Source organism: Kistimonas ophiarachnellae (genome assembly GCF_057552235.1).
Genome location: NZ_BAAJPA010000008.1, coordinates 173,015 through 230,181, shown reverse-complemented (window position 1 = coordinate 230,181; position 57,167 = coordinate 173,015). Strand labels below are relative to the sequence as shown.

The window sequence follows — 57,167 nt, the reverse complement described above, 5'->3', positions numbered from 1 at the left end:
GCAGATCTCTTCACCAGGGAAGAAATAGCTGACTTCACGCTCCGCTGACACAGGAGAATCCGACCCGTGGACGGCATTCTCATCAATCGTACTGGCGAAATCGGCACGAATAGTGCCGGGCGCCGCTTCTTTCGGGTTGGTCGCACCCATCAGTTCACGATGGGCCAGTACCGCATTTTCGCCTTCCAGGACAGACACCACGACTGGACCTGAGGTCATGAACGCCACCAGGTCACCAAAGAAAGGCCGCTCTTTGTGCTCGGCATAAAAGCCTTCCGCCTGAGTGCGGCTCAGGTGCAGCATCTTGGCACCGATGATCTTGAGCCCTGCTTTCTCAAAGCGGCTGTAGATTTCGCCGATCACATTCTTGGCTACGGCGTCCGGCTTAATGATGGACAGTGTACGTTCAATAGCCATGGTAGGTTCTCCCGATTGACTTCCCGATGACAAAAAGCCAGACATCTGCCCGGCTTCTGGGTGTTATTCTTTTTCAGTGGACAGTGCGGAAAACCCGCTACTATCCGCCACTTGGTCGCGCGATTCTAACCGAAGCCTTCGGTTTTTGCGAGCAAGCACACCCTAACACCGTCTACAGGAAGCCTTCAGAGAATCACTCCCAGGGGAAAAAGACCCAGGTATCCTGATTCACATCAGAGAGATAGGTATCCGCCAGATCCTTGCCGGCCGGCTTGGCATAGATAGCCGCTACATGGGCCCTGGGTAACAATTCGCGGATCATGCGGACGGTTTTGCCGGTATCCACCAGGTCATCGATAACCAGCCAGCCTTCACCTTCATTCTCCAGCTCAACGCCCTTGAGCAGGTTCAGTTCACCCTGGGCTTTGCCGTCATAGCTGGCAATGCAGACCGTCTCGACATGGACAATATCCAGTTCACGGGACAATACCGCCGCCGGCGCCAGGCCACCACGGGTAATCGCCAGCAACCCTTTCCAGGGTTGAGCCTTCAGTTTTTCTGCGAGGGCTTTCGTATCAGCGTGAAAGTCCGCCCAGCTGATGTGCATTTCCTGATGATAACCGTGTTCACTCATTGCGGTAGACCCTTGTAACCACCAAAACCACAACAGCCGGACTGGCTTTTCTGCAAGCCCGAATGCCCGTGGCGAAAAAAAACGGCGATTCTAGGGATTCAGGAGGAAGGAGTCCATGAGGAATGTCCGTCAGACACGCTATCCATAGTGCGATCAATCAGCGATCCGATCTATCTTGACGACAAAAAAGATTGTTGGTCAATGCAAACTCCAAACCGCATGCTGGGCAATGCACATTTTTTTCGCATTCTGGCATGACCACTTTGGCTTTACTTCTTTTTGTTTACATCCTTGCCTATGACCTGTGCCAGTAGACAGCTTCATAGCATCATTAGCATCAATGAAGCATCATGGATCGGTGATCAAGCCAGCTCTCCATGAGGCCCTTGACTGTCGGTGCCTGGCAAAGCCCCTTCAACGTCTTGCAGATGATACTTACGGGGAAGACTATAATAAAACGCCAGTTCATACATGAGCTTTTCAAACAACAATTCTACGTTTGAGAAACACTGGTTCAGCTCTGCCACCATCTTCCTCACATCCTCACGATGACCGGTAACAGCATCTATACATGACGCCATCCACTCACCATCAAAACCTTGCCCTTTTCCATACTTCTTATAATCCGGGCTAATCGAGTCAACAGAATCATTTAATGTCTCTATATACTGCCGCACATCATGAACTTGTAGTTTATACGCATCAAAAGACGATTCCACATCACGAATTAGCGCCGACAGTCGAGACCAAGATCTTGATCTGGCCCCTTCAACTATCCTCTCTGCAAAATTGCAGCACTCTGCTGACACACAAAAAAAACTCTCTGACAACTCACAGGCTTTCAACTTGTTAATATCAACTTGCATGTTATTGATAGTCGCGAACTGAGAATCAATCAACTGCAACTGCAACTGGAACTTATACTCAATCTCGATAGCCCTGCGAATATTATAAATGACAGATTGAGCAGGCAAAGGATATTCACTATTGCACGGCAATAGATTTTTGATATTTGCTTTTGCTCCCGGGAAAACCGTTATCAGACTATTTCTCAGACGATCCCTGACCTCCCCGGCACTCATGCCCACCCGCCTGTTAGAATGAAAGCACGATAAAGTATTAGGTCGTTTCGCAACAACACGAAAGCCTTGAATTACAACACCTTTCGCATGACGACGCGTTGAAGCCTCCGCTGAATTACACTCGTCTATCAGGCAAATATGATCACCTGGTTTCGCATTACATGATACTTCAGAAAAAGCATGCACCCACCCAAACGCATCAGTAGACAAATTACTACGCATAGATGACACCCCAAAAACATACATAATTACAGTAGAGTGATTAGAATGCGTAAGATTCAATCCAACGATCACAAAATCAGGTAAATGTTTGCTGAACTAACAAAAAATTGAGAAACAACGACAACCTAAAACAATACCTGCAAGCTTAATTAAGCTTGCAGGCAGCCTTTCAATCACAAGCGTCCTTACATCAGGAAATCACTGTATTCCGTATCCATCAATCCCAGACGATCATTGTCCAGCCAGCTGTCAACGCTGCCGACCTCTTCAACATCTTCCGCATCCGTCACGGTTGCCACATGAAATACCGCATCCCCTTCATAGGCTGCCGGCATATGGCTCTTACCGATAATGACACCCTCAAGCTGGGAAGCCACCGCCACGTCCGTATTGTCAGCCGGGTTATAGACATAGCCCAGCGTTTGCCCCTTGCGGACAAAGTCACCCAAACCCCTGACAGAACGGAACAGCCCACTGCGAGGCGCCCGCATCCAGCGTGAACGGTAGGCCCGGATGGTCTCACGATCCGCACTGCGTTTTGTTGCCTGCCTGGGCAGCATCTCCAGGTGGCGCATAACATTCAACACACCCTGCAGACCGATACGGATCGCCGCCTCATCCAGGCGCAGCGCTTCGCCTGCCTCATAAAGCAGTACCGGCACATTGTGCTCTGACACAGCCGCACGCAGTGAGCCATCCTGGATTGCGGTATTGATCATGACCGGCGCACGGAATGCCGTCGCCAGTTCGTTCGTGTATTCATCTTCCAGGCGAGCGCGAATCTGTGGCAGGTTGGTGCGGTGCGCACTGCCGGTATGCAGGTCGATACCCACATCAGAGACAGCCACCACATAACGCAGGAAGGCATCCGCCAGACGCGCGCCGAGTGAACCCGTTTCGGAACCGGGGAAACAGCGGTTGAGGTCACGGCGGTCAGGCAGGTAACGGGAGCGGTTCATAAACCCGTAAGGGTTAACCAGTGGCACCACCAGCAGGGTGCCGCGTAATTTCTTCAGTTGATAGTAGTTCAGCAGGCGACGAATGATTTCAACACCATTGACCTCGTCCCCGTGCACCGCCGCGCTGACAAACAAGACGGGACCTTCACGGCGTCCATGAAACACATGGACGTTCATCATGGCTTCAGTCTGGCCTGGCATGGCCATGGTGGGCAAAGCAATCTGCTGGTGTTCACCGGCAGCTACCTCAACCTCCCCCAGAGTAAAAGGCTTGCGCTTCACGACAGATGTTTCCTGACAAGTAACAACCTCCGAGACTGACCAGTTTCGAAAAAATTGTCATCAGTTTTTTTCTATCGTGAAGAACAGAAAATCAACTGGCAGGCGCTATTGAAAGAACACCTGCAAAGACTGCTTAACTGTCCCAGTAAGCCTCTTCCAGACTATCCTCACGCTCGGGCAACCCCCGGGTTAATCGGGGCGAATTCTGGATCAACACCTGGTAGCTCACCCTGTTCGCATATTTGCAGACCTGCGCAAAAGAAGAATACGTCAGGAAGGGTTTTACATGCTTGCTTGATGTAGGCAATACCGTGCGATGATAATGGTTAGCGGTCATATCATGTACAACAGCCGCCAACGCACCATCACCTGCGCCATTGGTGTTATGAATCTTGTCAGGCCCGCCCATATAAGGATCAATCTGGGCATAAACCTTCACCGGCTCTGAGCAATCCCGCCGACGAATCGGACGACTGAACTCGTAAGCATTAAAATCCGCAACGGCACCTGAACGAATCGGGTTTGTAGTCTTGCGCAGCAGGGACTGATCTCCATATCCGCTCAGGTAAAGCCCCTCAGGGCCCGCCGTCAACAAAACCATATCGGCAATATCCAGCACGCATTCCGATGCCAGCAACGGATCGGCATGCCCCGTGAGCGCCTCAGCCTCTTCCTCATTCATCGCAACAACGGTCACATAATCCTTGATGAAGCGGGTAAACGTCTCGCGCTTGGCTTCAACCAGCGGGCGAGTACCCAGCGTCAGCACGACAGGCACATCGTACTTGACGGCCAGCTGCGCAGCCTTGATGGTTGCCCCGTAAATGGGCAGTGATTCATCCGCCAGGGTATAAGCACAGAGCAATAATGCAGACGCATCAGATACCACGTCTTCAGAAATATACTCTTCACTCAGTGCATTCATCTGCCCGGGACTGATACCGAAGGTACGCTCACCATCCGATGTAATCAGGGCAAAACAGCGCCCGATAGCGCCCGGTACAGGCTGAAGATGAGTGAGATCCACCTTGCTACTGGTATTACAAAGATAACGGTAGGCAGACGTGCCGATGACAATATTCTCACTCATCACACCCAGCAGGATGGAGCTGTCATCGGCAATAATGGAGTAATTGTGCAGCGTATTGCCAATCGTGCCACCGGCAAATTCATCCTCAATGGCATCATTCAGCTGGAGGCGCTGATATAACAGGTTGGCCTTCTCGCTATCAATCAGCTGTGATGCGCCCTTCTGCAGCTCAAACTCCGCCAGCAGCTCATCATCAACACGGGCGGTGATATCCACCAGGTTCTGGTCGATACCCGTCACATAGGTATTCACATGGGAGAAAGCGACACTTTCCCGGTCAAAGCGGTTGCCTGCATTGACGGGAAAATAGTGTTTGATCTTACGCTGTCCAGGAAATTTCATGGTCACCTGCCGGGCGTGCTGCAGAGGTATAAAAAAGCGCCGGAGTTTATACCTCTCGCGACAGGTAAACCATTAGTAAATATTCAGAAAATATCCAAACAACCTAAAGATGTTCACCCTTGTTTTTTCTTGTTCTCTTTATAACTGATCGTTCTTTTTATTTGCTCAGTTTTCTTCAAAACACGCTTTTTGTCTTTGACCTGATAATATTCGACGACACGCTCGACCCAATTATTCTGCTCGTCGAACCGGTAGTCTTTATAAACAACAATCTCCGCCTTTGGATACAACCCGAAGCTTTCACGTTCCTCCAATACCAGCGCCCCATTCTCCCCATAGGTATAACGGTGCGCCCGAAGCAAGCCACCCTCGGCATATTCCGCCTTGTTTTTCATTCGCCCCTGCAAGTCATAGCTGAAATCTACAGCCTGACTGGCATCCTTCAACTGGATACTGGCAATCAGCTCAACGCCCTGGGGAAATGTCATATATCTCAGCGCACGACCTGCGTCATCCAACTCAGCCACACGCAGAAAATTCTCACCACAACGACGAAGCAGCTGCTTGTCTTCGAAATAAGCCACATCAAAACAGGGGCTCAGCTTTTGGGCCTGACTACCCGGCAACATCCGGTAGTCACCTGCCGCCAGATAAGTGGCTTTATTATCTTCCACGGCTGGCGGATCCAGCTTGATGATATTGCCCAGGGTGTCGTATCGGAATGTCTGACGCAGTGTCACTTCGCCATTCTCGCGGACGATACGCTTAACAGGATTCCCCCACTTCATTTCCAGCGTTTCATGCCGATCCGTGACAGGCCCTTTCACCCGTTCTGAAATACGCAGACCATCACTGGAATAGTTTTCAATCACAACATCGAGCAAGCCAACATCCGGATCCTCACCGGCTTGCTCCTGAACCCCTTCCGTGACGACCTGAGTAACAGCCCCCTGCAAACCGGCATCCTCACGGGTTTTAATCACTTCGACAGGATAACGGTTCAGTGAACGACCAATGCCTTCGGACCAGGTTGAACACCCAGGCAACACACCCACGACAACAGCTAGCAGGATTGCGGACTGATACACGCGCATGACCAACAGTCTCCGGTTGTATAATTATTATTACCGACAGGAGCAGTATACCCCGACTAAACGCCATCGTCCCTGCCCCTGATGCCCGCCCTGCAGATACAAAAATGCCGGGAATCATCCCGGCATTCTGTGACAAAGCAAGTTGCGACGATCAGTCCATCTCATCCATCCAGGCCATCTGGATCGCTTCAAGGACTTTTTCTCCACAACGGTCAGGAGAATCCTCAAAACCTTCCAGCCCCAACACCCAGTTACGGAGATCGACAAAATTCACATAACGGGGATCTGTATCCGGATATTTTTCGCTTAATTCTATGGCGATATCCACCACATCCGTCCACATCATGGCCTGCTGCTCCCTTGATTGTTCAGTGTCGTTCTGAAACCTGGTTGATGGTATAGCGTGGTATTTCTACCACCAGGTCTTCATCCTGCACAATAGCCTGACAGCTCAAACGGGATTCATGCTCCAGCCCCCAGGCCTTGTCCAGCATGTCATCCTCCAGCTCATCAGACGGCTCCAGCGAATCAAACCCTTCCCGTACGATCACGTGACAGGTTGTGCAGGCACAGGATTTTTCGCAGGCATGTTCAATTTCAATGCCATGTTCCAGTGCCGCATCCAGGATTGTGATGGTACCCGGCTCAACTTCAACGACCTTGCCCTCTGGACAGATCTCTTCATTCGGCAGGAAAACGATCTGGGTTTTCTTGCTCATTGACTACTACCCCTTGAATTCATCCACAGAATGCCCGGAAAGCGCCGCCTTGATCCCGGCATTCATACGACGGGCGGCAAATTCATCCGATGCCCTGGCCATTTTTTCAATGGCCTGTTTAATCGCCTGACTGTCAACGCCCTGCCGAACATCAGCCAGGGATTGCATGACAGCCTCTATTTCTGCACGCTCTTCCGGGTTCAACAGACGATCACCGTCTGCAACCAACGCTGCCGTGACTGCTTCCAGTATCCGGTCGGCTTCCACCTGCTGCTCAAGCAACACACGGGCATCCTTATCCTGCGCAGCATGATCGAAAGACTCCCGAATCATTCGGGTAATCTCATCATCCGACAGACCATAAGATGGCTTGACCTGCACAGCAGCTTCCACTCCGGAAGACTGCTCTTGGGCGCTGACGCTCAGCAACCCATCCGCATCCACCTGAAAGGTCACAAGAATACGCGCCTGACCGGCCGGCATGGCAGGAAAGCCCTGCAGAACAAAGCGCGCGAGCGAACGGTTATCCGCGACAAGCTCACGCTCACCCTGCAATACATGGATGGACATGGCCGTCTGACCATCCTTGTAGGTTGTAAACTCCTGCGCCCGCGCTGCCGGAATGGTGGTATTGCGGTGCACCACCTTTTCCGTCAGTCCGCCCATGGTCTCCAGACCAAGAGAGAGCGGAATCACATCCAACAGCAACATATCGTCTGCCGATTTATTTCCAACCAGCACATCCGCCTGAAGCGCTGCACCAATGGCAACTACCTGATCTGGATCAATAGACGTCAACGGCTCACGGGCTGCCAGTTCCGCCACCCGCTCGCGAACGCGGGGAACCCGGGTTGAACCACCCACCATAACCACTTCGTTAATATCAGAGACTTTCAGCTTCGCATCCCGCAGGGCGCGCTTGACGGTACGCAGCGTGCGATCGACCAGCGGGTCAACCAGCTCATTGAACTTGTCACGCGTCAGCTCACCCGACCAGCCTTCAAAACTGACGGAAACAATTGACTGATCCGTCAGAGACTCTTTTGCATCACAGGCAACTTGCAGAACCTGACGAATGCGCTCCGGCGTCAACGCAGACGCATCAACCCCAGACTGAGCCAGCAGCCATACTGCCAGGGCATGATCAAAATCATCGCCCCCCAGCGCAGTATCACCACCGGTTGCCAACACCTCAAAAACACCTTTATTCAGGCGTAGAATAGAGATATCAAAGGTACCGCCACCCAGGTCATAAACGGCAATGACACCCTCACCACCCTGATCCAACCCATAAGCGACAGCTGCCGCTGTTGGCTCATTAAGCAGCCTCAGGACATTGAGCCCCGCTAATCGGGCAGCATCTTTCGTGGCCTGCCGCTGGGCATCATCAAAGTAGGCCGGCACCGTGATCACGGCGCCACTCAATGTACCACCCAGGGACTCTTCCCCGCGAAGACGGAGAGTTTTAAGAATTTCTGCAGAGACCTGAACAGGACTTACATCACCTGCCACCGTCCTCAGATAAGGCATGCCTTCGCCGCTATCGACAAAGTCGAACGGCATGACATCGCCAAGTGTTTTTACATCCGCGACGCCACGCCCCATCAAACGCTTGACAGACACAATGGTATTTCGCGCATCGGAGGATGCCTGCGCCTTGGCCTGACGCCCGACAGTCACCTGTTCACCGTAATGCACAACAGAGGGAAGGATGGCATGACCATCGTGATCAGGAAGGGTTTCCGCCACACCGCTTCGAACCGAAGCGATCAGCGAGTTGGTGGTGCCCAGGTCAATCCCCACCGCCAGCTTCTGCTGGTGAGGCGCCGGGCTCTGGCCGGGCTCGGAAATCTGCAGTAATGCCATTTGCCGCCTTTAATACTTCGTCTTATAGCGATCAATCGCTACAGGAATGAAAAATATGCAGGGATAATATCCGTATGGTGCAGAGAGTCCAGCCGAAAGCCATGAACTTTTCTACCCGGGCCTGAATCTGACGACCCGACAGAATCTGTCAGTAGTCCAGCAGCTCCTCTTCAAGCTGTTCGGCTTCTGCAATGAATTTCACCAGGAAATGCATTTTGTGAGTGGTGCTGGCAGCCTGCTTCAGACTCTCATCCGTCCGGCTTTCCCAGAGGCCGACAAATTCCGCTTCCAGCCCTGCCAGCATCTGCCGTGCTTCGTCGAGCAACTGGGCGACAGCTGCTTCAGGATCCGCACTGTCACGCACCGACATCAGCTCATCACGGAGCTCCATCTGCTGCATCAGGAATGTCGAATCTGCCACGGTATGACGATCCGAGTTGACGGCAACCCCTTCCAGTTCAAGAAGATAGATGGCCCGGGACAGGGCAGACTTCAAAGTATCATAGGCCTGGTTAACGAACGCCGCATATTGAACGGCCAGACGCTGCCCCTGCTCACCCTGTGCTGCAAAGCGGTCAGGGTGTACGGCCTTCTGAAGCTCACGATAACGGGCATCCAGCACCTGGCGGTCAATCGCATACGCCACCGGCATCTGGAGCAATTCGAAATAATTCTGCTGAAGATCAAGCCCCGCCTGGTGATCAGACATTAAAGCTCTCTCCACAGCCACACTCACTGGCTACGTTAGGGTTATTGAAACGGAAGCCTTCATTCAAACCTTCGCGAACAAAATCAAGCTCCGTGCCATCCAGGTAACCCAGACTCTTCGGATCAATGAACAACTGTTCACCATGACTTTCAAACATCAGATCCTCTTCCCGGGCCTCATCGACAAACTCCAGCACATAGGCCATGCCGGAACAGCCGCTGGTCTTCACACCGAGACGGATACCAACACCGCGACCGCGGCCACTCAATTGCCGACGTACATGCTTGGCCGCCGCTTCTGTCATGGTTACAGCCATGAATCACCCTGTCATACAACCCAGTTCATCAAACCCGGCTCAAAAGGAACCCTCACCCTATTCCGGGCCGGCTTCCTTCCGATCCGTTCACCGCAAGCCCATTCAGGCTTATCGCTACTGTTTGCTGCGGTAATCTTCAATCGCCGCCTTGATCGCATCTTCCGCCAGCACGGAGCAATGGATCTTCACCGGCGGCAGCGCCAACTCTTCGGCAATGGTGGTATTCTTAATGGTTTCCGCCTCTTCGAGGGTTTTACCCTTCATCCACTCTGTTGCCAGAGAGCTCGAAGCAATGGCGGAACCGCAGCCGTAGGTCTTGAATTTGGCGTCTTCAATCACGCCCTCATCATTCACCCGGATCTGCAGTCGCATGACATCACCACACGCCGGTGCACCGACCATGCCGGTACCCACATGGGAGTCAGAGGCATCCATCTTGCCGACGTTACGGGGGTTTTCGTAGTGATCGATTACTTTTTCGCTGTAAGCCATCGTCTTTTCTCCCGCCGACCGGTCAGGCCGGCACTGTCAAGGTGGTCAGTGAGCTACCCATTCGACCGTGTTCAGGTCGACGCCATCCTGGTACATGTCCCACAGGGGAGACAGCTCACGTAGCTTGAGTACCGCCTGACGGACCTTGTCTGCGGCATAATCCACATCTTCTTCCGTGGTAAAGCGACCGAAACTGAAACGCAGCGAGCTGTGTGCCAGCTCATCACTCAGACCCAGCGCCCGAAGCACATAGGAGGGCTCAAGGCTGGCAGAGGTACAGGCAGAACCGGAAGATACGGCAATATCTTTCAGCGACATGATCAGGGATTCACCCTCGACGAAAGCAAAGCTGACATTGAGGTTACCCGGCACACGCTGCTCCAGGCTGCCATTCACATGCACCTCTTCCATATCGGACAAGTGATTGATGAAGCGGTTCCGCAGATCCAGCAGGCGCTGATTCTCCATCACCATCTCTTCACCGGCGATGCGGAAGGCCTCACCCATGCCAACCAGCTGATGGGTAGGCAGGGTGCCGGAACGCATGCCCCGCTCATGGCCACCACCATGAATCTGGGCTTCGATACGGACACGGGGCTTACGGCGGACATACAGTGCGCCAACCCCTTTGGGACCATAGATTTTGTGAGCACAGAAGGACATGAGATCGACTTTCATGTCTTCCAGATCAATCGGAAGCTTGCCGGCACTCTGGGCAGCATCAACGTGGAGCAACACCTTGCGCTCACGGGTGATTTCACCGATGGCCTTGATATCGGTGATAGTGCCGATCTCGTTATTGACGTGCATCAGGGTCACCAGAATGGTGTCTTCCCGGATTGCATCCGCCACAGCCTGGGGCTGGATCAGACCCTCACTATCAGGTGACAGGTAAGTGACCTCAAACCCTTCACGCTCAAGCTGGCGACAGGCATCCAGAACCGCCTTGTGCTCGATTTTCGAGGTGATGATGTGACGGCCTTTTTTCTGATAGAAGCGGGCAACACCCTTGATGGCCAGGTTATCGGATTCCGTCGCACCGGACGTCCAGACAATCTCACGAGGATCGGCATTGACCAGTTCAGCAACCTGCTTCCTGGCATTTTCCACTGCCTCTTCCGCCTTCCAGCCGAACAGGTGTGATCGGGAGGCCGGGTTACCGAAGTTACCCTCGGTGGTCAGACACTGCATCATCTTCTCGGCCACGCGCGGATCGACCGGTGTGGTTGCGGAATAATCAAGGTAAATAGGCAGTTTCATACAGAATTATCTCCCGCGCGCTTATCTGCTTCTTGTGCGCTTGGCTGTTCGCTCGCCAGAGCGACGTTTTCTCAATGTCAGATCGGCCTCAGAACGATTCAGCGTTGATACGCTGCTCTTGTTCTTCAGGGGTCAACAACCGATCGGCTCCCTGCTCGCCATCCTGCCTGCAGGCTATTTTCTGCACTTCCTTGCGCCGAACCAGGTCCGCAAGGCTGATTCCGCTTAAAAATTCATGGATCTGCTTGCTGAGGTCGCACCACAGATGATGGGTCAGGCAGACATCGCCCTGCTGGCAATCCCCGTCGCCCTGACACCGGGTTGCATCCACGGACTCATTGACCGCATCAATGACTTCAGCGACGAAGATTTCCTCGCTGCTCCGACTCAGGCAATAACCACCACCGGGGCCACGCACACTGCCCACCAGCGCATTACGGCGCAGGCGCGCAAACAGTTGCTCAAGATAGGAAAGAGAGATTCCCTGGCGCTCAGAAATATCCGCCAGAGCGACTGGCTTCTCACCAGCATGCAGCGCCAGGTCCAGCATCGCTGTGACCGCATAGCGGCCTTTGGTCGTCAGACGCATAGTAAATCACTCCCCCGGCGGTAAAACAGTAAATCCGAGGGTAAGTATCAAATACCCGAGCAAATTAGTCAAGTATTAAACCTAACCGAACCGCCAGCATGCCTGACGATTTCAGATTGGAACTGTCGATTTTCCTTGTCATTGGCAAAAAAGCACTTTGGTGAAGACCAACACTGTGCAACAGACAGGTTTTAAGCGCTGCGGATTATAACAGAGAAAAAGTAAATTACAGCAGGATATAGAGACAGTTTCCCTGCGAGATAGCGCATAACGCCCTATTGCGCAGGGAAACAATCAATGAAGAAGATCAGGCATCCTCAGCAACACGTTCTTTCTGCTGCTTGACGGAAACAGACTCAAAGTCTTCATCCTTGAGCTTGGGCAAGCCCGCTTCACCACAGTCCATCCCCTTATCGCGCAGGGCCTGACACATGGTTTCGATCCGGAATTCCACCGCATGGAGATGATCCAGCATGGACGTGATCGCCTGGGCCGTCGGGTCGGGCATGTCACTGGTCACGGCATAGGCATCGAAGCCCATCTTTTCTGCCATGGCCTGACGCCGGACTTCATCCACCTGGCGCTTGCGGATAATGCGCCCGGGAATGCCCACTACGGTTGCCCCTTCCGGCACAGCCTTGGTGACCACCGCATTAGAGCCCACCTTGGCATTATCGCCCACCGTGAATGGCCCCAACACCTTGGCGCCGGCGCCGACAATCACGCCATTACCCAGTGTTGGGTGGCGCTTGCCTTTATTCAGGGTTGTTCCACCCAGGGTAACACCCTGATAAAGGGTTACGTCATCCCCGATTTCAGCCGTCTCTCCAATGACAACACCCATACCGTGGTCAATGAAAAAACGTCGGCCGATAGTAGCCCCCGGATGGATTTCAATACCGGTGAGCCAGCGACTGAACGTGGAAATACATCGGGCCAGCCATTTGAACCCCGCCAGCCAGACCTTATGGGCCAGCCGGTGCAACAACAGGGCATGCAGCCCCGGGTAGTTGGTCAGGACTTCAAACGTATTGCGTGCCGCCGGATCCCGGGCAAAGACACTGCTGACATCCTCACGTATTCGCTCAAACATAGACTTCAGACCGATTGTGTTTCCTTTCTTCCGCCGGCGGGCTGCTTACCGATCGCAACCTGCATCTCCGACAGAATCCCCCTGAGTATATTCAGTTCAACCCGATCAGGACGGACACGCCCGTACAGACGACGCAGCTTCGCCATGATCTTGTCGGGGTTACTGTGCTTGAAAAACTCGATATCCGCCAGCACTTCCTGCAGATGACCGTAAAAATGCTCCATTGCCTCAGAGCTGGCCAGATCATGGGTGCGATATTCCGGCACCAGGGACGCCTGCTGCTGTTTCAAATCCGCCTTACGCAACTCATAACATAAGACCTGAACAGCGGACGCCAGGTTCAATGAACTGAACTCGGGATTGGAAGGAATATGGGTTTGCCGGTGGCAAAGCTTCAACTCATCATTGGTCAGCCCGCGATCCTCACGTCCGAAAACGAGCGCTACTGAGCAATCACCCGCCTCAGCCACTGCCGTTTCCGCACACTCTCCCGGCTCCATCAACGGTAGAGAGATTCCTCGAACCCGGGCGCTGGCGCCAATGATCAAACCACAGTCAGCCACAGCCTCCTCCAGCGTGGCACAAACCACGGCATTATCGAGGATATCTGTCGCCCCTGACGACAGGGTCACTGCCTCCGGTGCCGGGAAGGCCTTGGGCTCTACCAGCACCAACTGTGAAAGCCCCATGGTTTTCATCGCCCGCGCAGCAGACCCGATATTGCCGGGATGCGACGTATTCACCAGAACGATGCGCACATTATCCAGAGACATAAACCAACCACCTGAAACCGTTTTGGCAACCCACGCCTTAGCGCAGCCACCGGCAAAAAGAATAGAAAAAAATCTGACCGGCCAGACCGAATAAAGCCACGACCGCATCCAGCGGCGCAGTCTACCAGATCCGGCCACCCATTGGCGTCATTTCCCACCCTGCGGGAAGAAATCTGACCATTGCGATTATCCGGTAGTGACCCGCGCAAAACTCAGGAGTAGAATGCCCTGTTTTGCTGACCTTCACGCCCGAAAACGGCGGTGTCCGTTTTCACATACTCATCATAACGTGAAGGCATTCGGTTCTTTAATACTGCACAGGCACAGCGACCCTCATGCAACCGATGGTTAACATCGCCCTGCGTGCTGCACGCAAGGCTGGCGACATTATCGCCCAGGCATATCAGCAGCTGGACGTCATCAAGGTACAGGCCAAGAGCGCCAACGACTACGTGACCGACGTCGACAAAGCGGCAGAACGCGCCATTATCTCGATGCTCAAGAAGTCCTACCCCGACCACGGCTTCATGGGTGAGGAGAGCGGCCATCAGCCCGGCACCGGCGAAGGCGAGAACTACCTCTGGATCATCGATCCTCTCGACGGCACCACCAACTTTATCCACGGCATGCCGCAGTTTGCGGTCTCTATCGCCTGCCAGTACAAGGGCAGAATCGAACACGCCGTTATCCTTGACCCGATCCGTCAGGAAGAATTCACTGCCAGCCGTGGCCGTGGCGCCACCCTGAATGGCAAGCGTATCCGTGTCAGCGACCGCACCAGCCTGAAAGGCGCCCTGATCGGCACCGGTTTCCCGTTCCGCGAAAACCAGATGTCCAACATGGACAGCTACCTGGGCATGTTCCGCAACCTGGTGGGTGACACTGCCGGCATCCGCCGCGCAGGCGCCGCCTCCCTGGACCTGGCCTACGTGGCAGCCGGTCGTTTCGACGGTTTCTGGGAATTCGGCCTGCACGAGTGGGACATGGCGGCAGGCTGCCTGTTGATCACCGAAGCCGGTGGTTTCGTGGGCGACTTCCGCGGTGGCGACAAGCACCTGGAGAAAGGCCAGATCGTCTGTGGCAACCCCAAGTGCTTCCGCGAAATCCTGACACGCATCCAGCCGTTTGTCAGTGAAAGCCTGAAGTAATGATTACCCGGGGAGTCGTCCGACTCCCCAACCTGCCCATATCAATCAACCCCATACCTCTCAACTCCCTCAGCATGGTGAATGGCGCACTGGAAGGATTCGTTCGGGCTACCCCCCCCTTGAACTGGGAGAATCATTGCGCGTGAACACAGTCAGCCCGGCTTTTGTGACAGAAACCGCACAGGCTATGGGTATGGGCACTGAAGGCACGCTCTCCGCCGAGCAAACAGCCAACGCCTACCAGGCCAGTATCGAAGGCAACATGACCGGACAAATCCTTGATGTCCGCAACTACGCTTAACCGCCCCCCACAAAAAAGCCCCCGCTGTTATACGAGGGCTTTTTGTGCAACAGTGATACCACCTTTATTTAAGGCATATCATCCAGCTCATCATCTTTCTTCACTGGAATAATCAGGTCTTCACGGCTGATCTTCATGTAAAGCAGAATGTTGCAGGCAATGTATATGGACGACGACGTACCAATAACAATACCGATCAGCAACGCTACGGAGAAGTTGTGGATCATGTCGCCACCCAGGAAGAACAGGGACAGCAGCACCATGATCGTGGTACCCGAGGTTGCCAATGTCCGACCTAAAGTCTGCGTCAGGGAGACGTTGATAATTTCAATCGCCGTACCTTTACGCATCTTACGGAAGTTTTCCCGCACCCGGTCATACACAATGATGGTATCGTTCAGCGAGTAACCGATAACCGCCAGCACTGCCGCCATAACCGTCAGGTCAAACTGCAGCTGGAAGAACGAGAACACACCCAGGACAACAATCGCATCGTGGGCCAGCGAGGTTACCGCACCTACGGAAAACTTGAACTGGAACCGGAAAGCGATATACGCCATAACCAGACCCAGCGCCATCAGCATGCCAAGCCCGCCCTGCTCACGCAGACGATCACCCACCTGGGGACCGACGAACTCAACCCGCTTGACCTTTACCGTGCCGTCGTACTGCGCCGCGAGGGTCTCAGACACACGGTTACCCAGCGTCGCCATATCACCGGGAATACGGATCAGGACATCTGACTCTGAACCAAACTCCTGGGCAATAGCGTCACCGTGACCCATCGCTTCCAGTTGATCACGGATTTCACTGATATCCGCCGGCTTGTCATAGGACAGCTCCACCAGGGTACCGCCGGTAAAATCCAGCCCCCAGTTGATGCCGTTAACCGCCAGACTCACCAGGGAGCCCAGCACCAGGATGGCGGACAGCACAGTGGCCAGTGTCCGCACCTTCATGAAATTGATGACCTTCATGTCCGGCTTTCCAGCAGTATCGGACGTGCTTTTTTCACCTGCCATGGATAAGCCCTCAAATAGCCAGTTTCTTGAGATCGCGACGACCGCCGTACACCAGGTTCGTCAGCGCACGGGTCACGACAATGGCCGTGAACAGGGACGTGATGATACCCAGCGACAGGGTGACAGCGAAGCCCTTGATCGGCCCGGTACCCACGGCATAGAGGATGACACCCACCAGCAACGTCGTGATGTTACCGTCAAAAATCGACACAAACGCGCGGTCATAGCCCTCGTGAATCGCTTTCTGCACGGAAAGCCCGTTACGCAGCTCTTCACGAATCCGGGAGAAAATCAGCACGTTGGCGTCAACCGCCATACCCAGGCTCAGGACGATACCGGCAATACCCGGCATGGTCAGCGTCGCCCCCAGCAGGGACATGGCCGCCACCATCAACACCAGGTTCAGGGACAGGGCAACGTTGGCAAACAGACCAAAGACCCGGTACACCACCACCATGAATACCAGCAGCAGCACAAAGCCAACGATGGTGGAATTAATACCCATCTGGATATTTTCCTTACCCAGGCTCGGGCCGACGGTACGTTCTTCAACGAAGTGCATGGGCGCCGCAAGAGAACCCGCTCTCAGCAGCAGAGCCAGCTCCGAGGCTTCGGCCGCGGAATCCAGACCGGTAATCCGGAAGCTGTTACCCAAGGCACTCTGAATCGTCGCCAGGCTGATGATGCTCTTCTCTTCACGGAAAGACTGCACCTTCACCCGCTCTTCCTGCCCGTCGACCATCTTGGTCTCGTAACGGGTTACGGGCTTCTGTTCGATAAACAGTACCGCCATGCTGCGACCGACATTGTTACGGGTCGCGCGGTTGATCAGCTGGCCACCACGGTTGTCGAGATCAATGTTGACCTGCGGGCCGCCACTTTGCGGATCAAAGGTAGAACGGGCATTGGAGACCTGGTCACCGGTCAGGATGACATCACGCTCCAGGCGAGCGGTACGACGCTCATCATTACGGAAAGAGAAATTCTCACTGACGGCAGCAGATGCGTCATAAGGTGCTGCCAGACGGAATTCCAGGTTGGCGGTCTTACCAAGGATACGCTTGGCCTCAGCGGTATCCTGCACACCGGGCAGCTCGACAACAATGTTGTTACGACCCTGGCGCTGCACCAGCGGCTCGGAAACACCCAGTTCGTTCACCCGGTTACGGACTGTCACCAGGTTCTGGCGTACCGCGTAATCGGCAATTTCCTTGATACGCTGCTCAGTCAGCTGATAACGCACAGTGAACAGGTCACCGCGGGTACTGGCTTCCACCATCAGGTCGGGAAAATCCTTGCCGATTGCCTTAACCGCCTTGTCACGGACGGTTTCAGAGCGGAAACCCAGCTCACGCACACCGGTTTCACCACCGCCGGGCAGACTGCGGTAGCGCAGTTTTTCCTTGCGCAGCAGTGTCCGGATTTCAGTGTTGTACACTTCCATCCGTGTCTGCACGGCCTTGTCGGTATCGACTTCCAGCAGGAAGTGCACACCACCGGACAGGTCCAGACCCAGCTTCATCGGGTGGGCGCCAATGGAGGTCAGCCACTCCGGTGTTGTGGGTGCGAGGTTCAGCGCCACCACGTAGTCGTCGCCCAAACTGTCCTTGATCAACGCCCGGGCCAACAGCTGCTGCTCCGAGTTCTCAAGACGGATCAGCACGGAGCCCTTATTCACTTCCTCACCCTTGATGGCGATATCAGCCTTTTCAAGGATGGCAGTGGCTTTATCCAGCGCGGGCTGACCGATGGTCTGGGAGGAGCTGGTACCGGAAATCTGCACCGCCGGATCATCCGGGTACAGGTTCGGTAATGCGTAAATGATACCAACCGCCACCACAACCAGGATGACGAGGTATTTCCATAAAGGGTAACGATTGAGCATGGCTCTCTTGTTTCCTGCTACTGACAAGGCCTGAATGCCTGAACTGTACACGGGCAACCACCTGCCGGTACGGCCCAGGACCGACCGGGAGAAACCCTCCGCACAGACAAAAAAGAGCTGGCCGCACTTAGCGGCCAGCCCTGTCCATTCCTGTTATTTGATCGCCTTGATGGTTCCCTTCGGCAGGGCGGCCACGACGGAAGACTTCTGGAAGTTCAGTTCCATGTTGTTCGCCACCTGCAGGGTGACGTAGTCGTCGGTCACACCGGAGACACGGCCCAGGATACCGCCGGAGGTTACCACCTCATCCCCCTTGGACAACCCGCCGATCAGGTTCTTGTGCTCCTTGGCACGCTTGCTCTGGGGGCGCCAGATCAACAGCCAGAAGATCAGGAAGAATACACCCAGCATCACGAACTGGAACATGCCGCCCATCGGCTGGGGAGCCGCTGCGGCTCCATCTGCAAACGCCTGACTGATAAAAGGAATCATTTCCCCGGTTACTCCTGCTTACAACGCGTTGAGATTAACATTCATGGTTCCGATGCCGCCGTCGGCCAGCATCCGGATAACAGACGGCGTCCGGTATCAGAGTTCCGGTACCGGCATGCCCCGTTTAGCGTAGAACCCGCTCACAAAGTGCTCCAATTTACCTTGTTCAATGGCTGCCCGCAATCCAGCCATCACCCGCTGGTAGTAGCGCAGGTTATGAATGGTATTGAGCATGGAGCCCAGCATTTCATTGCACTTGTCCAGGTGATGGAGATAGGCGCGACTGAAATTGCGACAGGTATAGCAGTCACAACCGGCTTCAAGTGGTTCTTCGGAATGCTTGTGGACGGCGTTACGGATCTTCAGTACACCCTCGTCGGTGAACAGGTGACCGTTGCGCGCATTGCGGGTCGGCATGACGCAGTCAAACATATCCACACCACGACGAACCGCTTCGACGATATCTTCCGGCTTACCCACGCCCATCAGGTAACGGGGATATTCTTCCGGAATCCGGTGCGGGGTATGGCTGAGAATGCGGTGCATGTCTTCCTTGCTTTCACCGACACTCAGGCCTCCGATCGCATAGCCATCAAAACCCACTTCCAGCAAACCGTCGAGAGAACGCTGGCGCAGGTCTTCGAACATACCGCCCTGGATAATACCGAACAGTGCGGACGGACTGTCTGCATGGGCTTCACGGCTACGGGCCGCCCAGCGCAGGGAAAGCTCCATGGAATCCGCCGCCTGGCTCTTATCCGCATCACCCGGTGTGCACTCGTCAAAGATCATGACGATGTCGGAACCCAGCTCCCGCTGCACCTGCATGGAGATTTCCGGGCTCATGAACACCTTGGCGCCATCCACCGGTGAACGGAAGGACACCCCTTCCTCGGTAATCTTGCGCAGCTCACCCAGGCTGAATACCTGGAAGCCACCGGAATCGGTCAGGATCGGTTTTTCCCAACCGTTGAAGTCGTGCAGATCACCGTGCTGACGAATAATCTCGGTACCCGGACGCAGCATCAGGTGGAAGGTATTGCCCAGGATGATCTCGGCGCCAATCTCATGGATATCCCGGGGCAGCATGCCCTTGACGGTACCATAGGTGCCCACTGGCATGAAGCAGGGGGTCTCCACCGTGCCACGGGGAAAGGTCAGCCGGCCACGACGGGCAAGACCGTCCTGTCCCAGCTTCTCGAACGACATGAAACATTCTTTACGCATTGACTGTCTGCAGACTCCGTAAACGCAATAAACTCTGTGCTGCCTGTGTCATGAATAACGACAGGGCCTCAGCCCTTGCGGGTCAGCAGCATCGAATCGCCATAACTGAAGAAGCGGTAGCGCTCGGCCACGGCCTCCCGGTAGGCGTGCATGATCTCGTCATAGCCGGCAAAGGCCGACACCAGCATCAGCAGGGTCGATTCCGGCAGATGAAAATTAGTCACCAGCATATCCACGGTCTGGAACTGGTAACCGGGGTAAATGAAAATATCCGTTTCGCCGGCGTAGGGTTTCAGCTCACCGTCACGGCTTGCAGTTTCCAGGCTGCGCACGGAAGTCGTGCCAATGGCAACCACGCGGCCGCCCCGCTCACGAGTACGACGCACCGCTTCGCAGACCTCTTCGGAAACTTCCAGGTATTCCGAATGCATGTGGTGGTCTTCAATAGAATCCACGCGTACTGGCTGATACGTACCGGCACCCACATGCAGGGTGACAAAGGCTTTCTCAATACCCTTCTCTGCCAGGCGCTCAAACAGGGCATCATCAAAATGCAGGCCGGCCGTCGGTGCGGCAACCGCACCGTCCTTACAGCCGTAAACCGTCTGGTAACGACTACGATCACTCAGCTCATCTTCACGGGTGATGTAAGGCGGCAACGGCATATGGCCGAGACGATCCAGCACTTTCAGAACCGGCTCATCAGTGAGGAATTTCAACAGGAACAGGGAATCCTGGCGTTCCACCATTTCCGCTTCCACATCCTGCTCCAGGATCACACGGGAACCCGGCTTGGGGGATTTACTCGCCCGAATCTGCGCCAGCACATGATGCTCATCCAGCACCCGCTCGACCATGACTTCGATCTTCCCACCGGTGGCTTTCTGGCCAAACAGGCGCGCCGGAATCACCCGGGTATCATTCAGCACCAGCAGGTCACCCTCGTTGAGGTGCTCCACGATATCACTGAAGTGCTTGTGTTCCAGGGAGTCGTTACCATTGACCACCAGCAGGCGACTGCCGGTACGTTCAGGCATGGGGTAACGGGCGATCAGATCATCTGGCAGATCAAAGTGAAAGTCGCTGACGTGCATCCAGCGTAAAACCTCACTGAATAAAAAAGGCGGCAAGCATAACGAAAGTCCGACCGAAAGTCAGGCCGTATTATCCTCCGCCTACGCGCCATCCAGCGAAACCGTCTTAAATAAAGAGGTAAGACGGGAGGATTGTCGCTCACAGTCAAATTTCGGCGGGCAAATAAGTCTCTCAGAAAAAGAAGTGCGCTAAGAAAGGATTCATGGCGTGAAATATACCCTCTTTTTTGTACTCGCCATCCTGGTGGCAGTGATTACCCAAACCTCCATAGCGGAACTCTCTGCTGTGGAAAATGAGAGCCTGGACCAACCTGCACCACAGAACAGCATCGACCCTGAAGCCAGAGCCCAACCACTGAAAGACAAGGTTCTTGATACATTATTTACAGCTCAGTTTTACCGCTTTGACATCCGAAAGCGTCAAACAGGTCACAACACAAAAAAAAGCGAAGGCCTGACAATGGCCAAAGTGGATCAGCAATATATCTACCTGGAGCAACCCACCACCAGCCAGTTTCTCCCTGAATTCCAGCGCCTGTTCAAAAAGAGTTTCCAGATTAAAGGGCTGGGAGATGCTCGCATGATTGAAGCCGCACTGAACATCCTTTACCCCATCACCAACCAATATGTCTATAAAAGCCTCAAGGACACAACGATCAGAAAAAAAGGCAATCAATGGTTCTTTATCAGGGACACGTATTTCACACAACCAAATCGCTTTTTATGATCTCCTAATAGAAATTGATTATTCGCTGTTATATGCTTTATTGTTAATCATATATATAATAAAGAGATGTTATATTTCATATCTATTTACTGCCAATATAGAGACGTTTATTGAGGGCTCTTCTTTGAATAATTTCTATGTCTATAAACACCCTACTTACAAAGATATTGTTGTAAGCGATCAGTTCTCAGTAATAGCTATGCTTTTTCCATGGCTCTGGTTTCTTATCAAGAAAATGTATTCAACATCCTTTTTGTTTTTTTTAATGATACTTATGTTTGCTTTTTTGAAAGTTGTCATGTCCACAGCCATTAATAATAAATATAACCAATCCATATTTTTACCACAGGATGTTCTCAACGCTGACAGTGAATATGCATATATTTTTTGGGAAAATGTTTCAGTTAGATATTCTGAAATGCCAGACAATGAGAAAATAAAGTTGACAACACACTTATATGCTAAGGAAAAAACCAAAAAATATGAAACATATTCAATAATGCTTTGGGTGTTCTCTATATGCATTCATGTTTTGATAGGTTCTTGTGCTCGGTTGTTATATATGAATAGTTTAGTGAAAAGAGGATTTGAACGGGTTTGTCATATTGAGGCACACACAAGAGATGAAGCAATGGCTAAGATAGCAAGAAACGATGTAGCTTATGAGGGCGAATATCAATCACACAAAAAAATGTGACAATTTAAATAATTAATTACAAGGATTCATTTTCAAGACAGATGATGCAGGCAACATTCTTGCCGTATTTTATTCGCCAAACATCCCCCGACGAAGAGTAATCCTAACAAGCAACGGAAGGGCATTTTCAGCCCTTCCCATCATGCTCACAATCCTGCGTTTTTTAGCCGGTTGGCATGCTGCCGGTATACCGTAACCGGATCCGTGTCCAGCAGGCTGTGAACCCCCAAAATCTGGTTCACTTCATCCAGATGATTCATCTTGTAGTTATCCCGAATCACCATACCCATGTGGGAACTGCAACGGCCTACCAGCCCGTCATTTGGCTCATCGATCGCCTGGGCCACCAGCGTCAGGGCGTAATCCGTGACATCCAGCGGATTGGTAAAGGGTTTCGTTCCACTCCAAGAGTAATAACGGATACCGTTGACTTCATATTCCCCTTCACCGCAATCAGCAGGAATTGCTTCCGGATACTGTTGATTAAAAGCGGCGCTGCCTGCCAGGCTGAGAGCCTGTAGAGAAGCCATGGCATCCTGCCCCTTATCGGTCGGGTTGCTGGAGAGGCCATTGATCAACGCTCCCAAACCATTCAGTACACCGGCCACCACAGTTTCTGCTACAGCATTTTCACTGACACCCAGCACAACATCCGCCACCGGGCTGCCCTTATGGGGTGAGCCGACACTGGTAACAGACTTCACCAGGTCCGGCCGAAGACTGGCAGCCACCCGGCTGGTTGGCCCACCATGGGAGTGCCCGATCAGGTTAAACCCCTCGACCCCGGTAATCGCCTTGAGGTTTTCCAGCTGGGTGATCAGCTCCAGCCCACGGGCTTCGGAACTGTCCAGCGCGGTGACCTGCGCGACATAGACTTCGGCGCCACTGCGGGACAGCTCACCGGTGATCCGGTACCAGTAATCAACACCCAAAACTGAATCAAAGCCCAACATGCCGTGGACCAGAACGATGGGGTACCGGGTTTCGGTATAGGTATCTTTCTTTTTCCAGAACCAGAACGCCTGTGATGGCTGGCTGACAGCCAGCAATACCGCCAGCGTCAGTCCGGCGATACCTGCTTTCATTACCTGTGTTGTCATTGCGCTGTTCAATCCCGATTTCGTTGATTCTTGTTGTTATTGATGTCACTCCCGACTGCCCAGAGTTCCAAGGATTCATCCGGAAAACGCCGGATGTTTACTACTACTGCAAACGTTCCATGACCTGCACAAGCCGCAGTTCATGGTCAGAAAAGTGCTGACGCTGCAATGTGGCCAGCGCAGCTTCATCAACACCGGCTGCTTCCAGCGCGGTTCGCTCTTGCTGGTAGGTCTGGAGACGCTGCTCCCACGCCTGCCGTTGTTGATCCAGGGCCGCCAGCCGCTCAGCGGCAGCATCTCCCCAGACAGAAGTCCGTTGGGCGTATAACGCCGCAGTATCTGTCTGTTCGGATGCGACTGACTGCAGCGCCGCCAACAACGCCAATGGTCGATGAGCAGCGATTGAAGCACTGGCCACGTCCGTGTAAGCCTCAGCCAGTGCGGATAGCGCTGCATAACGCTCTTCATCAGAGATATTCTGATCATCTCGGAGACGGATGCGTTCCAGTGCGTACTGGTCATACCGTTCCTGCGTTCCCCAGAAAGCGTCCGCGACATCGGAAGGAAAGTGGCGCCGGCGCAGATCAAACAGTTTCTGCCAACGCTGCTGGTAGGCGGCGATATCCACCTGATGCTCCGGGGGCGGCAACGCCTCAAGCGCTTCAACCATTAAGGCTTCACGGTAATCAATGTACTGATGCAGCAACGCTTTCAGTTGAGTAGCCACTTCCGGGGCATAGCCTGCTGTCAGCTCAGACTCAATCCTGTCGACCAGCTGAACCAGTGAGATTTCCCCCAGTGTGGCAAGGTAGTAATCAAATCGATCCCGAATACCGCGGGTAATGACCAGGTTGCCGTCCGCATCCAGCTGGATCACACCATCCGGCACGGTTCCCCGCAATGAGCGGGGCAGGCCATTATCGAATGCACCAGAAGAGTCCGACAATTGTGTATTTGGAGCAATGATCGGATGACTCTGAGTAATAGCCGAACCGGCAGATTCGCCGGATACATCGCCGGGGAGCAAAGCTGACTCTTCAGCCAACCAAAAGGAAACCAGAAAAAAACCAGCCAGAAACAGGCATAACCCGCCAGCGAGATAGGGAGACATGAGAGAAGATAACCGGATAAAACGCTTCATGCTGCCACATTATCGTTATTATTCTTGTACAGCTGTGCATGATTATAGGGCATTCCATACCTGTTGCCTGTAACAGACGACAATGTTCTACATAACCGCCCCCTCCCCGGGAGAGGCCAAGGGCGCAAGAGTCTTCTATAGTGATTCTATTACCACCTTGATTTGTGACGAGGGAACGTCCATGCATCGCCTCTGCCTCCTGGCACTGATGACCCTGCTACTGAGCTTTCATACCCCCCTGCAGGCCCAAGCCCGCCTGAGTTCTGTCATGAAAGCGCAGCTGGAGGAGGATATCCGGATGATCAAAACCTGGGTCAGCTTGGACAAAGTCATTGATGCGGTCAGAAAGCAGAATGAACTGAATATGAGACTCAGCGCCATCAGGAAAATGGATAAAAGCTGGAAGCAGGTCATGAAGCAAAAAGGGTCGCCCAACAACCTGATGATTCGGGCCTTTCACCATCCTGCTGCACAGTTTTTGCGCAAAGTATCGAATAAACACAAACCCCGGTACTCTGAAATGTTCCTTTGTGACAACAAGGGCGCCAATGTTGCCGTCACCCAGTTCACGTCGGATTACTGGCAGGGCGATGAAGACAAGTGGATCAAGGCCTATAACAATGGCAAAGGCAAGATCGTTATCGGTGAGCCTGAGTTTGACAAAAGTACCCGAAGCATGTCGGTACAGGTTTCCGTGCCCGTCATGGATAAGGGCAAAGCCATTGGGGTATTGGTCGTCGGCATCGCTCTCAAGGCCCTGGAACGCGGGGAATAGTCAATCCCCCTTCCCGCTGAAGCCCTCAGCCAGCAGCAATCCTATTCACCTCATCCCACCAGCTTCACTCAACCCAGACGGGGCATCAACCCCACCGCAACAGCCAACTGAGCCAGTATAATCACTCCGCCAACCGCCATTACCAGCCACAGCAGCGACTGTTGCCAGGTAGCCAACTGACTGCCATACAGCCTGTTTACCATCAATCCTGGTAACAACAGTGCCAGCACCACCAGAGCCACCGCGGCAAATCCGAGTGCAGCAATAAAAGCACCCGGCACCAGTAACACAGCAATCAACGGGGGCAGAAACGTGATAGCCGCAGTTCGACAGCGCCCCCTGGCGGAATCCGTATGTCCCATGGCTTCCGCCATGTAGTCGAACAAACCCAGCGCTACACCGAGGAAGGAGGTGGTCAGCGCCAAGGCGGTAAACAGGCTAATGGCTGAGGTCACACCAGCAGAATGGCTGGCTTCGGTAAGCGAAATCACCAAGGCACTGACGGGCTCCTGCTCCCGGCTCATCTGCACCAGCGCATCGTGGGATACCACCCCGTTGGACGCCGCCGTCCAGAGCAGATAGACCAGCATCGGTAAACTCGCCCCCCAGAGGATGGCGGGCCGGAAACGTTTAGGGTCCCCCTCCAGATAACGGACAATACTGGGCACCGTGGCCTGGAAACCAAACGAGGTAAAAAACAGCGGCAGGGCTGCCACAAGGTAGTTGTGCGAGGTCATGGGACTGTCCAGCCGGGCCAGGTCAACGGCCGGCAGCAAAGCCACCAGAAGCACCGCCAGCATAGCCAGCTGCAGCAGGAACAGGGAACGATTCACCCAGTCCACATAACGGGTGCCAGCCTGGATAACGGCGGCAAACACCAGGGTGACTGCAATGACATCCCCGCCAAAGGGCAGTACCAGGCCAAACCAGTGCTCCAGGGAGCCGGCCAGGTAACCGGCAGCACCGGCAATATAGGCCGCACAGAGCGCATAGGGCAGGCAGATCGTGGCCAGCGTCGCCGCCACCCGGCCGGGCCTACCCAGCTGTTCGCTGGCGGCGCCGAACAGCGTCGTCACATTGGTGCGGGCACAACAGACCTGGGCGACCAGCAGACCGGAACCCGCCGCCAGCAACCAGTTCACCACCATCAAAATGACGGCGGCCCGAAAACCCACCATCGCCGTCACCAGTGGCATGGCAATCATCCCTGCACCGATGGACGTGCCGGCAATGATGAAGGTGCTGCCCAGGGTTCTGCTCTGCATAACACTCCTTTCGTTCACAACAGTGGCGGACCCGATAATTACGGGCACCCGGGCGATCAGGGAAAGCCATCACAACGGCGCATTGACCGTTTATCAGGAATGACGGTGACGAAATCACACTGAAAACATCGTACAAACACACGCCCCCTGCAAATTTGACCCCCCCGCCGGAGAAATGTTCCGGTACAAACGCGCACAAGGGCACGAAAGTCTGTTGCATGCTGAAAAGGTTTTGATATACTGCCGCTCGCTTTCGGAAGGGTTTCCAACGCAGTTTCTGCGTGTGAAACGCAGATTTTTTCCTGCTGCACCCTCATAACCTTCCGATGATCTACTATGGCCGAGTGGTGGAATTGGTAGACACGACGGATTCAAAATCCGTTGCCTTTAAAAGCGTGCCGGTTCGAGTCCGGCCTCGGCTACCACCCTTTAAGCAGTCGCTTAACTTCATCCTGAAATTTCATACCTTTCCCTGCTTTTCAGGCACAACCTGCAATGCGTTAAATGCCTTAAGGCAACCGCTGGATTCTACCTTCCGGACGTAGCTTGATTCTGTTAGTGCGCGGTTTAACGGCTTGATAAAAGCAGCGAGGGAATCAGCCTGAACCACAATATCGGGCTGGTATCAAAGATATCCACATCAGGCCTTGCGCTTCCACTCCATCAATTTCTCACTCAGCGCATGGGAAATGGTGTCGTACTTGCCCCCGACATTGAGGGCTTCTATCGCCTTATCCTTGTTACCTGCCAGGGCCATGGCCAGAACGGCTGCGGAGGTTATGTGGAATTCCGCATGCAGGGACTTTACGTCTTCAAAGAAAGGTGACGATTTATCTTCCAGGGCATAAAGCCACTGGCCGAATTCACACTGGTTATCCTGACGCACCACCTCCGGTGTCCAATCGCTCTGGCCGGAGGTGATGGCCCGCCGGATGCGCATTTTCCACACGCCATGGGCGATGATGCCGTTTTCTATCTGATCCTTGATATCCATGGTGTCATCCTTGCCCTAACCCGTGATTTTTTAAGCTTAGCCAAGAGTGTGCAGCTGGGAAAACGCGTTGAGACCGCCACAACAGCGTATCTGCCGACAACAACACGATTCAAATCATTTTCATTAGCTGGAACATCCGTATAATCTGCGTTCCTGTCTAAATAGACGACATTAGTTGCTCAAAGTGAGTGAATAGCTTTTCCGGTAAAGAGTGTTTAAGCCGGCGGGCGGTAGCGTGTCTGACAAATGATACAGCCCCGGATGCCCTCTTGTTTTACACGGATCTGGCGCTATTGGACAGCACTGGGGTTCGCATATGCATAGTTATGGGAGCACTTCATAACCTCCTGAATAAAAAGATATTTTCTGGACTTTATTGAGAGAACATTATGTCAACCGAACATGATAAAAAATCAGCAAATGCGAACTAGCTGATAAATGGGTAATCAGCCCGAAACAGACCTAACACTTTGATAAACATATCTTTTTATAAAAGACAATTAATAAATAGATAGTACGTTATGCGAACTCGGTACGTATAAACCTCTGTTAGCAGTACAAGGAGACATAGTGTATTCAATCGCAACATCGACTGGGGCACCAGTTGATTTATTTTCGACAGTTTTTAATCCCAGTCAGTATGCAAAACACCAGTTTCAACGAGTTTTGAATGCTTCTGGATATAACGGCCCCTTATGCTTCTATGCTTCTCTTCATGTACAGAATGCATTAGCGGCTTCAAAGCCAATTTATAACACACAATATCCATATGGGTTGCTGCGATATGATCGATTTATAATCTACAATCCAAATTTCATGCGCCACATGGAATTTACCAGTGGAAATGAATTTGTAACTCTATCAATTTTTGCTCATGAGCTTGGACATCATTTTTATGCTCATACCGACAACTTAAACCCAATAATCAAGCATCCTTGGGATAAAGAGGTAGAGGCTGATTATTACTCTGGTTATGTTCTTGCCAAGCTGGGTGCTCAAGCATCTGATTTAGAGCAATCACAAAGGCTTATGTTTTCTATGTGGCCTTCAGCCACACACCCGGACTCTTATCGACGCATCAGTTCTATCGTTAAAGGTTGGAAAGATGGTGGTGGCATCGGTATCGCTGAAGATGATTTGGCTGCCATATACAATAAAATCAACAATGAATTTAACCGCTGGAACTGAGCAATTGTACGGCTAACAAGCCCATCCAAGCGACCGCCTTCGGCGGCGCTTGATGGGGGCGTTAAGTTCGCTCAAACATCATACCAATATCAACATTCACTAAAGGATGCAAAATGGAAGCGTTATTAGAGGAAAGCAATATTAAAGTCAAAAGGATCATCAGCAGTGTTCTATACCATATTGATGTAGAAAACAAAGACCATAATAAAATAATATTTTCAGACGACGAAAATGATCTTGAGGGCTATCTATCTGATCTTCTTGTCGAAGTAAGTGCAGACACTCAGAAAAGAGCATACCAATTCAATAGGGAGACAACAGAATTTTATCAATCACTAAATTCATTTTACAAAAATCAAAATTTGTTCAATAACTCTACAGCTGAAAACTTAGCTAAGAGGTTACTTGAAAAAGAAATTGATACAGACAACCGTGTCGGTCATTTATCAAAAAAAGGAACTGGTCACGTCAAGAAAGGAAGCTTTCTTCAGTTTTTATACAGAGAAGATGAATGTATATCTTACTTGGGTGTAAAAATTGAACATCAAACATTTTTAGACGAGACAGATTTCAAAACGAGAATTGGTCTTGCAATTGCTGACAAAGTATATAAGGCATGTAAAACTACTTTTGATGCAGATGGCATTCCTATTGAAGTGTTTGTATTTGATAAAAACAAAAAGCCTTCTGTGTATTGGTGGAAAGATTTTCTCGAACTAAAAGAAATAAGAGGTGATTCTCTAAACACTAAAACTGCGTCAAGTGAAGTAATTAAATACCTAAACAGATTGAGAAAAGATTATCCATCAGATTACACCATACTTAGAAATGCTACTATTTCCGCTTTCAAGCAGCAGGGTACGATGAAATTTGATGATTTCATTTCAAATACTTTCCAAAATTACGAACCCGAGAACCCTGCATTAAAAGAGAAATTACAAAAGGATTTGCCAAAGCTTAGAGAACTACCTAAAAAGAAAAAATTTGATTCATCATTTACATTAGTTCCATCAGAAGTGCCATACAAGAGATCAAGCATACGCTTAAGCAAAGAAATTACGATAAGTTATGATGATGGTATAGAGAATCTTGAAGATAAAATATGGTCTGAAGAAACTTATGATGGTAAAAAACTGGTTGTTATCAACTCTCCGGAAGGCTATGAAAGATTTAAGCCTAAAGATAGGGCATAAGCCATGTTACTTGATTATTTAGATCACTCAAATCAATTACAAAATAGCTCTATCGATGAGACACTAGATTATTTAAATGTAACAATAAAGCCTAGTATCCCTATTTCATCTTTCTTTCCTAAGCTTTTTGATGAACTGAAAACTCTTGCCAAAAGAGATTCCTTTGAACTTCTTGTAGAGATAGAAGGGACACATGAATCAATAACAAACAGTTCAAATGATTGCTATAAAAAAATAGACGAACATATCAACGATTTTGACGCAGACTCTGAATGTGAAATCGAGCTTCGTGTAAAAAAGCATCTAAGCGACAAAACCATATCAGTTTATTTCATAGATGCTTTTTCTGAATACCTAAATAAAATGTCTCCTTTGAGTTTGATTAATGCAATATCCCATTATTTTGACCACACATTAATTTTTGAAGTTTTCTCAAAAATTAAAAATTTTGGATCAGACTCAATTAGGTTTATCGAAGCTAATGCAGCACACAACCCTCACAAAATAAAAACTTCATCATTCGATCGAGAAAAGAAACTATCGTTATTATTCGATAATGTAACAACTTCAAACTTTTCATTGAAGTTACTTCCAGATGATTTTTATTTGCTGGAGAATTCGGAAAATAAGGTTATCAATAGTATTTTTACGAATATTTCATCTATTCTTTCAACTGTACTTTTATCCAACTCGTCATTATTTGAAAAAGATGGTTCCTTTTCATATAAGGTTTCAGGGTACAAATCAATATCTGAAAAAGTAACCGAAGCAAATTACGATAGGAATACATCTGATATTCTTTATAAAATATACTCATGGTCATATGAAGGTGGGAACAGTTCGGATAAAATAGGACTGGTTAGAAACGTTCTTTCAATCCACCTGGATGATAGTAACAAAATTAAAATTGACCATGAAGTATGGCAAGCAATACAGTCAAACTATCAAATTTACTTAAAGGAAAACATACAAAGCTATTTAGAAATAAAGAATAAAATCGGTGAGTTTGTCATAGAGTCCTCATCAAGAACATACACAATGGCAGATGAAATCCTGGGATCATTTAAAAACAGTATATTTGTCTTCATAACATTTTTTCTGACTGTAGTCGTCGTTAATGGATTGAAAGACACCGGTGCAAAAAGTATTTTCTCAGATGTTTACTTAGCTATCGTCCTTATTCTCTGCCTTATATCTATAATTTGGCGAGAAATGACAACAAAACAAGTCCTTGAACAATTTGAGAGTGCATCAATCACCGTAAAGAAAATACTTCAACTAAATTACAGTAAGGTATTAATGCAAGATGAAATTGACCAGTGCATTGACCCTGTTATATCAACAAACAGAAAATATCTGAATGATCAAGTGAGTCGATACTCTAATTGGTGGCTAGGCATAATTCTCGTATTCGGCTTAACATATGGCTTGGCAAATCTCTACTTTGAAAACTCTCACCTATTTAAAAGTGAGACCAATCAAACTGTGAGCAAAGAGCCAAAGAAGAGTTCTGATAGTCCGGAGACTGCGAACTTAACAAGTCAATCCAGCCGACCGCCTGCGGCGGCAGCTGATTGAGGTGTTAAACGCCGCCCATTTTTTCTTATTCTTATTTTGAAGACCCTATATGAGCATCAATATCGACTGGCAAGGTGATTGCCAATTCAAAGTCACCACATCCGGTGGTTTCACAATTGCGGTCGATGCCGAGAACACGCAGGCGCCCTGCCCGACGGAGCTCTTGCTGTCCGCACTGGGTTCCTGCAGCGCCACCGACGTGGCCCTGTATTTTCAGGATAAAGGAATAAACCTGGAAAGCCTGAATAACCAGGTGACCTACACCCTCACAGACAGTGAGCCGAGGCTGTATGAGTCCGCCAACCTGCACTTTACGGTCAAGGGTCAGGGGATTACGGCGTCAGACGTTGATATCGCAGCCCGCAACGCCATCACCAAATACTGCCACGTGTGTTTAATATTGCAGCCCGCTATCAGGATCACGCATTCGGTTGAAGTCATCGACGGTGACGGTGAAACCGCGGCTTAAGCGACATTCGCCTTTCGAGGTGTTGCCCCCGGGCAAGGCCTCGCCTCCCCCTATACGCATGGATACGACTGTTTAGGCGCCGGACGTCGCGTGTATCCTGTCATGCTGTTTGAAATTCTTACAGACATCATCACTTCGATGGTGAACTTAACGCGTAAGAGTTAGATCGTTAAACATGCCATTTCCAAGCTCACTCCCCGCGCTTCACAAGGCGTTTATTGAAAAAGCCCTCCCGATACTGGCTGAAGACCCCAGGATTGTCGGCATCGCGGCGTCCGGTTCCTATGCCGACAATTCGCTGGATCCCTACAGTGACCTGGACCTGGTGATTGCCGTTGAACCCGACGCGTTCGACGCCATCATGCCCGACCGCCTGTCCATCGTTGCCGGCCTGGGCGATATGGTCGCGGGATTTACCGGGGAGCATGTCGGTGAGCCAAGGGTGATGATTACCCTCTATGGCCCGGAACCGCTTCATGTCGATTTCAAGTTTGTCCGCGTCGGCGACGCCACTAACCGGGTCGATGAGCCGGTCATCCTGTGGGCCAGGGACGCACGACTGGAACAGGCATTAAGCCAGGGCAAGGGCGCCTACCCCGGGCTTGATCCCCAGTGGGTGGAAGACCGGTTCTGGGTGTGGATGCACTATGCCGGCACCAAGATTGCCCGTGGCGAATATTTTGAAACCCTGGAATTTCTCAGTTTTCTGAGAAGCCAGGTATTGGGTTCCCTGGCATTGCAGCAGGCGGGTTATGAAGCCCGTGGCGTGCGTAAAATCGAGCAGCTGTTACCGGCCTTCGCCGAGGCACTGAAAACAACGGTCGCCACCCCGGATAAAGACGCGTTGCTGAATGCCACCGAGAATGCCGCAAGGCTGTATCTCTCGCTGCGTGAGTCACAGGTTCAGCCCTGCACAGACGCGCAGGCATTGGCCATGAACTACCTGGACGCCCTGCGCACCACCAGCACCGCGTAACGGCCGTCTGACACATTCATTCCGTGGGGCGACACTGACGCGAAGCCCCATACCCCATTTCCCCGGGCAGGTTCGCGCCTGCGCTGTTTTCGAGGTCCGATAATGTCCGAGATGTATACGAAGCATGCTGAAACGTATGATTCGGTGGTAAGAAACAATATCTACAACGCCTGCCTGGAGCGCCCCTCCCTCCAGGCATTGCTGGATGATGTGCAAGGCCAGGATGTCATCGATATGGGCTGTGGCTCAGGCATTTATGCCGGGTATTTCCTCGAACAGTCGGCACGCAGCGTGACGTGTCTGGATGTCTCCAGCGACATGGTGTCCATCGTCAAACGAAAGTTTGGCGACAAGGTCACGGCCTATGTTCAGGACATCGCGGCAGGCTTACCGCAGGAAGCCGCGAACAGTGCCGATGTCATCGTCTGCCCACTGGTGTTGCATTACCTCGAAGATTTGCGTGTCGTCTTTAACGACGTGCGCCGGGTGTTAAAGCCCGGGGGTTATATGGTGTTTTCCACACACCATCCGTTTGCCGATTTTGAGTGTTCGGCCTCCGGTAACTACTTTGCGACGGAGCGGGTTCAGGAAGAGTGGAACACGGTGGGTACGCCGGTCACCGTCAACTTTTATCGCCGGTCTCTGACGGATATCTGCAACGCGATCACCGCTGCCGGGTTAGTGATCTCCAGGCTGACAGAAGGCACCGTTTCCGAAGCCGCCAAAGCGATATCGGAAGAAACCTATAACCACCTGAAACACAATCCCAACTTTTTGTTTGTCCGGTGTGAAAAGTTACGCGGGGAATGACGTTGAATCGCCCCACGCTTTAGTGGACAGCAATATCCCTGAAGCGTGCGCAACCCTACCTGCCAAACCCATGTACAATGGCCGAGTCATGACTGAATCGGCCATTTTTCGAGCCTTTTCCGCATCATAAAAAAACAATAAAAGGCACTCCATGGAGCAACTATTAGGAACATTAGGCGGCATTGCGGGGATTGGCGGCGTCGCGCTGGGCGTATTTCTTCTTTTATTCAATAAAATCAAATTACCGTCAGGCACCCGGAAGCACCTTACGTTATTCATGTGGTTGGTCTGGAGCATCTGTATCGCGGCGCTGGCTGGTTACTTCATCGTACAGCACACGTCTGTCAAAGAGCCTGAAAACAAGGTAGCAAGCTGGAATAAGAATATCTCCATTACCTACCCTGACGAAGGGGCGTTTATTGATTTTCTATACGCCAATAATGGGAAGAAAATCTATCTGTCTTCCTATATTGATATGAGCCTGTCCAGCGAGGAAAGCCATCAGATTGCCAGCTTAATCGGCTATATGGAAAGCGCACTTGACCTTGTAGAGCCCAATGGGGACCTGGCCGGTGATGCGATTGATTTATTCCAGGAGAACGCTTCTCTCTCGCTTCCCCTGGACGGCTTGAAAACGGGTGCATTTTTACAATTCATCTTGTTAGATAAACGAGTTTTGCCGATATCGCATGGCGGGAGTGGTGTCGTTCAATTCCCCATTGATGGCTATTTTAAAGTAGCTTTATTAGCGCGCTCGGGGTCTCGCATGCTCTTCGAACTTATGGAACTTCCGGTCAATTTATCAATCAACATCAGTGAGTAATCACTTCAACACTCTTGCTGAGGCAGAGGGTCTTTTGCATGACCTACGATGAATTCAATGCCTTTTGTCAGTCACTCCCTGCAACCACCTATGTCATGCAGTGGAACAATTCCCATGTCTGGAAGGTGGGCGGGAAAGTTTTCGCGATTGGTGGTCTCGGGCGTGATGGAAACCCCGCCTATATTTTCAAGACCACGGAACTGAATTACCACTTCCTCAGTGAACACCCCGGTTACCGGCCCGCGCCTTACTTTGCCTCCCGCGGTATGAAGTGGATACAGCATTACGACAGCACCCCGGAAACGGATGAAGCGTTGCAGTATTACCTCGAATCATCACACAAGCTGGTTGCGTCGGGTTTAAGCAAACGCAAGCAGAAAGAGCTGGGATTAGACCCGGTTATTCAAAACTAACAACAATTCCTCTCTCCTCTTTCTTTTATTCCCCTTCTTTACTTGCCAGCCAATACCGTCACCATTACTCACAGGTGTCGACGAATCATTGCCAGACAGGCTGATAGCTCACAGCTATAGTGAAACGCTGAGTCACAACAGCATTTTTTAGCTTTGTTTACCTATCGTCCGGAGTACCAATGCAGGATTTCCTCGACCGTTATGACTTCATTCTGTCTGAAGCCGCCATTGTTGAAAGGCTTCGGCGCAGGGACGATATTGCCCTGGACGACCATATCGTTCATGCCCACCTGATTTATGATGAACCCGGAAGAAAAGCACTGTCGAAAATCTACAATGACTACATTCACATAGCCCGACAGGCAGACACGCCCCTCCTACTGTTGACTCCCACCTGGCGAACGAACCGGGACAGAGTTGAACAATCTGGTATCAGCACCACCATCAATCAAGATGCAGTCGATTTTCTGCATTCACTGAAACAGCAAGCAAACGACACTGACACGATAAAAACCGGCGGCACCATCGGTTGCAGGAATGACTGCTACCGGCCGGATGAAGGTTTGTCAGCCACTGAAGCTACCCGTTTTCACATCTGGCAAATCGAACAGCTGGCCACAGACGCGTTGGATTTCCTCATTGCTGTCACAATCCCCAGTGTTAAAGAAGCCCTGGGGATTGCCAACGCTATGGCCGCAACAGACAAGCCTTATATCATCAGCTTCGTCATCGGACGGGATGGCACTGTGCTGGACGGCAACACGCTTGCCGATGCCTTTGACACCATTGACTCACAGGCCACAACACCGCCACTTGGCTATTTTGTGAATTGCTCCTACCCTGCTTTCCTTAACCCCGCCACGCAACCGGCTTCAGTCTTTCAACGATTATTGGGGGTGCAGGGCAATGCCTCTTCGCTGGATCACGCCGAACTGGATGGCTCAGCAGACCTGAAGTCCGAACGTGTGGAAGCCTGGGGAAATTTAATGCTGCAGCTGAATCACGACTATGGCGTCAAAGTATTAGGTGGCTGCTGTGGCACAGGGAATGAACACCTTGAATACCTGGTAAACAATGGCAGGTAATGCTGTTTTCACTAAACGACAAAAACTTAATATTTCCATTTTCATCTTCAACATCTTTAAAGATCAAGGGAAGTGACGGTCTCAACAGTGCTTCTCTTCCAGAAAGAAGAACTTTAATAACATCCGTGACGTACACCGTCAGACCGAATAACATTCACCGTCGTCTATTGATCAACGCATGGTAGCGAACCACCAGCATCGAATAACAACATCATTTGGAGTGGAAAATGAGTTTGATTTTTAGAATGATCTATTTGCTGTTAGCGTCGTTCTTCAAGTCACGGCTCCCCATCGTCAACCCCGAAAACGCCCTTGTAATGCGCGTGTTACCCAATGATCTGGATATCAACATGCACATGAATAACGGGCGCTATCTGACTATCTGCGATCTCTCCCGGGTTGATATGTTTATCCGAACAGGGTTGGCGAAAACCATGTACCAGGAAGGCTGGATTCCCGTCGTTTCTGAACACACCATGAAATATAAGAAACCGCTGAATCCGTTTCAGAAGTATGAAGTCACGATGCAAATCACCGGCTGGGATGAAAAAAGCTTTCACATGATTCACACCTTTCTGGTCAACGGCAAAGTCATGGCTGAAGGCACATCATTTGGCTGTGTACTGAGCAAGTCCGGAGTAATCCCTCCGGAAAAGGTGATGGACACCGTCACCCAAAGGCTTGAGGCAAAAAACGCTGGCCATTGAGGTGTTAATTTGTCCTGGCGTCCGGACTACATCATGGATGCAGTAAACAATAGTGATCGAATTTAGGAGTAAGGCTTTTTTATGGTTCTGGATGTGTCCCTGCAGGAATGTGCCATGGCATTTATACAACAGCAGTCAACGGGACACCCGCATAGATACCAGAGATTTCGATGAAAGCACTGCGGGTAGATCACTTAGTCCTTACGGTGGCGAATATCGAAAAGACAGTTGCCTTTTATGAATCCGTACTGGGTATGGAGAAAGTCGTTTTTGGCGACAACTGGTTTGCCCTGGTGTTTGGCGAGCAGAAAATCAATCTGCATCAACACCACCACGAATTCGAACCCAAGGCTCAGCAGGTGATGCCCGGCAGTGCGGATATCTGCCTTATCGTCGACACGCCTTTGGATCAGGTTGTGGAACAACTTAAGCGAAACCAGATTGATATCATCGAAGGGCCGGTTCAGCGCACAGGCGCACTGGGCGCCATTGATTCCGTCTACTTTCGAGACCCTGACGGTAATCTCATCGAGGTTTCAACGTACCTCAACCGATAGCTACGTTAGCCTATCCATTCAGCTGATCAGACATGACAACAGCATCTCTTTCAGAAAGCCTCCAAAATCCGGGTTTCACATCTGACATGTTAACGTTTGAAGAAATATCTCCTGACCTTGCACCGATGCATTTACTCCTTGAAGCAGACCCATCGGAACAATGCATTAATCAATACCTGAAAGATGCCTGGTGTTTTGTTGCCCTTGATCAGGAGAGCATCGTGGGCGTCTGCATCACCAGCGAAATAAAGCCGGGTAGGGCCGAGATTTTTAACATAGCCGTTGATCCAACCATGCAGGCCCGCGGCATTGGTACACGACTTCTGACGTTCACGCTGTCCCACCTGAAAGAGAAGCAGTTAGCAACCGTGGAGCTGGGAACAGGCACATTCGGTTATCAGCTGGCCTTCTACCAGCGGCAAGGCTTTCGTGTCGACTCCATCGTCAAAAACTTTTTCATTGACCATTACGATGAACCAATCTTCGAAAACGGGATTCAACATAAAGACATGCTGCGGTTAGTCTGCAACCTCTCAGACTAACTTCCCAATTTCATAAGACGGATGACGCTCACTGACACCCTGCCTTTACCCAAAGAACCACTTCACGTTACAAACCATGAAAGAAACATTGATCCGGCTCGAATGCAGTCTGCTGGAGCGGTTAAATGCCCTGATCGCTGCCGACTTTCTGAAATTCGGTAGCTCCGGGCAGTCCTTTGGAAAGGCTGAAGTGCTGGCCTGATTGCCTGAAGAAAGCGATATTCAGTACACCGCAACAGACTTCACACTCCGTGAGCTTGCGCCCGACCTGGTGCAGTTGCTGTATAAGGTCGTCTTTCGTGACAGCAAGGGTGAGTGTCATTACAGCCTGCGGTGTTCGCAGTGGGTCTTTCCGGTCATTCTCGGTCAACCAATATATCCATGATGGCAATACCGTGGTTGTGCCGGGCGAAGAAACCGGTGATGACAAGATAACAAACCAGTCCTTTGAGAATCGCTGGGCACATGTCTTCGAAATCAAGGATGGCAAAGTCATCCGTTTCCGTGAGTTCCTTTGTCACTGGTCCGGCAGTGAACAACCTCCGGCTATGAGCTGGTAATAGTTGCCGCTGCATTCCTTCACTCAATCACCCACCACTTAAACCTCTGCCTCCCCGCTAACATACCCCTTGCTTAACAGTCGGAGACTACTCTTGTCTCATGCCTACAATCGTACCCACCGATTCACTGATTTATCGCTGCTACGAAGTGATCCATGTCTATGGCTGCACCATAGAGACGCTAATCCATGAAGAACCTGGTGGCGGCATCAAGAGCGCCATTGATTGTTTATGGATATCGAAAGGGAAGCAGACCCGAAAGATATTCGGGTCAACATTGCGCTATCGGAAAAAGTTCTGCTGCATAAAAACCTGTTCAAGCTGGGACGAGCAGTCGAATGCTAAAAGGGACGCCCCAACCTGCACCAGCCACTATCAGGCTTCTGCGGGAGCAGCACAGGAACAGGTTTCATCCGTCACAGACTGGAAATGTGGCTGGAAAACACGTTCAACAGCCTCACCATAAGCCTGCTGCATTTCCTCACTGCCGTTGACGCACATGCCAAGATCGCGCAGCAGGCCATCTTTCAGGCCATAAATCCAGCTGTGGATGGAGAGCTTTTTACCATTCTCCCAGGCTTCCTGGACAATACTGGTCTGACACACATGCACAACCTGCTCAATGACATTCAACTCGCACATGCTGTCCACACGGGTCTGCCCGGACAGTGGCGCCAGCGCCTCACGATGCTTCAGCTCTGTATCCTGGATATGGCGCAGCCAGTTATCAATCATGCCCTGGCGGTTACCGGAAATGGCCGCTTCGACACCACCACAACCGTAATGCCCGCAGACAATAATATGCTCCACACCCAGGACATTGACCGCATAATGAATCACGGACAGGCAGTTAAGGTCACTGTGAACCACCACGTTGGCCACATTACGGTGGACGAACAGCTCACCCGGCATCAGCCCGACAATCTCATTGGCCGGCACCCGGCTGTCTGAGCAGCCGATCCAGAGATAACGTGGCGCCTGCTGATGGGACAGACGCTGAAAAAATTCAGGGTCCCTGTCGCGCACGGATTCGGACCAGGACTGATTGTTGTCGAACAGATGCTTGAGTACTTTCACGTGTATCCACCTTCACTAATCGTCTGCAACGAGGATATAGGGAAAACCCGGCAGAAAGCGATTCCATTTTGTTAATTCAGTGGTGTTTTCGTTACAGGGAAGAATATCTCTGCCCTGCCCCGCCCTACAGGCAATCAGGCTGTCAGGCCAGCACCGGCGGCAATATCCGGTTGAGCTGTAGTTTCTCCTTCACCGCCTCACCGGTCAGTGCATAACCCTGCAGGGTGTCACCGTCCTGATACAGCGCCTTGATTCCCCCTTCATGCTGTTCAAGGATCCACTGTCCCTGCAGTCCGGCAGCCGGTGGCGATGTCACCACCGGGCAGGCAGGCGTTTTCACTGTTACCGGCATTGGGCCATAGGTCACCTCCGTCGGCTCCCCGGCCAGTGTTTTCGCCAGCGCCCTGGCGCTGGTCATCAGCGGCATCACGTACAGCAGTACATGGCCGTCTACTTCGGCACAATCACCCAGCGCAAAGATATCCGGATGGCTGGTCTGAAGTTGCCGGTTAACGACAATGCCTTTTTCTACAGACAGCCCCGCCGCCTGTGCCAGTGCGGTACGGGGACGAAGGCCAACCGCAGAAATAACAATGTCAGCAGATACTACGTCGCCATTATCAAGGCGAAGCTCAACCCCTTCCGCAGTCTGAAAAACACCGGTTGCAGCGCATTCAAGCCGGAAACTGACGCCCAGTGTCTCCAGGGCTGTCTGCACACTGCCTGCCGCCTCGGCCGGCAACAGGCCCGGCATCACCTGGCCGGAAGGGGCAATCACCGTGGTTCGATAACCGCCCGCATGGAGATCATTGGCAAATTCACAACCAATCAGACCCGCACCCATGATGGCCACATGGGCATTCTCCGGTAAAGCATCCCGGAAGCGTCCATAGTCTGCCAGGTCATTGATGGAGTAAACCGCATCTGTCGCATCCCCCTCCAACGCCAGGCGAATTGGCGCGGCGCCTGTGGCCAGCACCAGTTTGCCATAGGTCAGGATACGGTCATCGAGCGTCAATTGACGGGCATCAGGATCAATCGCCCGTACTTCGGTGTGGGTCAGCAGGGTAGCGTTGAGTTCGGCGGCCATGGTGTCCGCATCCGCCATCGCCAGTTCATCAGCTGACTTGCCCTTGCTGAAACCGGTGGAGAGCATGGGCTTCGAGTAATTGCGGCCGTCATCGGCCGTGATCATCACCAGGGGGGTCTCAATATCCAGCTTGCGAAATGCTTTCGCCAGGTTATAACCGGCCAGGCCTGTACCAATGATAATAATGGGATGCATGATTCTTCTTGTTCTCAGGGTAATGATGGCCGGGAGGGATCAGCCGATTTCGACCATTTCAAAGTCGTCCTTGCCGACGCCGCAGTCGGGACACAACCAGTCGGCCGGGACATCTTCCCACGCGGTACCGGGTGCAATACCGTCATCCGGCCAGCCTTCAGCTTCGTCATACACCAGACCACAGACGACACACTGCCACTTCTTCATACTGAACTCCCGCTTTGACGATTTTTTATTGTAGGTAGAGTGGGCCAGTTCCCGGGCTTGCGCAAACCGGGTCATGGAACCCGTGTGAATTGTGCCTAGGCTCTGCCCAAAATTCAAAATGTCCCTGACGCAGAACGGCCGCTGCATCACTGCAGCGGCCGTTGAAAGAATGAGTGAGGGATACTGCCGCTAGCGGTCTATGACAACACGGCCTGTTTTCAGGTCTACGGTCATGTCGTAACTGAACAGTTCCATTTCGACAATATCGATGATTTCAATCTGTGTCAGACTCCCTTCAAAGGTCATGAAATAGTTACTGACGCCGTTCATGGAACTTTCACCTGTACCGGAAATTTTGGCATATCCCTGATCATTCAGCCCCATGACATAGAGCTGGGGGGAATCATCCAGACGCGATTTGTTGTGAAAAAAGGAAATCGTTGTCATCGGGTGTTCAATCACATTTTCCTCCCCGTTGACCGTGCGGATTTCCGTCCAGCTATCATCCGAGACGGAATCAATCTCGACATTCACCTTACCCAGCGCATGGGTTCCTTCCTCGACCGGCACAGCGATTCGCTTGAGTGTGACCGGAACCTCCATGGTCAGCCGGAAACGGGCATACTTGAGGTTTTCATGGGCAACATCTTCTTTCACTTTCAGTTTCAAATCTGAAGAAAAACCACCCAGGTCTTCCAGGTCTTTAATGGCGGCCACATCATTTCCAGCGCTGTCCCGGATCTCCAGTACCTTGTAGCGGATACGTGAGAGATCCTGGTTGGCAAAGCTGAGATTCTCAAGACTGACGGAGTAGTAGTTGTATGTCAGATCGCCAGCCATGCCAAACCCGAAACTGCCATTAGGGTCATAGCTTGCCACGCTGGGCAGGACTTCGCGGAAATAGGCATCCTGCTCCCCACGGTCCACCTTGTCCTGAAAGCCACCCCCCGAGTCCAGGTTGACGCCTATCGTCAACGCGGCCCCCATGGCCAGCCGTAAACCGACTCCGACTACCCCAGACATAGTGCTTACCTCACATCCTGTCAGTCAAACGCAATACGGCTGCGGTTGTACTTCACCAGACGCTTGCCCACACCCTTGACCTCAGTCAGGTCATCCAGGCTGGTGAAGCGGCCATGCTGTTCCCGGAAAGCCACAATCGCCCTGGCCGTATCCGCACTGACAAAAACCAGCGCACGATCAATGGCCTCAGCATCGGCGGTGTTGATATTCACCCGGCCGGCATCCGCAGAAACAGATAGAATGGTTGTCGCGAAGACAAGTGCGATAATCGAAGAAACACGCTGCAAAGACATGAGCTACCTCCTTGTACTGCCTAACCTCTGCTCACACCTTTTGGTTTAGTCTAATTTCAGGGATCCGAGACACAAATCCCCCCAAAAATCCTCTTTTATCTCATTCTGAAGCCAGCAATCCGTAAAAAAGGCGCCAAAAAAAACGTCCGCAGCTGCGGGCGTCATTTATTTGCCACACCTCGGCATCACAACGGCAATGAAGGTGCGATCGGCTACCACCGAATCCTCAACACAGGTCCAGTCACCAATATGGCTTAACGTAATAATGACTGACCTTTCAGTTAGTGCAATCGAAAGCATTCCGATTGATGATCTGCACATTGTTAGTACGAGGTGTAAAGCCATGGCCAGCAGTTTAGTGGCATCTATGAGCAGACTCTCTGCCTCAAGCAGCCCCCAGCACACGCATGATGAGTCAATCAAAAATGTGATGTACACCTCCAAAAGCAACTACACACAATCCGTTCAGGTCGTCATGTACTGCCGCCAAAACGAAGAGCTGACAACCAGCCAGGTGCAGAAGTATCTGACGCATGCGGTCAGTAACACATGGAATCACTCCAAATCCCCCCTGCTCACAAAAGGCTCATTTGGAGACATCAGGGTCATCAAGCTCGACGACAAATCCCTCGAAAAAAAGATGGTTTTCAAAGTCAATCATGGCACTCAGATGAGCAATAAGATCGAAACGGGTAAGGATGAAGGGTATATCAGCATGTTTGAGGAGAGCTTAATACAGTTTGACATGCATCATCCAAACATTGCTGTTTGTTTTGGTGTGGTCAAGGCGATTTCCATAAAGCGGGTCTTCATGCTTTTCTCTCAAGAACCAACATCCATTTGGCATAAAATATACAATAAACCAGACCAACCCTTTACATTGCCTGAGTGCATTTCCATCGCTCGGCAGGTTGCGTCGGCGACTGCCTATATTCATGCAAAGGGCTATGTTCATCGAGACTTACTCTGCAAGAATATTCTGTTGAGTGACAAGGGTATCCCCTTGATTACCGACTTTGGTCGCACCAAGCCTATTCATGGTTGCAATCCCGAACGTACAATACAGCCATGTGACAAGCCGACTATTTTTTTTGGTCTCAAGATAAACAGGGTGTTAACAAAAGTTGACCTGAACCTGGCTCCAGAACTTTATTTTGGGGATACGAATATCCCTCATAGCGATATTTTTGGGTTGGGATGTCTACTGTACACCCTTATTGCAAACAAAAATATTGACATTGCATGGACCAATCTTCATTCCTGCAACTTCCAACAATTAGAATGTAGAAAACGAATATGTGGCAGTGACCATCTCGACTTAGCGTCAATTCAAGGGTCATACACGTTACGCTTATATCATTTTACCAAGAGCATCAGGACCCTTAAGGCTGATGCCAGCAAACTGCAAAGTTTTCAACCAAATGATCCCCCCCGTGTACTGGTGGGTATATCAAAACTCATCAACACTTGCATGGACCCTACCCCTGAAAACAGAAAATTCAACGCGTACAGTTTTGAAGAAGAACTGAGAGAATATGAACAAATTCTACAGCATGAATAAATGCATTGCCGTTGCACAATAGATTTCCCCTGGAGGCAGGCAATGCAACAACTGACAGCAGACGCAAAGACATCTCGAACTTACTGATCCAACAGGCAATGTTTCAGTACCCTGATAGACAATCGTAGAAAGCCATGTTGACCACTCCCTTTTTCAATGCGTACTTTCGTACCCCGGAATCATGTCGTTTATGCTTGCCGGTTAGCATTGGCTCGCATAATATCGCCGCCGCATATTCCTTTTGAGACTCACTGATCGGCTATGGCGGTAATCCTGCAATTTCCCGGCAATGCACCTGTTCAATCCCTGACAATTAATCCGGTCCATTCCATACCGGAATTTGTATTGTCCGCAAATAACATCCATTTTTTTCGCCATGCGGGTACGGATGGTCTGCTGACCCTCCGGGGCAATGCCAGCCAGATTATTTCTGAACTGCAACTTCGCCGTAACGAACTTCAGCACCACTGCTGGAATGAATGCTGCCGTGAAATGGCAGACGATGCGTTTGTGGATTTCCTGCTGGAGACCCTTAACCGTCTGGAAGAGATCGTCTACTACGTCATGGACCATGTGGACCCAACCGATGGCCTGGAACTCTGCGGCGTGCCAGACTTCGCTTGGGTCGACCTGCTGGCCAGCCAGTGACGCCGGTCATGCCTTTGATGCTTTCTTGTTGACCTGAAGCGGAATCACTTGAACCCGCCGGGCTTTTCCGTAAACTCATCCGCCAAAATGGTTAGATATTCACGGATCGTATGAGCAGTTCCAACGAGCAGATACCCCAGGCTCCCCTGCCTCCCGCACCACTGTGGCGTCGACTGGCCGCCATGTTTTATGACACGCTGCTGGTCATGGCCCTGATGATGGTGACCACCGGCATCTACCACACGGTGGTCAACAAGTGGCTGCTGCGCACTGAAGATGCGCCCCTCGGCTTTAATCCTTTCCTGGCTTCCCTGCTGGTGTTTGTCACCTTCGGATTCTTTGCCTATTTCTGGACCCGTAAAGGTCAGACGCTGGGCATGCAGGTTTGGCGTGTTCGCGTCCAGAACAAGGATGGCGGCGCTATTTCTTTATGGCAGTGCCTGCTGCGGTTCATGATTGCCATTCCGGGCATTGGTCTGGCGCTGGCGGGTGTGTTCTGGATGAAGATCGATAAGGAAGGTAAAACCTGGCAGGATCGTTATTCGATGTCAGAAGTCGTTCTTCTGCCGAAAGGTTTCTACGGACTCAAATAACTTGTTTCATTTCGGATACGGTCACGTCGGTATCCCGGACGTGACCGCTCATCGTTAAGCCGCCCGCCGTAACAGCACCACACCAATCCCGAAACAGATCACGATCGGTAGCATGACCGCCACCAGCGGTGAAAACCCGAACACCAGGCTGGCCGGCCCCATCAGGTTCTGCAGAATCATAAAGACAACGCCTGTCACCACACCGGTGAACAGCCGCAAGCCCATGCTGACAGAGCGCAGCGGACCGAATACAAACGACATCCCGATCAATACCAGTACAAAGATGGACAACGGCTGCAGCACTTTCTTCCAGAACGCCAGGTCATATTCGCCGCTTTCCAGCCCCTGGTCACGCAGATAATCCACGTAAGTCAGCAGGCCTTCAATAGAAAGATCATCCGGCTTAACCACAACGACTTTCAGAAGCGTTGTCGTTAGCTCGGTATGCCAGTCTTCAGTCAGACGGGTTGTGGTTGTCACCTTATTACCCTGGTAATGGCTATCCTTTACCTCTTCCAGCACCCAGTGATCTCCCTGGTACAGGGCGCGATCGGCATAGCTGCTTTCCACCAAGCGATTCTGGTCGTCAAACACAAAACGACTTACGCCGTACAAAACCCCGTTAGGCTGTACTGCATTGAAGAACATGTAACTATTGCCTTCCCGGTGCCATACGCCTTCGTCACTGTAGCGACCATCGGCGGAGCGTTCGATCTTGCGCTGGGTCAGCGCCATCTGTTCCGCTACCGGAGTGACATATTCACCGATCATCATACCGGCAATGATCATAACCAGCGCCGGTTTCATTACCGCCCAGCCGATCCGGCTAAGTGAAACACCGGCGGCACGCATGACCACCAGTTCACTGTGTCCGGCCATGCTGCCCAGACCGGCCAGGCAGCCGATCAAGGCGGACACCGGAATCACTTCATAGATCCGCTTCGGTGTGGTCAACAGCATGTATTTCAATACTTGGGGCAACTGGTAGTTGGCCCGCATGCTGCCCAGCTGATCCAGAAAGGCAAACAGGGTGTTCAGGAACACCACGACCACCAGCACAACCAGCATGGCCCCGAGGACATTCAGCCCAATGTAGCGATCCAGCTTCTTCATGACTCTCAACGCCCCCTGCCGGACAACCACGGGGTCAGCCGGTTCCAGTAAAACATCACCAACGCGATTGCCAGGAACACGGCATGCACCCCCCAGACGCCAATGGCCGGCGACAGGTTGCCATCCTCAACCGCACCACGGGCGGATATCAGCAACGCCAGGTAAAGGAGATAAAGCAGAACGCCCGGCAACAGTTTGATAAACCGTCCCTGCCGCGGATTCACCCGCGCCAGCGGCAGCGCCATCAATACAATGACCGGCGCCAGCAGCGGCAGCGAGATACGCCACTGCAACTCGGCCTTGCTGGCATTGTTATCGTGACTGAGCAGAACGGATGTCGGCTGTACACTCTGCTTGCTGGCACGGGCGCCGACATCGCGATCCTGCATCTGCACGCCGTAGGTTTCGTATTGCATGATGCGCGCCTGGGGCAGTCCCGGCACCAGGTCATAGCGATAACCGTCTGACAGCATCAGGTAGCGCTTGCCGCTTTTTTCATCCGGATGCAGGCGTCCCTGTTCCGCGAGCAACAGTGTCATGCCCTGCTCGGCGCCTTTCTCTGACCGCTGGGCAATGAAGACATGACTCATGACCGACTTGTCATCCAGCAGTTCCTCGATGTATGTCGTGCGATCCCCGCCATCGAGCATCTGGAAACGGCCCGGCGTCAGGTTATCGAATTCGGTCATACTGTCCTGGCGGTTCAGGATGTTTTCCACCTGGGCGGTACCGGCCGGTGTCAGCCAGATACTGAAGATCCCCACCACCAGCGCCACCAGCAAGGCTGGCGCCATGGTGTAACCCAGCAGCCGGTTCTGGCTCATCCCGCAGGCTTCCAGCACGGTCATCTCGCTGTCCACATAGAGTCGACCATAGGCCAGCAGAATGGCGATGAACAACGCCAGCGGCATGATCATCTCCAGGAAGCCCGGCATCCGGTACCCCATGATGGCGAACAGGAACTCGGCCTTGATTTCACCGACCGCCGCCTGTTCGAGGTATTTGATAAAGCGCCCGCTGACAATAATCAGCAGCAATATGCCGCTGATAGCCAGCCAGCTATGAAGAAGTTCTTTGGCAAGATAGCGAAATACGATCAAGGCTGAATCCCGATACTGTTCAGTTGTCGCAGGACTGTATATAACGCACTGATATGACGTAAACTCCCCATAACCCAGCAACGGCTCCGACAGTTTCCAGGAGACGCTGCTTACCGCCGGTTACAGAACCCGTTCACATCGGCAAGAAACCGCGCATTATCGCTAAAACAACCGTGTTTGTCTCGGAGTGATTATGGAAATTTCAGTGAAGAATGGCGCTGCTGACAAGCAACGCACCCAGTGTCTGGTGATTCTGGCCGGCGAAACCCAGCAGAATGCCGCCTTCACCGCTGTCGACAAAGCCGCCGGTGGTCTGCTGGGCGACCTGCTCAAGCGTGGCGACCTGAAGCAGAAGCCCGGGCAGACACTCCTGATTCCGAGCATCCAGGGCATTCAGGCAGAACGGGTGATCCTCGCGGCAACTGGCAAGGATGCACTGACTGCAAAAACTGCCACTAAAGTGATTGCCGGTATTGTCGGCGCGGTTAACAGTGCGTCAGTCAGCAACGCCGTGATCAGCCTGGACGGCCTGGAACCGGAAGACCGCTCACCGACCTGGGCAGCCAGCCTGCTGAGCCAGGTGCTGGAGCATTCCAGCTACCGCTTTGAACAGTTCAAGCGCAAGAAAGACGACAAAGCCGTTTCACTGGACAAAGTGACTCTGCAGCTCACCGCCCGCAAGGGACTGCCTGAGCTGGAGACCGCTGCAGCTACCGGTCGCGCGATTGGCTACGGTATGAACCAGGCGCGCGACCTGGGCAACCTGCCCGGCAACGAATGCACGCCCAGCTACCTGGCCAAAGAAGCCGAAGAACTCGCCCGCAAGCACACCAAACTCACCACCAAGGTGCTGGGCGAAAAGGAAATGGAAAAATTGGGCATGGGTTCCTTCCTGTCCGTTTCCAAGGGCTCTGCCGAGGAAGGCAAACTGATCACCATGGAGTACAAGGGTGGCAAGCGCGGTGATCAACCGGTCGTCCTGCTGGGTAAGGGCATTACCTTTGATACCGGCGGCATCAGCCTCAAGCCCGGCGAGTGCATGGATGAGATGAAGTTCGATATGTGCGGCGCTGCATCTGTTCTGGGTGCCATGCACACTATCGTTACCCTGAAGCTGCCGATCAACGTGGTGGGCATGATTGCCAGCGCTGAGAACATGCCCTCCGGCCACGCCAGCAAGCCCGGCGACATCGTCACCTCCATGTCCGGCCAGACCATCGAAATCCTGAACACTGACGCCGAAGGCCGATTGGTTCTCTGCGATGCACTGACCTACGCCGAACGCTTCAAGCCTCGCGCCGTTGTGGATATCGCCACCCTGACCGGTGCCTGCATCATCGCCCTGGGCAACCACATGAGCGGCCTGCTCAGTAACAATGATGAACTGGCCGAGCAACTGATTGCGGCGAGCCGTACGGCAGAAGATCCGGCCTGGCGCATGCCGATGGATGAAAGCTACGACCAGCTGCTCGACAGCAATTTTGCCGACATGGCCAACATCGGCGGTCGTGCAGCTGGCACCATCACCGCCGGCTGCTTCCTGGCTCGCTACGCCAAAGAATTTGCCTGGGCGCATCTGGATATTGCCGGCACTGCCTGGAAGAGTGGTAAGGAGAAAGGCGCTACTGGTCGCCCCGTTCCCCTGCTGATCCAGTACCTGCTGGACCAGATTGAACGTGATGGCGCAACCAAACCCGCCGCGGCCCCGAAAACCGCAGCCAAAAAGCCTGCGGCAAAAAAAGCTCCCGCGAAAAAGGCAGCGCCTCGTAAGAAGTAATGCTGACCGGTAACAGGCACCCCTGTGCCTGTTACCCTTACCCGTGTACTATTGATGCTCTGTACCACACTGGCCTGTTTTCATGTCACACGTTGACTTCTACATTCTTCCGGGCAACCAGCCTGATGACCGTCACCAGTTTGCCTGCCGCCTAGTAGAAAAAGCCTGGCACAAGGGACACCGAATCCATATCCATGCAGACAGTCAGGAAGAAGCCCAACGACTGGATCAACTGCTCTGGCAATTCCGGGAAGACAGTTTCATTCCCCATCGCCTCCAAGGTGGCGACAGCCTGAAAGATACGCCGGTCACTATCGACTGGCAGACCGGGTCACTGGAACAACATAGCGATGTACTGATCAACCTGGCGAAAGCCATACCCGAACAATGCACCCGGTTCAGCCGCATCAGCGAGATTGTGATACAGTCTCCCGAGGTGCTGGCAACCACCCGCGAGCACTACCGTGAATACCGGGAACTGGGTTTCCCACCGAATACCCGTGATCTGAGAAACAGGCACTGAGCCATGTCAGCAGACAGCCCGTCAGGAAAGAATACTGCCAACCTTCTGGGAGAGCTGGAAACGCTGAAAGACTTCCTCGGTACAGGTCTTTATCCCTCTCACGATGAGACTGCTGACGCAGGGTTCGAGGAAGACATACCCATACTCTTTGAAGTTGCCATGGATAACGACACGCTGGAAGGTGAAGATATTCCATTACTGATGGATCAAGTGGATATTCAGTCTGAAAACCCACAAACAAACGACACAATCCCACAACCGCGAGACCTTGTTCTTATCAAAGAGCAATTGCAACAGTCTGGTGAAATACTGATCCAGGAAATCATTGATGAACAACTGGTTCAGATGGAGGCGGCATTAAGTCGTCGACTCAGGGAAAAGCTAAAAACGCTCATCGAAAAGATCGACCACTAAACATCCATAACACTAGAACAAGTGGTTGATCTCGAACGACACACAACCACATATCATCAATCAGTAATAACCAACAACTTAGTACCACTCATCTCTGAATTAATACACCTTATAAGTTTCACCCATCACCAGACTCAACATTCATCTACTTTTTTCGCGACAAAAACACATATTGATTCAAGTGCTGGAAAACAGGATATTGTATGGCCACACAATGCAAAACCTTGCATGAGCCATTGATTTTACCTTCTGCGAAGAAGCGTTTTATCTCACTCTTATTGGCACCATTACCCGTCCTTAGTCTTTCATTGAGTGCCGCACCAGAAACTAATGAATCAATCTTTATCATTGGTCTCCCCAGTCGTTATGGCACACAACTGATCCAGACCCTCAATAAAACGGACCTATCACAAAAAACGAATCCTCCCGTCGTCTATATCAATGCTGCCGAGCACCTTCAAACTAACGACCTGAATACCATTCAAGACTTACTGGCCAACAAGGCAACGATCATTCTTGATGGTACAGAGCTAAACACCCATGCGGTTCAAGCATTGAGCACCAGGCTGACAGGAATCGGACTTGCCTCACACATTCTTATGATTCGTAAGCCGGTCAACCATACGCCTGAATATAAACAAATTATTCTCGCCGAGAATCCTGATCATACCAAAGCCCATTCAATCAGCCAGAGAGAGCAAGACATCTCAACAATAGTCCATGAAACCACAAACCTGCTGACGTCATGGCAATCATCCCAATACCGTTCATCACGCGACAGAGCATCAATCGCGAATTGGCGCCCTGAAGTTTCGATTCCTGTGGAAATGCGCCATATTGGCTTTTCCTGTCTGGTTGGCAATCAGTTTGTGAAAAGTGACTACTTCGATGATAAATGGACAGGAGGGCAACTGGATCCCTGCAATGGTCAGGCAAGTCTCTCCTTATTCTACACTGTCGATCTGATTCATTCCGTCGAAACCAATACGCCGGACACGCTTGACGCCAAATACTTACGCATCACCGTCAATCCCGAAGCCAATGGAGGGGGTGGATGGCATCTTGTCAATCAACCACGTCATAAACACACCTGGTTTGAAAGTTGGACCAACCGCATAACCTGGTATGGCCCGATTGCCAACAGCTATGCTGCCTCTATTCACAGTCTTGATCCCGACGTTCGCTTGTATAATGCGATGCCGGGAAACACCCCCCAGCATTCCAGAGTGTCGATACTCAACAAGATTACAGTTGGTGTTTCAGGTTTTTCACACCTTCCGGATACCCCTGATGATGTCGATGACCTAGCTGAGAGCGAACACAGCACAGCAACAGAGAACACCTACAGCACGGCCACAGAGAACACCTACAGCACGGCCTCAGAGAACACCTACAGCACAGCAACTGAGAACTCTTATAGCTTGGCTTTAGATAGTGTTGATTACAGCGAGAGTGATTCAGATCCTGGTGATAGCAATGCGTCTGTTGAACAAAGAAGAGGCATTAGCAGCAAACATTTCCGGTTTATTGATACAGTCATTCCAGAAACGCTACCTGCTGGCATGTTTGCTTACTCAAGCACAAGCGCTGTTAATTACCGAACCGATGAATATGCAGTCATTAACCAATCAACAACAGGGAATGGCGATAAAGCGGTCTGGATATGGGATCGTCAGTTTGACCATTACGCTAAGGAATGGAGGACCCACAACACCTGTCCACTCTGGTGTAAAGACTGGTTTTTTGATGATGTAGCCTTTTCACCTGCTGCATATGCACACTTCACGCCGGGTTTTTCTGCCACATTTCGAGCGGATGCGGACCAAAATTCACCTTCTCAATTTGAGTTTATCCACTCCATTACACCTGTCGCACTGGGAGGCAGGATCACCTATGGTTTTTTCTATCAGCGTTATGCAAGCTGGAGCCAACGCGGGAGTACCTACTCATTCGGGCAACAATTAACGATCGACTGGGGCAGACTTAACTTCCATGATCAAGCTGCTGTCACAGTGCAACTTGCCAAAAAAAACCTTTGTTTAAACCTTCAAGAAAGCACCCTGGGCTCAACATCATCCGTCAATCTTTACAAATGCAACAAGCGACAAAACCAGCAATGGTTATTTACAGGCAGTCAGCAGATCAAAAGCGCTATCAACCGCAATATGTGCCTCACTCTTGAAGACAATCTAACCATCATGCTGAAACCTTGCAAAATTGCCCGCAACCACCATTGGGAATGGCATAGCAACCAGCTTATCAACGGGAATGGTGCAGCGGTCATTGCCACTGAAAACCATAAACTGAAAGGCAGCCGGGATCATACTTTAGCAACGCGTTGGCATTATCACTACGCCCCCAAAGATCTCAACAACCTGTTAAACATAGAACCGCTTTAAATCACAACTTCAAGAAATAAAGACTGTGTTTTATTGCCCCCAGACTCGTAATTTATATCAAGACTCATTCATTTATTGGTGAAACACTTTTTGAGAATTCAGACAACAGCTACACGCAACCCTCGTTATCTAAGGGATAACCGCAAACCAAGGTATTGTTCAACAACACATATGACATCAGCTGCTACCTTATCCGTACACAACTCATAATAAATCAATGATACATGGCCTTGTAACCAGGATATATTGAATGCAGTTTCATACGCCATCCCGCAGTTATTTACCTTTATTCTCTAAACATCTCTTATGCAAGCTACCATTTTTCTTCTCGGCAATTTTATTGTTGTATGCTTATAACGCACAGGGACAATCACTACCTTCAATACCAATAACGCACTATGGCCCATTGACCCATTTTGGACAACGCCTGTCAGATCACTTTCAGGCAGGAAAGACAGACTATCACAACATCCCCAATATTCTTTATGTTAACAGCAGCGTGCCATTGAATCCGGATGAGATCAGGGATATCAAAGTTTCATTGAATACTGGCGGCATAGCCATTTTAGATGGCACCGTTGATTATTCCGACACAATAAAAGAACTCAGTACCAGAATTGGCGGCATCGGTTTTAACAGCACCATTGTCATGATCAGGAAAAGACCTGACGGATCGCCAGAATTCAAAGAACTTGAATGGTTCAGCCGTATTGAAACCAACCCAAAGCCCACAACAGAGCATCTGGAATTTGAAGCAGAGCAACTGGCCACAGAATGCCACCGGATGCTACAGCCCTGGCTCAAGCGTCCCCTGCATCGATCAGGCCCAAAACCCGGAGGCAGAGTACCGGTATGGAAACCCGAGGTGTCGATTCCTATTGAGATTCGCCAGCTGGGTTTTCCCTGCATGGTCGGCAGCCGCTATGAGGGCAATAACGTCACGGGCTATTCCGCCTGGTCTGGTGAGCTGGTTGATGCCTGTGAAAACAGTGCCAGCGTTTCCTTTTTCTATAACGTTGACCTGATCCGCTCCAATCGAAACAGCAAGGCGTCACATAATGCCAAATACGTTCGTATAACCATGGATCCTGGCTCCAATGCGGGTGCAGGATGGCATCTTGTGGATCAACCCAGGCATTATCATACCTGGTATGAAAGCCGTACCAACCGGGAAACCTGGTTTGGCCCTATCGCTGACAACTATTCTGTATCACTCGAGCCCCTGGATGCAGATATGCGCCTGTACCATGCCATCCCGGACAATCAGCCCAGGCACTCGGAGGTCACCTACACCACCAAGATTGAAATCGGTGTAGCGCTGGCCATCGATTTCGACCTCCCGGCACACCCTGCACCCGCTGGCGGCCCGGGGGATGGAGGAGGTGCAGGAGATGGAGGAGGTGCAGGAGATGGAGGAGGCGGTGGTGATGGAGGTGGTGGAGCCGGTGGCGATGATGGAGGTGGTTGCTGTCATCACGATCACGGTGGTGGTGCACAAGCGCCACAGGCAGGTCCCAGCGGCGGCGCAGGCCCGGGCGGTGGGGGTGGATGCTGTTGCGGTGGCGGAGGGCAAGGCGCGTCCGGTTCCAGTGGCTCGGGCTCTGGCAGTTCCGGCACCGGGACTCCCGGCATCTCAGGCACAGGCGTGCTTCCTGATGAGCAAGAGGAAGACGAGGTCTCCAGGCCCAAAGACGACTACAGCCACCTGGAGCATGCCGGTCATGGACAGGACGGGAGCTGTTGCCACACACATGAACCCGAAGATGACAGTGAGGAAGAGGTTGATCTTGAAGCATTACTTGATCAAGCCAGCAACAGAAAACGCCCGACCTATCGTACAGCCCAGTTTCGGGACCTGGAACCCTCTTACAGTTACAAGAGCGAGCGATCCATTTCCTACACCAATTATGAGTACGAAGTCATTAACCTCTCAAGGTCGTACGATACCGATACTGCCGCCTGGATCTGGAGCAGGGAATTTGACAAGTACGCAGCCAGCTGGCGAACCAATAACACCTGTCCCCTCTGGTGCAGCGACTGGTTTTTTGATGACCGCGAGTTCTCACCGGCGGCCTATGCGCATTTCACACCGGGCTTTTCTGCCACATTCATGGTATCGGCCAACAAATCCGGCCGTTCAACCATTCGTTTCACCAGCGCCATAACACCGGTTGCCCTCGGAGGGCGCGTTCAATACCAGTTCTTTTATCAGAAATATGCGCCCTTCAGCCGTAAAGGCATGGAACACAAACTGATTCAGGATCTCACTATCGACTGGGATTCCAGTATTTTTGCCGCCGAAATACCCATCTCTCTGGAAGCCAGTATTGATACCGCTGATGGTGCCTGCCTTACAGCCCCGGAGTTTGATGATGACGACAACCTCGCAACGATCAGCCATTGCCAGTTCGACCCCAATCAAATCTGGGGGCTGGATACAGAACATCGATTGAGGTCTTTCCTGGCACACAACTATTGCCTGAGCGCCAATGAAAACAATACGGTTTCGCTCGACCGGTGTAATCGCAGTGCAGCCCAGAAGTGGAGATGGAGTGACAACACGCTATCCAATCCCATCAGCGGTTATCTCAACATCTCGGCAGATGGCAGGATCATGACAAACTGGAACAAGGCTGAAGCGACATTCTGGAAAAGTCATATCCGCAAAGCGGATATTACGGATGCATTATCCATTGAATCACCACGTTCATCATAAATACTACATCGTGAAATCAGGTTGTTCGGTTCAACGACAATCACCGAACAACCTTTTCTTGCTAATCGAATGTCAGGCTAAACCAGCAATGCAAACCCGGAAACATCATCCTGATAATGAAAGGCAGCTGACTTTTTTATTTACACGTATACTTTTGTTGGCTTTTTGTAAAAACATCAACAACCAACTAGCAAATCGCTTTTTTTTAAACTATAGCGATAGACACAGATATTTTAATAGTCATTTTTGCTGCATTAAATGAGTAAAGCATCAAAATCATCTACACAAACATCAAATCATCCAAGGGTGTTTTCTGGAAGCTCAGGGAATTTCTATTTATTGATAAACCCATCTATCAGTATCAAAAACATGCAATGTCATAAAACCAAAATATGCCTGACGAATGAATCCGGAGGCAATTGAAAATGACAGTCCCAGTGAGCAGACATGAATAGCAAAAAAGAGTGTGTGACATTCTAATTCATTGACCCATCAGGTATTTTGTATGGCCAATATCGATAAGCGAACGACACCCTATACAACTTCTGCAAGACAGGCCGCCTTTGCTACTGTAATCCTGCTCTCATTAGCCTCATACGCCAATTCGATTGTCCCCCTTTCCCAGCAACCCGATTCTTCTGACGTGCTCGTATCAGAATATGGCAGTTTGTCTGAATTCGGTTCCGCCCTGCTTACAGCGTTTGCAGAACACAATAACACTGGCAGCCAGCAAAGAACGTCTCCAAACCATGTCGTGTATATCAACACCAGGGAACCACTGTCAGAATCGTCACTGGCAAGCATACAAAATGACTTGTCAAAGGGCGCCATCATCATCCTCGACGGTACCAATAACGGTGATGACACAAGCGATTTCAGCACCCGTATTGGAGGAATCGGCTTCAGTAGCCCCGTACTGATGATCCGGCAGGATGCCAGTCAAAAACCGGAATACAAAGCACTGTCTTTTTTTAACGCCGACACCCCGATGCCATCGCTGATGGAATACACCCAATATCGGCACCAGAAAATGGCTGATGAGGCCTACAGGATGTTAGAGCCATGGACAGCAAAACAACGATTCAGGGCAGCGACACCTTCCGCCTACAGGGACAGCAGCGTCACTTACCGTCCTGAAACAACCATTAATGTAGAAATACGTCATACCGGCTTTCCCTGCATGGTCGGAAAAGAATATAACGGAAACAGCGTAACGGGCGTATCCCGCTGGGATGCCGACACGATTGATGCCTGTGAGAACAAGGCCAGCGTATCACTGTTTTACACGGTGGATTTTATTCGTTCTGTTTCTACTGAAGAGGGAGGGACTGAAGATGCAAAATACGTCCGCATCACACTGAACCCGGAAGGTGATGGGGGTGCAGGTTGGCACTTCTCAGATAAACCCACACACAGAAACCTCTGGTTTCAAAGCCAGACCAACAGAATTGAGTGGTTTGGCCCTATTGTTGAAGATTATTCTGTCAAACTGGCATCACGCGACCCTGAAATACGCCTATACCAGTCGGTTCCTGACAACAAACCCCAGCACAGCCATATTGTTGCCTTACCTTCCATCGCGATTGGGGTCATGTTGCCAGGTGGCGTTTCAATACCGGCCGACGCCACGCTGGGATTACCCCTGAAATTTGGATCCACTGTCGATCGTGCCGTTATTTACAATAACTACGAGTACGCCATTATCAATCGATCCATTGACGATGCCACGG

Annotated in this window: 60 protein-coding genes, 1 tRNA gene and 1 pseudogene (2 of these 62 running past the window's edge); 29 read left to right on the top strand and 33 right to left on the bottom strand. The window is 51.4% G+C overall.

Annotated features, from left to right (window positions below; translation table 11 throughout):
* The 16 genes from ndk to trmJ form a co-directional block, all read right to left on the bottom strand.
* Nucleotides 1-417, bottom strand: the 5' portion of a protein-coding gene (gene ndk, locus AC27K1_RS12270; RefSeq protein WP_487150919.1) for a nucleoside-diphosphate kinase. 15 nt of this gene lie to the left of the window's left edge; the window shows 417 of its 432 coding nt (coding positions 1-417); it begins with the start codon at nt 415-417; the stop codon falls past the left edge of the window.
* A gap of 193 nt (nt 418-610) precedes the next feature.
* Nucleotides 611-1,051 (bottom strand): xanthine phosphoribosyltransferase, encoded by a 441-nt coding sequence (gene gpt, locus AC27K1_RS12265; RefSeq protein ID WP_487150917.1) that lies wholly within the window; start codon nt 1,049-1,051, stop codon nt 611-613.
* 362 nt (nt 1,052-1,413) lie between these two features.
* Nucleotides 1,414-2,355 (bottom strand): hypothetical protein, encoded by a 942-nt coding sequence (locus tag AC27K1_RS12260; RefSeq protein WP_487150915.1) that lies wholly within the window; start codon nt 2,353-2,355, stop codon nt 1,414-1,416.
* A gap of 185 nt (nt 2,356-2,540) precedes the next feature.
* Nucleotides 2,541-3,596, bottom strand: a complete 1,056-nt coding sequence (locus AC27K1_RS12255; protein ID WP_487150914.1) for a succinylglutamate desuccinylase/aspartoacylase family protein — start codon at nt 3,594-3,596, stop codon at nt 2,541-2,543.
* Nucleotides 3,597-3,729: 133 nt separating this feature from the next.
* Nucleotides 3,730-5,028, bottom strand: a complete 1,299-nt coding sequence (locus tag AC27K1_RS12250; protein ID WP_487150913.1) for an inosine/guanosine kinase — start codon at nt 5,026-5,028, stop codon at nt 3,730-3,732.
* 113 nt (nt 5,029-5,141) lie between these two features.
* Nucleotides 5,142-6,122, bottom strand: coding sequence for a hypothetical protein (locus AC27K1_RS12245; protein WP_487150911.1), 981 nt, complete (start codon nt 6,120-6,122; stop codon nt 5,142-5,144).
* A 151-nt stretch (nt 6,123-6,273) separates the two neighbouring features.
* Complete coding sequence (gene iscX / locus AC27K1_RS12240) at nt 6,274-6,468, bottom strand: Fe-S cluster assembly protein IscX (protein ID WP_487150910.1); 195 nt, start codon at nt 6,466-6,468, stop codon at nt 6,274-6,276.
* 22 nt (nt 6,469-6,490) lie between these two features.
* Entirely contained in the window at nt 6,491-6,841 is a 351-nt protein-coding gene (gene fdx, locus AC27K1_RS12235) for an ISC system 2Fe-2S type ferredoxin (protein ID WP_487150909.1), read from the bottom strand.
* A gap of 6 nt (nt 6,842-6,847) precedes the next feature.
* A complete protein-coding gene (gene hscA, locus AC27K1_RS12230) occupies nt 6,848-8,707 on the bottom strand; it encodes a Fe-S protein assembly chaperone HscA (protein ID WP_487150908.1) in 1,860 nt (619 codons plus the stop codon).
* A gap of 148 nt (nt 8,708-8,855) precedes the next feature.
* Nucleotides 8,856-9,416 carry a Fe-S protein assembly co-chaperone HscB gene (hscB, locus tag AC27K1_RS12225; RefSeq protein ID WP_487150906.1) on the bottom strand — a complete coding sequence of 187 codons (561 nt, stop codon included), beginning with the start codon at nt 9,414-9,416 and terminating at the stop codon, nt 8,856-8,858.
* Nucleotides 9,409-9,732, bottom strand: coding sequence for an iron-sulfur cluster assembly protein IscA (gene iscA, locus AC27K1_RS12220; protein WP_487150904.1), 324 nt, complete (start codon nt 9,730-9,732; stop codon nt 9,409-9,411). Before iscA ends, hscB begins: the two co-directional genes overlap by 8 nt.
* Before the next feature lie 114 nt (nt 9,733-9,846).
* On the bottom strand, nt 9,847-10,224 hold the full coding sequence (iscU, locus tag AC27K1_RS12215; protein ID WP_487150903.1) for a Fe-S cluster assembly scaffold IscU: 378 nt from the start codon (nt 10,222-10,224) through the stop codon (nt 9,847-9,849).
* A 45-nt stretch (nt 10,225-10,269) separates the two neighbouring features.
* A complete protein-coding gene (locus tag AC27K1_RS12210) occupies nt 10,270-11,484 on the bottom strand; it encodes an IscS subfamily cysteine desulfurase (RefSeq protein ID WP_487150901.1) in 1,215 nt (404 codons plus the stop codon).
* An 88-nt stretch (nt 11,485-11,572) separates the two neighbouring features.
* Entirely contained in the window at nt 11,573-12,073 is a 501-nt protein-coding gene (gene iscR / locus AC27K1_RS12205) for a Fe-S cluster assembly transcriptional regulator IscR (protein WP_487150899.1), read from the bottom strand.
* Between the two features lie 307 nt (nt 12,074-12,380).
* Nucleotides 12,381-13,166 (bottom strand): serine O-acetyltransferase, encoded by a 786-nt coding sequence (gene cysE, locus AC27K1_RS12200; protein WP_487150898.1) that lies wholly within the window; start codon nt 13,164-13,166, stop codon nt 12,381-12,383.
* A gap of 5 nt (nt 13,167-13,171) precedes the next feature.
* The gene (gene trmJ / locus AC27K1_RS12195) at nt 13,172-13,939 is read right to left on the bottom strand and encodes a tRNA (cytosine(32)/uridine(32)-2'-O)-methyltransferase TrmJ (RefSeq protein WP_487150896.1); all 768 of its coding nucleotides are present in this window, start codon (nt 13,937-13,939) and stop codon (nt 13,172-13,174) included.
* A gap of 335 nt (nt 13,940-14,274) precedes the next feature.
* Between trmJ and AC27K1_RS12190 the strand changes: the two genes are divergently transcribed.
* Both AC27K1_RS12190 and AC27K1_RS12185 read left to right on the top strand, forming a co-directional pair.
* Complete coding sequence (locus AC27K1_RS12190) at nt 14,275-15,087, top strand: inositol monophosphatase family protein (RefSeq protein ID WP_487150894.1); 813 nt, start codon at nt 14,275-14,277, stop codon at nt 15,085-15,087.
* Nucleotides 15,088-15,229: 142 nt separating this feature from the next.
* The gene (locus AC27K1_RS12185; RefSeq protein ID WP_487150893.1) at nt 15,230-15,388 is read left to right on the top strand and encodes a hypothetical protein; all 159 of its coding nucleotides are present in this window, start codon (nt 15,230-15,232) and stop codon (nt 15,386-15,388) included.
* A 68-nt stretch (nt 15,389-15,456) separates the two neighbouring features.
* On the opposite strand, the gene secF is transcribed toward AC27K1_RS12185, so the two are convergent.
* The 5 genes from secF to queA all read right to left on the bottom strand — a co-directional run bounded on the left by secF (nt 15,457) and on the right by queA (nt 21,108).
* The gene (secF, locus tag AC27K1_RS12180) at nt 15,457-16,410 is read right to left on the bottom strand and encodes a protein translocase subunit SecF (RefSeq protein ID WP_487150892.1); all 954 of its coding nucleotides are present in this window, start codon (nt 16,408-16,410) and stop codon (nt 15,457-15,459) included.
* Nucleotides 16,411-16,420: 10 nt separating this feature from the next.
* Nucleotides 16,421-18,295, bottom strand: coding sequence for a protein translocase subunit SecD (gene secD, locus AC27K1_RS12175; RefSeq protein WP_487150891.1), 1,875 nt, complete (start codon nt 18,293-18,295; stop codon nt 16,421-16,423).
* A gap of 153 nt (nt 18,296-18,448) precedes the next feature.
* Entirely contained in the window at nt 18,449-18,787 is a 339-nt protein-coding gene (gene yajC, locus AC27K1_RS12170; protein WP_345197506.1) for a preprotein translocase subunit YajC, read from the bottom strand.
* A 96-nt stretch (nt 18,788-18,883) separates the two neighbouring features.
* Nucleotides 18,884-19,996 (bottom strand): tRNA guanosine(34) transglycosylase Tgt, encoded by a 1,113-nt coding sequence (gene tgt / locus AC27K1_RS12165; protein ID WP_487150889.1) that lies wholly within the window; start codon nt 19,994-19,996, stop codon nt 18,884-18,886.
* Nucleotides 19,997-20,082: 86 nt separating this feature from the next.
* A complete protein-coding gene (gene queA, locus AC27K1_RS12160; protein WP_487150887.1) occupies nt 20,083-21,108 on the bottom strand; it encodes a tRNA preQ1(34) S-adenosylmethionine ribosyltransferase-isomerase QueA in 1,026 nt (341 codons plus the stop codon).
* 208 nt (nt 21,109-21,316) lie between these two features.
* Between queA and AC27K1_RS12155 the strand changes: the two genes are divergently transcribed.
* Together AC27K1_RS12155 and AC27K1_RS12150 are read left to right on the top strand one after the other, a co-directional pair.
* Complete coding sequence (locus tag AC27K1_RS12155) at nt 21,317-21,835, top strand: hypothetical protein (protein ID WP_487150886.1); 519 nt, start codon at nt 21,317-21,319, stop codon at nt 21,833-21,835.
* A 124-nt stretch (nt 21,836-21,959) separates the two neighbouring features.
* Nucleotides 21,960-22,532 carry a DUF2628 domain-containing protein gene (locus AC27K1_RS12150; RefSeq protein WP_487150885.1) on the top strand — a complete coding sequence of 191 codons (573 nt, stop codon included), beginning with the start codon at nt 21,960-21,962 and terminating at the stop codon, nt 22,530-22,532.
* A gap of 146 nt (nt 22,533-22,678) precedes the next feature.
* Here AC27K1_RS12150 and AC27K1_RS12145 read toward each other — a convergent pair whose 3' ends face one another.
* Together AC27K1_RS12145 and AC27K1_RS12140 are read right to left on the bottom strand one after the other, a co-directional pair.
* The gene (locus AC27K1_RS12145; RefSeq protein WP_487150884.1) at nt 22,679-23,632 is read right to left on the bottom strand and encodes a lipase family alpha/beta hydrolase; all 954 of its coding nucleotides are present in this window, start codon (nt 23,630-23,632) and stop codon (nt 22,679-22,681) included.
* 103 nt (nt 23,633-23,735) lie between these two features.
* Nucleotides 23,736-24,773 carry a lipase secretion chaperone gene (locus tag AC27K1_RS12140; RefSeq protein ID WP_487150882.1) on the bottom strand — a complete coding sequence of 346 codons (1,038 nt, stop codon included), beginning with the start codon at nt 24,771-24,773 and terminating at the stop codon, nt 23,736-23,738.
* Between the two features lie 181 nt (nt 24,774-24,954).
* On the opposite strand from AC27K1_RS12140, the gene AC27K1_RS12135 reads away from it, so the two are divergent.
* Nucleotides 24,955-25,548, top strand: a complete 594-nt coding sequence (locus AC27K1_RS12135) for a PDC sensor domain-containing protein (protein ID WP_487150881.1) — start codon at nt 24,955-24,957, stop codon at nt 25,546-25,548.
* Between the two features lie 68 nt (nt 25,549-25,616).
* Here AC27K1_RS12135 and AC27K1_RS12130 read toward each other — a convergent pair whose 3' ends face one another.
* Nucleotides 25,617-26,813 carry an aromatic amino acid transport family protein gene (locus tag AC27K1_RS12130; protein WP_487150879.1) on the bottom strand — a complete coding sequence of 399 codons (1,197 nt, stop codon included), beginning with the start codon at nt 26,811-26,813 and terminating at the stop codon, nt 25,617-25,619.
* Between the two features lie 338 nt (nt 26,814-27,151).
* Between AC27K1_RS12130 and AC27K1_RS12125 the strand changes: the two genes are divergently transcribed.
* Nucleotides 27,152-27,238, top strand: a tRNA-Leu gene (locus AC27K1_RS12125).
* A gap of 215 nt (nt 27,239-27,453) precedes the next feature.
* On the opposite strand, the gene AC27K1_RS12120 is transcribed toward AC27K1_RS12125, so the two are convergent.
* Nucleotides 27,454-27,807, bottom strand: coding sequence for a CZB domain-containing protein (locus AC27K1_RS12120; RefSeq protein ID WP_487150877.1), 354 nt, complete (start codon nt 27,805-27,807; stop codon nt 27,454-27,456).
* A 570-nt stretch (nt 27,808-28,377) separates the two neighbouring features.
* Here AC27K1_RS12120 and AC27K1_RS12115 point away from each other — a divergent pair.
* From AC27K1_RS12115 to AC27K1_RS12060, 12 genes are all read left to right on the top strand, one after another.
* Nucleotides 28,378-28,995, top strand: a complete 618-nt coding sequence (locus tag AC27K1_RS12115; RefSeq protein ID WP_487150875.1) for a M48 family metalloprotease — start codon at nt 28,378-28,380, stop codon at nt 28,993-28,995.
* A gap of 113 nt (nt 28,996-29,108) precedes the next feature.
* Entirely contained in the window at nt 29,109-30,188 is a 1,080-nt protein-coding gene (locus tag AC27K1_RS12110; protein ID WP_487150874.1) for a hypothetical protein, read from the top strand.
* Nucleotides 30,189-30,191: 3 nt separating this feature from the next.
* A complete protein-coding gene (locus AC27K1_RS12105; protein ID WP_487150872.1) occupies nt 30,192-31,766 on the top strand; it encodes a hypothetical protein in 1,575 nt (524 codons plus the stop codon).
* 49 nt (nt 31,767-31,815) lie between these two features.
* Complete coding sequence (locus tag AC27K1_RS12100) at nt 31,816-32,235, top strand: OsmC family protein (RefSeq protein WP_487150871.1); 420 nt, start codon at nt 31,816-31,818, stop codon at nt 32,233-32,235.
* Nucleotides 32,236-32,410: 175 nt separating this feature from the next.
* The gene (locus AC27K1_RS12095; protein ID WP_487150869.1) at nt 32,411-33,211 is read left to right on the top strand and encodes a nucleotidyltransferase domain-containing protein; all 801 of its coding nucleotides are present in this window, start codon (nt 32,411-32,413) and stop codon (nt 33,209-33,211) included.
* Nucleotides 33,212-33,313: 102 nt separating this feature from the next.
* Nucleotides 33,314-34,021, top strand: a complete 708-nt coding sequence (locus AC27K1_RS12090; RefSeq protein WP_487150868.1) for a class I SAM-dependent methyltransferase — start codon at nt 33,314-33,316, stop codon at nt 34,019-34,021.
* A gap of 151 nt (nt 34,022-34,172) precedes the next feature.
* Nucleotides 34,173-34,844, top strand: coding sequence for a hypothetical protein (locus tag AC27K1_RS12085; RefSeq protein WP_487150867.1), 672 nt, complete (start codon nt 34,173-34,175; stop codon nt 34,842-34,844).
* A gap of 38 nt (nt 34,845-34,882) precedes the next feature.
* Complete coding sequence (locus AC27K1_RS12080; protein ID WP_487150865.1) at nt 34,883-35,257, top strand: MmcQ/YjbR family DNA-binding protein; 375 nt, start codon at nt 34,883-34,885, stop codon at nt 35,255-35,257.
* A 179-nt stretch (nt 35,258-35,436) separates the two neighbouring features.
* A complete protein-coding gene (locus AC27K1_RS12075; protein ID WP_487150864.1) occupies nt 35,437-36,342 on the top strand; it encodes a homocysteine S-methyltransferase family protein in 906 nt (301 codons plus the stop codon).
* Nucleotides 36,343-36,569: 227 nt separating this feature from the next.
* On the top strand, nt 36,570-37,049 hold the full coding sequence (locus AC27K1_RS12070; protein WP_487150863.1) for an acyl-CoA thioesterase: 480 nt from the start codon (nt 36,570-36,572) through the stop codon (nt 37,047-37,049).
* 170 nt (nt 37,050-37,219) lie between these two features.
* On the top strand, nt 37,220-37,606 hold the full coding sequence (locus tag AC27K1_RS12065) for a VOC family protein (protein WP_487150861.1): 387 nt from the start codon (nt 37,220-37,222) through the stop codon (nt 37,604-37,606).
* Nucleotides 37,607-37,692: 86 nt separating this feature from the next.
* Entirely contained in the window at nt 37,693-38,148 is a 456-nt protein-coding gene (locus AC27K1_RS12060; protein WP_487150859.1) for a GNAT family N-acetyltransferase, read from the top strand.
* Between the two features lie 121 nt (nt 38,149-38,269).
* Here the strand turns inward: AC27K1_RS12060 and AC27K1_RS12055 are convergent, their stop codons facing one another.
* The gene (locus AC27K1_RS12055) at nt 38,270-38,470 is read right to left on the bottom strand and encodes a hypothetical protein (protein WP_487150858.1); all 201 of its coding nucleotides are present in this window, start codon (nt 38,468-38,470) and stop codon (nt 38,270-38,272) included.
* On the opposite strand from AC27K1_RS12055, the gene AC27K1_RS12050 reads away from it, so the two are divergent.
* Both AC27K1_RS12050 and AC27K1_RS12045 read left to right on the top strand, forming a co-directional pair.
* Entirely contained in the window at nt 38,460-38,708 is a 249-nt protein-coding gene (locus AC27K1_RS12050; protein ID WP_487150856.1) for a nuclear transport factor 2 family protein, read from the top strand. The two genes, AC27K1_RS12055 and AC27K1_RS12050, sit on opposite strands and share 11 nt — an antisense overlap.
* Before the next feature lie 100 nt (nt 38,709-38,808).
* Nucleotides 38,809-38,880, top strand: a pseudogene (locus tag AC27K1_RS12045) (cyanase); the annotation flags it as partial.
* A 203-nt stretch (nt 38,881-39,083) separates the two neighbouring features.
* On the opposite strand, the gene can reads toward AC27K1_RS12045, so the two are convergent.
* The 5 genes from can to AC27K1_RS12020 all read right to left on the bottom strand — a co-directional run bounded on the left by can (nt 39,084) and on the right by AC27K1_RS12020 (nt 42,593).
* Nucleotides 39,084-39,785 (bottom strand): carbonate dehydratase, encoded by a 702-nt coding sequence (gene can, locus AC27K1_RS12040; RefSeq protein WP_487150855.1) that lies wholly within the window; start codon nt 39,783-39,785, stop codon nt 39,084-39,086.
* A 142-nt stretch (nt 39,786-39,927) separates the two neighbouring features.
* Nucleotides 39,928-41,070, bottom strand: coding sequence for an NAD(P)/FAD-dependent oxidoreductase (locus AC27K1_RS12035; protein ID WP_487150853.1), 1,143 nt, complete (start codon nt 41,068-41,070; stop codon nt 39,928-39,930).
* A gap of 39 nt (nt 41,071-41,109) precedes the next feature.
* Nucleotides 41,110-41,277 (bottom strand): rubredoxin, encoded by a 168-nt coding sequence (locus AC27K1_RS12030; RefSeq protein ID WP_395179361.1) that lies wholly within the window; start codon nt 41,275-41,277, stop codon nt 41,110-41,112.
* A gap of 189 nt (nt 41,278-41,466) precedes the next feature.
* Nucleotides 41,467-42,300, bottom strand: a complete 834-nt coding sequence (locus AC27K1_RS12025) for a hypothetical protein (protein WP_487150851.1) — start codon at nt 42,298-42,300, stop codon at nt 41,467-41,469.
* Nucleotides 42,301-42,320: 20 nt separating this feature from the next.
* A complete protein-coding gene (locus tag AC27K1_RS12020) occupies nt 42,321-42,593 on the bottom strand; it encodes a ComEA family DNA-binding protein (protein ID WP_487150850.1) in 273 nt (90 codons plus the stop codon).
* A 343-nt stretch (nt 42,594-42,936) separates the two neighbouring features.
* Here AC27K1_RS12020 and AC27K1_RS12015 point away from each other — a divergent pair, with 343 nt between their 5' ends.
* From AC27K1_RS12015 to AC27K1_RS12005, 3 genes are all read left to right on the top strand, one after another.
* Entirely contained in the window at nt 42,937-44,154 is a 1,218-nt protein-coding gene (locus AC27K1_RS12015; RefSeq protein ID WP_487150848.1) for a protein kinase family protein, read from the top strand.
* A 261-nt stretch (nt 44,155-44,415) separates the two neighbouring features.
* The gene (locus tag AC27K1_RS12010) at nt 44,416-44,802 is read left to right on the top strand and encodes a hypothetical protein (RefSeq protein ID WP_487150846.1); all 387 of its coding nucleotides are present in this window, start codon (nt 44,416-44,418) and stop codon (nt 44,800-44,802) included.
* 110 nt (nt 44,803-44,912) lie between these two features.
* Nucleotides 44,913-45,395 (top strand): RDD family protein, encoded by a 483-nt coding sequence (locus AC27K1_RS12005; protein WP_487150844.1) that lies wholly within the window; start codon nt 44,913-44,915, stop codon nt 45,393-45,395.
* A 54-nt stretch (nt 45,396-45,449) separates the two neighbouring features.
* Here the strand turns inward: AC27K1_RS12005 and lptG are convergent, their stop codons facing one another.
* Nucleotides 45,450-46,508 carry an LPS export ABC transporter permease LptG gene (lptG, locus tag AC27K1_RS12000; protein WP_487150843.1) on the bottom strand — a complete coding sequence of 353 codons (1,059 nt, stop codon included), beginning with the start codon at nt 46,506-46,508 and terminating at the stop codon, nt 45,450-45,452.
* A 5-nt stretch (nt 46,509-46,513) separates the two neighbouring features.
* Nucleotides 46,514-47,608 carry an LPS export ABC transporter permease LptF gene (lptF, locus tag AC27K1_RS11995; protein WP_487150841.1) on the bottom strand — a complete coding sequence of 365 codons (1,095 nt, stop codon included), beginning with the start codon at nt 47,606-47,608 and terminating at the stop codon, nt 46,514-46,516.
* A 193-nt stretch (nt 47,609-47,801) separates the two neighbouring features.
* Between lptF and AC27K1_RS11990 the strand changes: the two genes are divergently transcribed.
* The 6 genes from AC27K1_RS11990 to AC27K1_RS11965 form a co-directional block, all read left to right on the top strand.
* Complete coding sequence (locus tag AC27K1_RS11990) at nt 47,802-49,385, top strand: leucyl aminopeptidase (protein WP_487150839.1); 1,584 nt, start codon at nt 47,802-47,804, stop codon at nt 49,383-49,385.
* An 82-nt stretch (nt 49,386-49,467) separates the two neighbouring features.
* Complete coding sequence (locus tag AC27K1_RS11985) at nt 49,468-49,908, top strand: DNA polymerase III subunit chi (protein ID WP_487150838.1); 441 nt, start codon at nt 49,468-49,470, stop codon at nt 49,906-49,908.
* Between the two features lie 3 nt (nt 49,909-49,911).
* Nucleotides 49,912-50,322 (top strand): hypothetical protein, encoded by a 411-nt coding sequence (locus tag AC27K1_RS11980; protein ID WP_487150837.1) that lies wholly within the window; start codon nt 49,912-49,914, stop codon nt 50,320-50,322.
* Between the two features lie 203 nt (nt 50,323-50,525).
* Nucleotides 50,526-52,721, top strand: coding sequence for a ricin-type beta-trefoil lectin domain protein (locus AC27K1_RS11975; protein ID WP_487150836.1), 2,196 nt, complete (start codon nt 50,526-50,528; stop codon nt 52,719-52,721).
* A 406-nt stretch (nt 52,722-53,127) separates the two neighbouring features.
* The gene (locus AC27K1_RS11970; protein ID WP_487150835.1) at nt 53,128-55,437 is read left to right on the top strand and encodes a ricin-type beta-trefoil lectin domain protein; all 2,310 of its coding nucleotides are present in this window, start codon (nt 53,128-53,130) and stop codon (nt 55,435-55,437) included.
* A gap of 505 nt (nt 55,438-55,942) precedes the next feature.
* Nucleotides 55,943-57,167: the 5' portion of an RICIN domain-containing protein gene (locus AC27K1_RS11965; protein WP_487150834.1), read on the top strand. Its footprint extends 812 nt past the window's final position; only the first 1,225 of its 2,037 coding nucleotides appear in the window; its start codon is at nt 55,943-55,945; its stop codon lies off the right edge, out of view.

Excerpts from the sequence above, each read along its gene's own strand:
- gpt (WP_487150917.1), bottom strand. The coding sequence starts at position 1,051 with ATGAGTGAACACGGTTATCATCAGGAAATGCACATCAGCTGGGCGGAC.
- AC27K1_RS12260 (WP_487150915.1), bottom strand. The coding sequence starts at position 2,355 with ATGCGTAGTAATTTGTCTACTGATGCGTTTGGGTGGGTGCATGCTTTT.
- AC27K1_RS12250 (WP_487150913.1), bottom strand. The coding sequence starts at position 5,028 with ATGAAATTTCCTGGACAGCGTAAGATCAAACACTATTTTCCCGTCAAT.
- AC27K1_RS12245 (WP_487150911.1), bottom strand. The coding sequence starts at position 6,122 with ATGCGCGTGTATCAGTCCGCAATCCTGCTAGCTGTTGTCGTGGGTGTG.
- iscX (WP_487150910.1), bottom strand. The coding sequence starts at position 6,468 with ATGATGTGGACGGATGTGGTGGATATCGCCATAGAATTAAGCGAAAAA.
- fdx (WP_487150909.1), bottom strand. The coding sequence starts at position 6,841 with ATGAGCAAGAAAACCCAGATCGTTTTCCTGCCGAATGAAGAGATCTGT.
- hscA (WP_487150908.1), bottom strand. The coding sequence starts at position 8,707 with ATGGCATTACTGCAGATTTCCGAGCCCGGCCAGAGCCCGGCGCCTCAC.
- hscB (WP_487150906.1), bottom strand. The coding sequence starts at position 9,416 with ATGTCTGATCACCAGGCGGGGCTTGATCTTCAGCAGAATTATTTCGAA.
- iscA (WP_487150904.1), bottom strand. The coding sequence starts at position 9,732 with ATGGCTGTAACCATGACAGAAGCGGCGGCCAAGCATGTACGTCGGCAA.
- iscU (WP_487150903.1), bottom strand. The coding sequence starts at position 10,224 with ATGGCTTACAGCGAAAAAGTAATCGATCACTACGAAAACCCCCGTAAC.
- AC27K1_RS12210 (WP_487150901.1), bottom strand. The coding sequence starts at position 11,484 with ATGAAACTGCCTATTTACCTTGATTATTCCGCAACCACACCGGTCGAT.
- iscR (WP_487150899.1), bottom strand. The coding sequence starts at position 12,073 with ATGCGTCTGACGACCAAAGGCCGCTATGCGGTCACAGCGATGCTGGAC.
- cysE (WP_487150898.1), bottom strand. The coding sequence starts at position 13,166 with ATGTTTGAGCGAATACGTGAGGATGTCAGCAGTGTCTTTGCCCGGGAT.
- trmJ (WP_487150896.1), bottom strand. The coding sequence starts at position 13,939 with ATGTCTCTGGATAATGTGCGCATCGTTCTGGTGAATACGTCGCATCCC.
- AC27K1_RS12190 (WP_487150894.1), top strand. The coding sequence starts at position 14,275 with ATGCAACCGATGGTTAACATCGCCCTGCGTGCTGCACGCAAGGCTGGC.
- secF (WP_487150892.1), bottom strand. The coding sequence starts at position 16,410 with ATGGCAGGTGAAAAAAGCACGTCCGATACTGCTGGAAAGCCGGACATG.
- secD (WP_487150891.1), bottom strand. The coding sequence starts at position 18,295 with ATGCTCAATCGTTACCCTTTATGGAAATACCTCGTCATCCTGGTTGTG.
- yajC (WP_345197506.1), bottom strand. The coding sequence starts at position 18,787 with ATGATTCCTTTTATCAGTCAGGCGTTTGCAGATGGAGCCGCAGCGGCT.
- tgt (WP_487150889.1), bottom strand. The coding sequence starts at position 19,996 with ATGTCGTTCGAGAAGCTGGGACAGGACGGTCTTGCCCGTCGTGGCCGG.
- queA (WP_487150887.1), bottom strand. The coding sequence starts at position 21,108 with ATGCACGTCAGCGACTTTCACTTTGATCTGCCAGATGATCTGATCGCC.
- AC27K1_RS12145 (WP_487150884.1), bottom strand. The coding sequence starts at position 23,632 with ATGACAACACAGGTAATGAAAGCAGGTATCGCCGGACTGACGCTGGCG.
- AC27K1_RS12140 (WP_487150882.1), bottom strand. The coding sequence starts at position 24,773 with ATGAAGCGTTTTATCCGGTTATCTTCTCTCATGTCTCCCTATCTCGCT.
- AC27K1_RS12135 (WP_487150881.1), top strand. The coding sequence starts at position 24,955 with ATGCATCGCCTCTGCCTCCTGGCACTGATGACCCTGCTACTGAGCTTT.
- AC27K1_RS12130 (WP_487150879.1), bottom strand. The coding sequence starts at position 26,813 with ATGCAGAGCAGAACCCTGGGCAGCACCTTCATCATTGCCGGCACGTCC.
- AC27K1_RS12120 (WP_487150877.1), bottom strand. The coding sequence starts at position 27,807 with ATGGATATCAAGGATCAGATAGAAAACGGCATCATCGCCCATGGCGTG.
- AC27K1_RS12110 (WP_487150874.1), top strand. The coding sequence starts at position 29,109 with ATGGAAGCGTTATTAGAGGAAAGCAATATTAAAGTCAAAAGGATCATC.
- AC27K1_RS12105 (WP_487150872.1), top strand. The coding sequence starts at position 30,192 with ATGTTACTTGATTATTTAGATCACTCAAATCAATTACAAAATAGCTCT.
- AC27K1_RS12100 (WP_487150871.1), top strand. The coding sequence starts at position 31,816 with ATGAGCATCAATATCGACTGGCAAGGTGATTGCCAATTCAAAGTCACC.
- AC27K1_RS12095 (WP_487150869.1), top strand. The coding sequence starts at position 32,411 with ATGCCATTTCCAAGCTCACTCCCCGCGCTTCACAAGGCGTTTATTGAA.
- AC27K1_RS12090 (WP_487150868.1), top strand. The coding sequence starts at position 33,314 with ATGTCCGAGATGTATACGAAGCATGCTGAAACGTATGATTCGGTGGTA.
- AC27K1_RS12085 (WP_487150867.1), top strand. The coding sequence starts at position 34,173 with ATGGAGCAACTATTAGGAACATTAGGCGGCATTGCGGGGATTGGCGGC.
- AC27K1_RS12080 (WP_487150865.1), top strand. The coding sequence starts at position 34,883 with ATGACCTACGATGAATTCAATGCCTTTTGTCAGTCACTCCCTGCAACC.
- AC27K1_RS12075 (WP_487150864.1), top strand. The coding sequence starts at position 35,437 with ATGCAGGATTTCCTCGACCGTTATGACTTCATTCTGTCTGAAGCCGCC.
- AC27K1_RS12070 (WP_487150863.1), top strand. The coding sequence starts at position 36,570 with ATGAGTTTGATTTTTAGAATGATCTATTTGCTGTTAGCGTCGTTCTTC.
- AC27K1_RS12065 (WP_487150861.1), top strand. The coding sequence starts at position 37,220 with ATGAAAGCACTGCGGGTAGATCACTTAGTCCTTACGGTGGCGAATATC.
- AC27K1_RS12060 (WP_487150859.1), top strand. The coding sequence starts at position 37,693 with ATGTTAACGTTTGAAGAAATATCTCCTGACCTTGCACCGATGCATTTA.
- AC27K1_RS12055 (WP_487150858.1), bottom strand. The coding sequence starts at position 38,470 with ATGACACTCACCCTTGCTGTCACGAAAGACGACCTTATACAGCAACTG.
- AC27K1_RS12035 (WP_487150853.1), bottom strand. The coding sequence starts at position 41,070 with ATGCATCCCATTATTATCATTGGTACAGGCCTGGCCGGTTATAACCTG.
- AC27K1_RS12030 (WP_395179361.1), bottom strand. The coding sequence starts at position 41,277 with ATGAAGAAGTGGCAGTGTGTCGTCTGTGGTCTGGTGTATGACGAAGCT.
- AC27K1_RS12025 (WP_487150851.1), bottom strand. The coding sequence starts at position 42,300 with ATGTCTGGGGTAGTCGGAGTCGGTTTACGGCTGGCCATGGGGGCCGCG.
- AC27K1_RS12020 (WP_487150850.1), bottom strand. The coding sequence starts at position 42,593 with ATGTCTTTGCAGCGTGTTTCTTCGATTATCGCACTTGTCTTCGCGACA.
- AC27K1_RS12015 (WP_487150848.1), top strand. The coding sequence starts at position 42,937 with ATGGCCAGCAGTTTAGTGGCATCTATGAGCAGACTCTCTGCCTCAAGC.
- AC27K1_RS12010 (WP_487150846.1), top strand. The coding sequence starts at position 44,416 with ATGGCGGTAATCCTGCAATTTCCCGGCAATGCACCTGTTCAATCCCTG.
- AC27K1_RS12005 (WP_487150844.1), top strand. The coding sequence starts at position 44,913 with ATGAGCAGTTCCAACGAGCAGATACCCCAGGCTCCCCTGCCTCCCGCA.
- lptG (WP_487150843.1), bottom strand. The coding sequence starts at position 46,508 with ATGAAGAAGCTGGATCGCTACATTGGGCTGAATGTCCTCGGGGCCATG.
- AC27K1_RS11990 (WP_487150839.1), top strand. The coding sequence starts at position 47,802 with ATGGAAATTTCAGTGAAGAATGGCGCTGCTGACAAGCAACGCACCCAG.
- AC27K1_RS11985 (WP_487150838.1), top strand. The coding sequence starts at position 49,468 with ATGTCACACGTTGACTTCTACATTCTTCCGGGCAACCAGCCTGATGAC.
- AC27K1_RS11980 (WP_487150837.1), top strand. The coding sequence starts at position 49,912 with ATGTCAGCAGACAGCCCGTCAGGAAAGAATACTGCCAACCTTCTGGGA.
- AC27K1_RS11975 (WP_487150836.1), top strand. The coding sequence starts at position 50,526 with ATGGCCACACAATGCAAAACCTTGCATGAGCCATTGATTTTACCTTCT.